Source organism: Methyloglobulus morosus KoM1 (assembly GCF_000496735.2).
Classification (GTDB): domain Bacteria; phylum Pseudomonadota; class Gammaproteobacteria; order Methylococcales; family Methylomonadaceae; genus Methyloglobulus; species Methyloglobulus morosus.
On the sequence record NZ_AYLO01000088.1, the window covers coordinates 1 to 57,671 of the forward strand.

A 57,671-nucleotide genomic window follows, 5' to 3' on the forward strand; every position below is an offset into this window, starting at 1 on the left:
TTAGTCTCGTGGGCTGGTGGAAGAGCTTGAGAAGTTACGCACACAACTAAACCAAACCGAAAATTTCCGAAAGCATAAGGCCTAGTTTCTTATAGATTCGGCCTTTTAATGTCTGAACCGTTCGTGCTGAGCTTGTCGAAGCACACACCGCCTTTTGACAGGCTCAAGGCGAACGGAAACTTAATACTTCACAAGGCCGAATCAATAGTGTAGTAAATTAATTTTTTGAAGAGAGAATACCTTGCAAAACCAGGACATTGAGCGTTTAAAAACCATCGTACAAAGCTTACTGGATGAAGCCAAACAACAGGGGGCTTCGGCAGCGGAAGCTGGCTTAAGCCAAGAAAATGGCTTATCCGTTACGGCGCGTATGGGCGAGGTGGAAACCATTGAACACCATTGCGACCAAGGTCTGGGCATTACCGTTTACTTCGGCCAACGCAAAGGCTCGGCAAGCAGTACGGATTTGTCGCCGGATGCAATTAAGGAAACCGTGGGCGCCGCTTGCAGTATTGCACGTTATACCGGTGAAGATAAGTTTGCGGGCTTGCCGGATCGGGCGTTACTGGCTACGGAATTTCCCGATCTTGACCTCAACCATCCATGGCCGTTGACGGCGGATGAAGCGATTGCGTTGGCCATTGAATGCGAGGCAGGTGCCTTGGCTGTTCATCCGGATATTACGAATTCGGAAGGTGCGACGGTCAATACCCATCAAGGGATTCGTGTGTTGGGAAATAGCCTGGGCTTTCTTCAAGGCAGGTTGTCAACCCGCCATTCCATGAGTTGTTCGGTAGTGGCGCAGCGCGGCGACAGTATGCAGCGCGATTATTGGTACAGTGTTGCCAGAAATGCGAAAGCTTTGGAAGCCGCTGCGGCAATTGGCAACAAAGCGGGTGAGCGTGCAATAAGGCGTTTGGAGGCCCGCCGCTTACCTACCCAGCAATGCCCAGTGCTGTATTGCGCCGAAGTGGCTTCGGGTTTGCTAGGCTCCTTGGTAGGCGCGATCAGCGGGGGCAATCTTTATCGTAAGTCCACCTTTCTACTGAATGCGTTGGATACGCAAATATTTCCCGATTTTGTCCATATTTACGAGCAGCCCTTGCTTAAAGGGGGCTTGGGCAGTTCGGCTTATGACGGCGAAGGCGTTGCCACACAAACACGGGATATTGTGCGTGACGGTTACCTGCGAGGTTATGTGTTGAGCACTTATTCTGCCCGTAAGTTGGGCCTGCAGAGTACCGGTAATGCGGGCGGCGTGCATAATTTGTCCATTACAACAGGCGCACATGACTTTCGGTCCATGCTCGAACTGATGGGCACCGGCTTGTTGGTGACTGAATGTATCGGGCAGGGCGTTAATATGATTAACGGAAATTACTCCCGGGGCGCAGCAGGTTTCTGGGTGGAGCGTGGCGAAATACAATATCCGGTCGAAGAAATCACCATTGCCGGGAATTTGAAAGACATGTTCAGGAAAATCGTTGCTGTGGGCAATGATGTGGATTATCGGGGCAATATCCGCACCGGTTCGATTTTGATTGAACGAATGTCGATTGCGGGGGAATGATGTTTAAGGCGAAAGGCGAAAGGCGAAAGGCGAAAGGCGAAAGGCTGTTTTTAGCCTTGTGGTTTGTGCCTTGCGCCTTCGACAATTTCTCTTATCAACTCCGGGCCCCGGTATATAAGGCCAGTGTAAACCTGCACTAAACTCGCTCCTGCGGCAAATTTTTCCTGGGCATCATCGGCATTTAATATGCCGCCTGCAGCGATGATAGGTATTTTTCCCTGCAATTCCGCCGATAAGCCTTTCACGACTGCGGTGGATTTATCTTTGACGGGGTTGCCGCTCAAGCCGCCTGCTTCTTTGGCAAGTGGATGGTTGGCGATGTCTGTCCTGTCTATAGTGGTATTGGTGGCGATAACGCCGTCAATCTCAAATTCCAAAAGCAATTTGGCGATTCGGCTGATATCTTCGCCCGTCAAGTCGGGCGCAATTTTCAATGCCAGGGGTACGTATTTGCCGTGTTCCCGTTGGAGTTTAAGCTGCTCTTCCTTGAGGGTGGCAATCAACTTTCTGCTTTCGTCGCCTTGCTGTAACTGACGCAGGTTTTGTGTATTGGGCGAAGAAATATTGATTGTAATGTAACTGGCGGCAGGATAAGCCTTACGCAAGCCGATAAGATAATCATCGACGGCTTTCTCAATCAACGTATCAAAATTTTTGCCGATATTTATTCCCAAAATTCCCTTGTAGTTGCTTTTTTTAACTTGGGTGAGAAGGTGATCTATTCCCAAATTATTGAAGCCCATTCGATTAATGATGGCTTGATGCTCAGGTAGCCTGAACAAACGCGGTTTGGGATTGCCCGCCTGCGGCCTGGGCGTTACCGTACCGATTTCGATAAATCCGAAACCTAATGCCGCCAGCGCATCAATATAATAGCCATTTTTGTCCAGCCCTGCGGCAAGTCCGACCGGATTTTTAAAATCCAGGCCCATCACCTTGACCGGCTTGTCTTTAAGCGTTGGATAAAGCCGTTTACTTAGGCCAGAAACATAGGCGGCTTTTAATAGTTTAAGCGTAACCGTATGGGCGGTTTCTGCATCTAGCGTAAATAGTAGGGGACGGATTAAGGAATAAATGTTCATAGGTGGCATGTTATGGTTTTTGAGTACGGCAAACACGTGACTCTTCGGCAACCGATAGAATAGAACGCGGATGATGCTGACCTGACTGTTTTGCGTTTAATAATAAAGCCTTTAAAACCAGTTCTATCCGTGTTATTTCGTTATAGAGGGTAAAAGCTAAACCAACCTGTCTAACCGATAAGCGCCAGGATCAACTGAAGTGGGACGGCCTAATGTAAGGTCGGCCATCAACTGGGCCGATGCGGGCGCCATCGCTAGCCCGTTCCTGAAATGGCCGGCATTGATGCTTAAATTACTTATTTCATTGTGCTTGCCTATATAAGGTACGCCGTTTTGGGTGCCCGGTCTTATCCCGGCCCAATGCTTGACCAAAGGAAAGCCCTTTAAGGCGGGCAGTAATTTCAGTGCGAAGTCGTCAATTAGGTTTTTTGCTTCGGATGTTGTGGTTTTGTCATAGGTGTTTGTTTCAACCGTACTGCCAGCCAGGATATGCCCGTCTAAACGTGGTATGAGGTAGTGTCCATCATCTAGCACGATCCACCGCAAAGTGCCTGGTTTGGCGGCGTACAACAGCATTTGCCCTTTCACAGGTGTAATCTGGGGCCGATTATTTCGCAGGGCAGGAAAAAACTGGGCCATCAGTTGAGATGTCCATGCGCCAGCAGAAATGATTAGCTGGTTAATCGGCAATGTCCCTCGATTGGTGTCAAGTGAGGTGACCTTATTGTGCGAAATATTGACCGCATTAAGCCGACAGTTTTCTAGTAACTTGACGCCTTTTTGCAGCAGGTCTTGTTTTAGCGATTTAAGCAGTCGAGGGTTGCGAATTTGGGCGATATGGGGCAAATATAAAGGGTTTATAGTTGTGGCTCCCAGCTCATTGAAGCCATGATCAATTTCTTCAAACACAATGTTATTGTGATTGCACCAATTTATTGCGGCAGTTATGTCAGGAACTTTAGTCATTAATAAGCCGCAGGGATTCCATTCAGGATCGATCCCTGTGTCTTCAAATAACTGTGCAGCCAAATTCGGGTACAAGCCCAAGCTTTGCGTAACCAAGTGTGTAATGGCTGGATTTTGTCGCCAGGGATAAAGCGGCAACAAGATGCCGCCACCTGCCCAGGAAGATTCCTGTCCCAGAAACCCTTTGTCAATCAGGGTGACGGTCGCACCTGCACTAGAGAGTTCGCGGGCAGTCATCAGCCCTATAACGCCGCCGCCTATGACGGTAATGTCTACACTTGTTGTCATGGAAATGGTGGGGAATTGGAGGATTTCACTTGCTGATAAGGCTTTTTTAAATTAACCTAAAGAGTATCACAAAAATAACGGGAAATTATTGCGTAGTTATTTGTGATTATTGTTGCTGTTTGGCGACAATGCAACAAAATAGTTAGAAATGTATTTTAACCGGTTGATTAATAATAAAAAAATAATCCAATAAAAATTATACAAAAACTTGTAGAGATTCAATTTTACTGCTAGTATTAGCTCCGTAGGAAAGTTTTGTTGTAATAAAGCAAATTTTTGTAAAATAACAACCTCATGAGGGGGGAACAATGATGAATAAAACTAAACTGGCACTAAGCATTGCCACAGCTACTTTGACAGTGGCGGGTGTCTTAGTACCACAACAAGCGGTTGCGGGCACACGAGCCCAACACCACGCGGAAGCAGCGGCTATGGCCAGCAAAGTCGATGTCTTGGAAGCACAATTGCGCGCTATGCAGGATGAAATGAGCAGCTTGAGAGCCGCATCAGCCCAAAGCGGTGATTCAGCCAAAGTCCAGGAATTGGATGCTTGGATGCAAGAGTCAAAGGCTAAACCTGCCAAAGTCGTACACGACAACATGATCTTCTTCCGTGGCGGTTATGCACGTAATGACAGCAAAAGAAATGACCTTTTAACAGGCAATCAATTTGCGGGTAATGCGCTTGGTGGTAACGTAACCAACAAAGACGGTTGGTACGTTGGTGCTGGTTTCGATTTCGGCTTGACGGACGATGTCTGGGGCATGATGGCTAACACCGAAGTCGATGCCGAATTAATGTTTGAATACAAAAATTTCGGTGCAAAAGGCTTTAAAAATGCAGCGGTCTCGTCTGCGTTAAAAGCCCAACCTGGTGGTCAAACAAACAACAACCCATTATGTACACTGATTAACTTGGCGGCGAATGGTGGTACTGGTTCGGTTACAGGAGCGGCAGGCCAAGGGTCGTGCGACAGTGTCACTGTGAGCCAATTCACCGTCACGGCAGCACCTAAAATTAAATTCATGAAAGGCAGCAAATTCAGGCCTTGGCTTATTCCAGTGGGCTTAGGTATCCATGTTGTCAGCCCACCCTCTAACGGTGTAACCGTATTGAATCCAGGCATGATGTTCGGTACAGGTGCTGAGTATGCCTTGTGGAAAGACATCAAAATCGGTGCTGACGTACGTTACCATTTAACAGGAAGAAGTGTTGACGGTGTCAACACCAACGGCTTGACTGCCGGTGGTTACTTGGGTATAGGTTTCTAAGGAAACAGAATACGATACGGATATCGTCTAATAGGGATGTTAAAACAAAAGGGGGGCGTAAGCCCTCCTTTTTTTTGTCCCTTACTTTAAAGAGTTGGTTACTTACTGCCCTCGTTTAGTGGTATAAAGGCTTTGTCCAATACATTAAGATGGCTTGTTAGCTTTTTTAATCCAACCGAACAATTGAATGAAAAACCTGTATCCTGAAATAAGCCCTTACCGTACGTTTTTTCTTGACACGGGAAGCCAACATGCGGTCTACGTCGAGTTAAGCGGCAATGGCGATGGAATCCCGGTTGTTTTTCTGCACGGCGGCCCTTGTTCTGGCACTAAGCCCGACCATCGGCGGTTTTTTAATCCTGGTCTTTATCAGATTATCCTGTTCGACCAACGCGGTTGTGGGCAATCCTTGCCGTTTGGCGAACTGGCTTACAATACCACGCAAGATTTAATCGATGACATGGAGCGCATTCGGGTTCGGCTGGGCATCAAAAAATGGCTGGTGTTCGGTGGGTCCTGGGGTGGGGCATTAGGGTTGTTATATGCCCAACAGCATCAGGATAAAGTACTGGGGTTAATTATTCGCGGCGTGTTTCTGGCACGGCAGCAGGATATGGAGTGGTTTGTTACATTGGGTGCAAACCGCATTTATCCAGAGCAATGGCAATGCTTGGTTGATTGCGTTCCGAAAGATGCCCGGAATAATCTTGTAGGCGAATTATGGAATGCGATCAATGGTGAAAATACAGCGATAAAGGCAAAGGTCGCTAAGGAATGGCAAGCATGGAATGGGCAGTTGGCGATGGGTAAAGCTTACCAGCCGCAGAACCCAAATGAACCGGTTTCCGATGCGATGATAGAACAGGTTCGCATGGAGATCCATTACGCCTGTCATCATTATTTTATTGAAGAGAATCAAGTGATCGAGAATTGTGGCGGTTTACAAAACATTCCAACAACGATTATTCATGGGCGTTATGACCTCGTCTGCCCGATGGAAGCAGGCTTGAGCTTACACCATGCTTTGCCTAGGGCAGAATTCATTGTCTTGCCCAATGCGGGCCATGTCGCCCAACATGAAGAGATGATTGATGCCTTGGTCTCTGCAACTGACCGCTTTGCCGATCTCCACGCTATATAATGCAAAAAAAACGCTTGATCATTGCTATAACCGGTGCGACGGGTGCCGTTTATGGAGTCAGGATGCTCCAAGTTTTACGGGAGCAGGGCGAATGGGAAGCGCATTTCCTCATCTCGGATGCCGGCGTAGTCAGCTTAAAACATGAAATGGGCATGAAGCGGTCTGAATTGTCCGAATTGGCCGATGTCAGTCACGGAATTGACGAAATAGGGGCCAGCATTGCCAGCGGCGGCTTTAAGACGGAAGGGATGGTTATCGCACCTTGTTCGATGAAAACACTGGCTGCGGTGGCGCACGGTTTTGGGGATAATCTGATTTCGCGCGCGGCTGATGTCGTACTTAAAGAACGGCGCCGTTTGGTGTTAATGCCCAGAGAAACGCCGCTCAATCTAATTCATATCAGGAATATGGCGACAGTCGCTGAAGCTGGCGGTGTTATTTTCCCACCCATGCCCGCTTTTTATAACAAAACAGACGCGTTATCTGCGATGGTTGACGAAACGGTGGGGAGGGTATTGGAACTATTTGGCGTTAATGTCGAGGGTCTGTATAAGCCTTGGGAAGGGATGTGATTTTTAGCCGTTACCAAACAGTACGTAACCCAAGTAGCCCAATACACTGATCATAATGACGGCGGTCAGTGCCAACACAAGAGTGTATTTCCTGTCGACGTTGGCGTATTTTTTCTCGATGTCCGCCAGCCGATTGTCGAACTCGGGATAATAATCGTCCTCATAGTGATCTTTGGGATTTTTGTTGTGTGCCACCGCTGAAGGGACAAAGTCAAAATCTTCTTCCAACTCCTTGAGAAAAGCATTGAAGCGTTGTTCCAACTCCAATATTTGGGCATCCAACTGCTTATTCATTTTATCTTTATGTTCGTTTTCCATCGCGTATCATAACCTTGAATTGAGTGGGCAGATTTTGTGTTGACCAAATAGCTGTTTGTCCAATTATAGTACCAATAAAGAAATTTGCCTCTGTGTTTTTTTAATGTGAATCATTAAAACTGCCGTTTGTTAAGGATTCTAAGTGTGTGATGCGTCAAAGGTATTGGAGGTGATTTGACAAATCGACCTCTTGATCCTGGTTATATTCTTGTCGTTGCGAAATCCGCGCGTATGCTTGTGCAAGCGGCTCGGCAATCGGGAATGAAACCGTTAGCGATTGACCTTTGGGGTGATAAAGACACGCAATGTTGTGCAGAAGAATCGCAACAAATCCCTTCTTTAGCAGAAGAACATTTGCTTCCGGCCCTTGAGTACTTCATTAATAGGTATCCGGTAACTCGAGCAATTTATGGCAGTGGTTTTGAACGCTGCCTCAAGAGTTTGGCTTGCATCAATGATCGCCTGACATTACTTGGAAACCATCCTGATGTTTTTGCGAAGCTGCATGATAAAACCGCGTTTTTCTCGTTATTAGGGACATTGGGGATACCTTATCCCGACGTTTCGTTCCATAGACCAAATTCAAACGAGGGCTGGCTGATTAAGCCCACGCAAAGCCAGGGCGGGGTGGGGATAAGGCGATATCGGCCAAGTGAATACATCGAAGAACCAAACTATTGGCAAAAATATCAAGAAGGCGAGCCGCATTCGGTATTATTTCTTGCCGATGGCAACCGCAGCCAAATTATAGGATTTAATCGGCAATGGGCTGTCGCGTTGAGTAAAAAAGATGAATTTATTTTTTCAGGGATAATTAACAGCACTGACTTAGCCTGTGAGCAAAAACATCGACTAAGCGAATGGTTGGATGTGCTAGTGTCGGCATTATCACTCAAAGGGTTAAATTCCCTTGATTTTATTCAATACCGGCAAGTCAGTTATGTGCTAGAGATAAACCCCAGGCCGCCTGCCAGTATGCAATTGTACGATGCCGACTTATTTACCCGTCACCTCAAGGCGTGTCAGGGTGAATTGCTAGAACATCACCCAAACCCGATTGGTTTTAAGGGGTATCAAATCCTCTATGCGCAGGATGAAATGCAAATTCCCGATGGTTTTATATGGCCTGAAGAGGTTGTGGACATACCCCATGCGGGCAGCATAATTAGTACGGGCCAGCCGATTTGCAGTATTATTACGCAGTCACAAGAACCGGATAAGGTTCTGGAGCAATTACGAATTAGGCAAGAATTTATCATCAACGAACTGAACAGGTTTCAAATTCATGGAATATAGCGCCAGCGTCAATAAACTAGCCCAACCTTTAGTGAAAGCCCTGCTCGATAATGCTGCCGCCCTGCGGATAGGCGTTGAGCAATTAAAGAACGGTTGTACCGTCATTGATGCCGGAATCCAAGTGCCGGGCGGACTAGAATCCGGACGCATTATCGCCGAAATCTGTATGGGAGGATTGGGCAAGGTATCGATTAGCCAACGTGCATACACGGAGAATTGGCCTTTATCGGTGAATGTGACTTCCAGTAATCCGGTGCTGAGTTGCCTGGGCAGCCAATATGCGGGCTGGAGTTTGTCCCATGAAAAATATTACGCACTGGGTTCTGGGCCTGCACGCGCCATGGCTACCAAGTTGAAAGAGGGCAAGCAGGAGCCGGTGGAAGAGTTGTATAAGGAGTTGGCTTATCAAGATAAGGCCGAAAGCGCTGTTCTGGTTATAGAAAACGATGCTATCCCGCCTATTGAAATTGTCGAAAAAGTGGCTGCCGCCTGCAACATCGCCCCATCAAAACTGACGATTATCGTCACGCCTACCAGCAGTTTGGCGGGGTGTGTGCAAGTGGTGTCGCGGGTGCTGGAAGTCGCTATGCACAAGGCCCATGCGCTGCATTTTCCTTTGGAAAACATTATAGACGGCAGCGGCAGTGCACCCGTGTGCCCGCCGCATCCTAAGTTTGTCAAGGCGATGGGGCGCACCAACGACGCGATCCTGTTTGCAGGACAAGTGCATATTTTTGTCAAAGGTGCAGATGAAGCGGCGCAACAATTGGCGAATGACTTGCCCAGTTCGACATCGAAAGATTACGGCAAGCCGTTTGCCGAAATTTTTAAGCAATATGAATATGATTTCTTCAAGATCGATGCCATGTTGTTCAGTCCTGCTTCGGTGATTGTGACCGCAGTGGAATCCGGCAACAGTTTTCGTGCAGGCAAGTTGGATAATGCTTTATTGGACCAGTCATTTGGGGCGTAGCCGTCTCTATTGCAGCAATGTGGTATTACTTCTGTAAGGTTGCCGTTTCCGCCCTGGTTATTGTGGCGATTTCGGAAGTTGCCAAGCGCAATAGTGGTTTTGCTGCGTTGCTTGCGTCTTTGCCGCTTACTTCATTGTTAGCGATTGTCTGGCTGAGGGTTGAAGGTGCTGAATCGGCCCAGATCGTCGAGCTCTCACAACAAATATTTTGGCTGGTATTGCCGTCTTTGCTATTATTTGTGCTCTTGCCCATGTTGTTAAAATGCGGCATTACATTCTGGGTAAGTTTAGGTCTCGCCAGTTCCGCGACTATTCTGTGTTATTTCTTGATGATTCTATTACTGCGCCGATTTGGCGTGTCGATTTGAATTTCTATTGCTAAGGACAAGACTGATCGTGGGACGAATCGCTATTTTTACCGACGATCCAGGTTGGCATGGCAAGATGCTTAAGCTAGCGTTTGCCAAACTTGGATTTAGCAGTGAGTTTGTTTCCCTAACCGAATGCAAGCTCAACCTTCAGCAAGGTTTAACCCCAGTCATTATCCCTAGCTTTGAACAAACGCTTCCCGATGCCGTATTTGTGCGCGGTGTGCCTGGTGGGTCGTTGGAGGAAGTTGTCCTTTATTTGGATATTCTCCATGCCTTAAAGTTGTTGGATATTCCGGTTTACAACGATGGGCGTGCGATAGAACGCAGTGTCGATAAGGCCATGACCAGTTTTTTGCTGCATCAGGCCGGATTGCCGACGCCGTTGACCTGGGTGCTGCGAAATCGTGCCGATGCCATTCAGGTTGCCGATCATGAATTAAAAAATGGGCATTATCTTATCACTAAGCCTTTATTTGGCTCGCAAGGCGAAGGCATTCGTCGAATAGAAAAAATGACCGACCTGTTTTGGCTGGCTGCCAGCAACGGTGTGTATTATTTTCAGCGCTTTGTGCATTGTGCGGGCGATGGTTTTTCGGATTACCGCGTTTTTGTCATCGATGACCAAGCCGTTGCCATTATGCGGCGGCGTGGCAAATCTTGGCTGAACAATGTTGCACGCGGAGCGGCTTGTGAGGCAATAGATTTGGATCCGGCGATCACTGAACTTGCTGTGCAAGCGGCTAAGGCATTAGCTATGGATTATGCAGGGGTTGATATTATCCAAGATAAGGCGGGGGTATACCTGGTGATTGAAGTGAACAGCATTCCCGCCTGGAAAGGGCTGGAGAGCGTAAGCCACATCAGTATTGCCTCGTTGCTGGCGGAGGATTTAGTGAATCGATATATAAAGTGTGGGGCGTCAGGGGCTATCGCCGCAGTCTCATGATAAGCAAGGACAAACTGGTCGATCTTTATCGGCAAGCCTGCGAAACCGAATTGCAAGCCTTCAAACCCGGCAATGTCAGTGTTTATGCCGCTGGCCACGGTATGTCGGTCGATGATTTTCGGGTCAGTGCCGTAGTCAGTGCCGAGCCTTTATGCAATACTGCCTACAGCCTAGGCGAAAAGATATTTAACGCAGTTAAAGCGACACAAGAAGCCGTCGGCTGTAATACCAATCTTGGAATCCTACTGTTATGTGCGCCGATTGTTCAGGCGGCAAGCCAAATCAATGTCGACAAATCATTAAAGCAGGCAATCGAACAAGTATTGGCAACTACAACGGTCAGCGATGCAGACTGGGTTTTTAAGGCAATAGCGCTGGCTTCACCGGGTGGTTTGGGCAAGTCCGATGAGCAGGATGTCCATGATTCCGCAACCGTCACGCTGGCACAAGCCATGCAACTAGCCGCCGATAAAGACCGGATAGCCCTGCAGTACGTTAGCGGTTACAAAGATATTTTCGATTTCGCCGTTTTCAGGTACAATGCGAGGCTAAGTCAATGGAGAGACAGAAGTTGGGCGGCAGTCTTCGTGTATGCGGAGTTGCTGGGCCAGTATCCCGATAGTCATATCGAAAGAAAACATGGGACTAAGTACACAGAATGGGTTGCAGCACGGATGCGGCAATTTCTTGAAGAGTTTGGTCAAGCAACTGACCCAACGCAGTCAATGCAAACGCTTTATTGCTTGGATACAGAGTTTAAATCAAATGGTGTTAACCCTGGCACTACAGCTGATATGACTGTAGCGACTATATTGACGGTGCTTATAGAGGAGTGTCTTAGCCAACATAAACACTGACAAATCTTCAGCAAGTTTTTTCAAACCAAACATAAAGTTAGTAATTCTATTTCAATTCTTCAGAGGGGAATAAAAACATGGCGAAAATCAATAAAATGGGCGTTGGTGAATCATTGGTGGGTGACGGCAATGAAGTGGCCCACATCGATTTGATCATCGGACCAAGAGGTTCAGCAGCAGAATCAGCGTTTGCAAACTGCTTGACCAATAACAAAGATGGTTTCTCAAGCCTGTTGGCTGTGGTTGCTCCTAACTTAATGGTTAAACCAGCAACTGTAATGTTCAATAAGGTCACCATCAAAGGTGCAAAACAAGCCGTACAAATGTTTGGCCCAGCGCAACGCGGCGTAGCTATGGCTGTTGCTGATTGCGTAGAAGACGGCACCATCCCTGCTGATGAAGCGGATGACTTATTTGTGGCTGTCGGTGTATTCATTCACTGGGCTGCTGAAGACGATGCTAAAATACAAAAATTCAACTACGACGCGACTAAAGAAGCATTGCAACGCGCTGTCGCTGGTTCGCCAACAGCTGCTGAAGTGGTCGCTGGCAAAGCCGCTGCAAAACATCCGTTTGCGCCTAATTGAGCAAGCCGTTTTGGGAATGCCTATAAATCGGCATTCCTAGAAAGCAAAGATGTTAAAAATACCCCGCCTAGTCGGGGTATTTTTTTGCCTGTCATTTTGACTGTAGGTGGATAATGTCATCAAGGTTGATTTTGCCGTTGTGCAGGGCCGTGGCCACCAGGGCTTGTTTTATTCCTATAGAGCCTAAGTCTTTTAAATCCTGGCTATCCCTGATTCCCCCCGCAGCAATGAAATTGTGTTGGGGATGCTGCTGACGGTAAGTGGTTAAGCGTCCAAAATCAGGACCTTGATTGCTGCCCACTTTGGGTAAATTCATGATAATAATACTTTCAGGCCATAATTCTGGCTTGGAAAACAAGGATTTTGGGCCCATTTCGCCTGTTATCGAATAATCCAGGGATAGAATAAACGGGTTCCCAAAGGTTTTTATTTCAGAAATATTTTCATCATCGAAAGACTCGCTCCCCAACACGGGGCGATAATTGGGCAATTGTTGGAAATCGCGATTGCACAAGGGATAACCGCCGTCTATCCAAAATACGATAGCCGGGAAAGCCGTCAGGACATCGCCCAACAAGCCTGAATTATCGCCTTGCCGTGTAATCGCATTAAGGTCGGCAATATACATAGCCGGAAAATGAAAAAGCCTCCAGAACGCATCGACTACCTCAAAAATATCTGGAGATTTGCAAATCACAGATTTTAATGGCGCGTAGTCGTCACGATTTCCCTGTTTGGCGTGGACGGCAATGCCATTTTTGAGGTCAATGACGGGGATTATCTGCATGAGGTTCGGTACTCAATCCGTTGCAAGCGCGCTTAATGGTAAAATCCCTGGCATGAAAAAATTAAAAATTCTGGTGTTTGAGTATATCACTGGCGGCGGCTTTAATAAGTCGGATCTTCCCGAATCCCTCGCTAGGGAAGGCTTGCTGATGTTACGGTCTTTGCTTGACGGGCTTTCAAAGATAACTTCTGTTGAAGTATTCATCATGCTGGATTCCCGTATGGTTGAAAATCTACCCCATCAATTGAAAAATAGTCATATTATTGATTCAGAAAAAAATTGTCACCAAGAATTTACCCGGCTGACGGCATTGTATGATGCCGTTTGGCCGATAGCGCCGGAAAGCGGCTCCATTTTGCAAACCTTATGTGAAGAAGCGGAACGGTCAGGAAAAATCTTGCTGACATCCCCTGCCAGTGCTGTTGCCGTTGCCGGAGATAAATGGCTGACTTATGGGCGATTAAAGGAACATTCGATTGCTACCGTGCCGACGCAACGCTTAGCCGATTTTGGTTTCACGTCCGGCGAATGGTTAATAAAACCCTTCGATGGGGTGGGTTGTGAAGATAGCTATTTAGTCACAGATCACGATGCATTTGCCACGATAACGGCCAATCTTGATAAGGGGAAATATCTTGTCCAGCCCCATATTCCAGGCGAAAAAACCAGTTTGTCCTGTTTGTTTAAACAGGGTCGAGGGTGGTTGCTGTGCGCTAATCGTCAGCATTTCGACCTTATCAATAAGCAATATCGTTTGGCCGGGATCACCGTGAATTTCACTCCCGATATTTCCCAATACCGGCATTTGCTTAACGAAGTTGCAAAAGCAATGCCCGAATTGTGGGGTTATGTCGGCATTGATTTGATAGAAACGTCCGATCAAATTCTTGTCCTGGAGATCAATCCACGCCTTACCTCATCGTATGTAGGTCTGAATGAGGCGCTGGGTGTTAACTGTGCCGAAGCTGTCCTGGGTTTGCTCGCAGGCGATCCACTACTGCAACCGACGCGAAATCAACCGATTTACATCACAATAACCGGGAAGGAAAACGATGCCAACTAACATCATGGGCTGGGACATTGGCGGCGCCCACCTCAAAGCCGCAGTCATCCAGTCGCCTTCAGGGGTCGTGGCCGTATATCAGCGGCCTTGTCAGTTGTGGAAGGGCCTGGATAAGCTCCATGAGTCCGTACAAGACATCCTAATCGAAACGGATATGCCGATTAGTCGCCATGTGCTGACCATGACGGGTGAATTGGTGGATTTGTTCGACGGCAGGGATGATGGCGTAAAAAAAATCCTGGCGGCGATGCAAAATCTCTTGCCTAATGGCGAGGTAATTGTCTATGCAGGTAAGGATGGCTTATTGGGGATAAGTGAAATTCAACCCAGCCATTGCGGCAATATCGCGTCAGCCAATTGGCTGGCGAGTGCAACTTGGGCTGCACATAAAGTGGATAAGGGTTTGTTCTTGGACATTGGCAGCACCACGACCGACATTTTATTGTTAAATGGCGGCAAGGTGTTGGCCCAGGGCTATACCGACTACGAACGCTTAATTTCCCAAGAACTGGTTTATACCGGCATAGTCAGGACTGCCGTGATGGCAGTCGCACAGTCCGCCCGAGACAAAGGCAACGACGTGGGGTTAATGGCAGAATATTTTGCGACGATGGCGGATGTCTACCGATTAACCGGGGAATTGAATGAATGGCATGACCAATGCGAAACGGCCGATGGCGCAGGGAAGACCGTAGCGGCCAGCGCTAAACGCCTAGCTCGGATGATAGGTTGCGATTATGACGAGAATGAGCTTCTGCGTTGGGAATTGTTTGCCGCCAACCTTCGATCCCAGCAATTGGCAAGAATCCAAAAGGCTTGCGAACAGCAAATGAAGAGGATTCCGTTACCAAGGAATACGCCTTTGATTGGTGCTGGCGTAGGCAGGTTTTTGGTCAAACAATTAGCGCAAGATTTGGGTTGCACTTATTTGGATTTTTCGGACTTATTTTCGGGAGCGGTAGTCCAAAATGGTGCCCATGATAAGGCTGATTGTGCAGCGGCGGTCGCTGTGGCTTGTTTGGAAAGTGAATTGATGACGCGCGTAGTTTAGTTGACAGGGCGATTAACAAGCCACGGGTCGCAATAATCGGCTGGTGACTGACATACAGCTGATTGGCGGTCCATCTTGTATTTCGACATAATCTTGAACACACTCAACTTCACGGCTAATTATTTCCCTCTGGGGCAATCAGTGCGCGACCAGGGATAATCCGATCCCCGTGTTTGGTTTCTAGCGCTTCGGTATCCCATCAAAAGACCGCTATTTGCCGCCAATGCTACATCAATACCAAGAAAAGCGGTGGACTGTTGAAACAAGCTAATCACCGATGCTGAGAGGTTATTGGGGTGATATTTCATAACTTTGTTGCCTTACATTTTTGTTGATACAATGACGCGCACACTAACCAGTAACCAGGACGGTTATGCCTTACTTCGCCAACCAAGCAGCTTGGATCCGTTACGGATTGGCAGTGCTGGCGGTTGCCTTTGCTGCCATCGCGGTACGCTATGTTCCGATTATAAGAGAAACCGGGCATGGCGAGTGGATAGTGTTCTTTTTTGCAGTAGTCATAACCGTATTTTGTTGCGGTGCATTATCTGGGCTGCTGGCAATAGGCTTATCCTTAGTTGGGGTTAACTGGCTGGTCTTGCCCTCAGACTGGATTAGCCATCCGTTATGGGCGATCACCTTAAATTTGGGATTTAGCCTTTTATCCGCGATTATCCTTGCTATCTCCAACTCCCAACAAAAACTGTTCACAGCGCTAAGTGAAAGTCGGCAAAATTTTGAACTTGCCCAAGCAGTCGGCCAAATAGGCAGTTGGCGCTTCAATGGACAACCTAATAAAGTGTATTGCTCTGCCGAAACTTATCGTATTTTCGGTATTCCCGAAGGGTCGGCAGTAAGCTATGAAACATTTCTTGCCGCCGTGCATCCGGAAGACACGGCCTATGTTGCCGAAGAGGGCAAAAAGGCCTTGAGCGGCCAACCTTACGATATCGAACACCGGATTGTCATTGGCGACGAAGTCAAATGGGTCCATGAAAAAGCGGTCTTGGACTTTTCCAAAGACGGGAAATTACTGGGAGGCTTCGGTATCGTTCAGGACATAACCGAGCGTAAAAAATTAGAACTGGCGACGCAAACAATCCATGAACGCTACGAGCTGGTGCTGAAGGGTTCACAAGGCGGTATCTGGGATTGGGATGTCGCTACCAATCATGTTCATTACTCCATCCGTTGGAAAACCTTACATGGTTATCCTGTTGACGAAGACCTTTATGAGCTTGGCGTTTGGCGGGACAACATCCATCCTGACGACGAAGGCCGTATGATGGCAGGATTGGAATTGCACCTTGCAGGTAAAACCCCCGTATTTAACGAAGAATACCGAATACGTTGTAAGGATGGGACATGGAAGTGGATATTGGACCGCGGCATCGCCAAAAGGGATGAGCTAGGCAACGTTGTCAGGATGGCAGGGTCGGAGATAGATATTACCGCCAGAAAAATTGCCGAAATGGAATTATTCAATCGGGAGAAGGAACTGGAGATCATCATGAACCTGAGCCCGAACCTGGTCGCTTATCTGAGTACTGATTTCAGGTATCTGCGTATCAACAAGACCTACGAAACTTGGTGGGACAAAGAGCCAGGACAAATACTTGGCCGCGAAGTGCGGGAAGTCGTCAGCGAACAGGCCTGGAAAGATATCCAGCCCTATATGGAGCGGGCGCGGTCAGGGGAAGCGGTCAGTTTCGATTACCATGGCGCTGTTGATCGCTGGGTACACGTTGACTATGTCCCCGATATCGATCCGTCGGGCAATGTAAAAGGGATTGTAGTGAACGTTGCCAATATCACGGAACGTAAGTTGGCGGAGCAAAAACTGCTCGAACAGGAAAACCAGTTAAGCCTAATTATGAACCTAATGCCGGCACTGATTTCTTATATAGATACCGATTTCAGGTATATCCGTGTCAATAAGACCTACGAAGAATGGTTTGGTGTCGCTATGGAAGATGCTATCGGCCATACCGTCAAGGAAGTCGTTGGTGAAAATATCTGGAAAATCGCTGCCCCTTACCTTGAATGTGCACGTGCAGGCGAGATTTCTGGCTATGAAGAAAATCATGTTTACAAAAACAATGTCTCTCGCTGGGCAAAGGTAACTTTTGTCCCCGATAAGGATGAAGCCGGAATCGTCAAGGGTATCGTTGTACATGTAGCCGATATTACTGAACTTAAAAATGCCGTAAAAGCAATACAAGAACAGGAAAATGCATTGCGTCTCATCATCAATGCAATGCCGGCATTAATTGCCTATATTGATACCGATTACCGTTATGTACGGGCAAATTCGACCTACGACAAATGGTTAGGTATTCCTGCAGAACGTATTATTGGCAATGAGATCAAAGATATTATCGGAGAAGATGGGTGGCAAAAGATCAAGCCTTTTATAGAGAAGTCCATGGCTGGCGAGGAAATCCATTGCGATTTCCTGATGCCTTATAAAACCGGAAAACCGCGTTGGATTCATGTCAATTATGTCCCGGACATGGACGCTTCCGGCCATGTTAAAGGTATTGTGGCATTGGTAGTGGATGTCGGTGAAATCAAGCAAGCGCAGCAGGAAATTAGCATATTAAATCAAAGGCTGCAGCACCGAATCGATGAAATGCAGGCGATTTTCGACACCGCCCCCATCGGTTTAGCAATCAGCGATGATCTGGAAGGCAAGCATATCCAAGGGAATTGCGCACTGGAAGAAATGATGGGCTTACCTTTGCATAGCGAACTTTCCTTTAGAAGCATCCCGGCCAATACTTATCATGTCTTTGAAGCAGGCCATGAACTGACTGTCGATGAATTGCCTATGCAGCGGGCGATCTGCGGCGAAGCGGTAATCAACCAGTTTCTTGATATCCATAGGCATGACGGCCAGGTTGTCGCAATTATTTGCAATGCTAAACCGTTAGTAAACAATGGCCAATCAATACGCGGAGCGGTCGGGGCTTTCCTTGACGTAACGCAATTTAGGGCTGCAGAAATAGCGTTGCGTGAAAGCAGAGAGCGGCTTCGACTTGCCCAAGAAGCCGGGGCGTTAGGTATCTTCGATTACAATCTGGCGAGCGGTGAAATGCAATGGGACGAACGCCTCCGGGAGCTTTGGGGTTTGGCGCCCAATACCCCTGTAACGCTTGACACTTGTAAAATCGGGGTTTATCCCGAAGACCTTGCAAATATCGAAAATGCATTGGCTCTGGCGTTAGATCCTCAAGGAAATGGCGAATACTCTGTCGAATACCGCATTGTCCGCCCTTCTGATAATCGGACATTCTGGATAGCCGCTTTCGGGGCGGCCACGTTCGCTAACGGCAAACCGGTACGGCTGATAGGGTTCGCCCAAGACATAACCGAACGCAAGCTTGCAGAAGCCAAGCTCCACGATACTGAGACGCGACTTGGTATTGCGATGGCTGAACTGAAAGCGGGTTACTGGGACTGGGAGCTTGAAGGAAATAAAGTCTTTTATTCAACAATATGGAAGCAGCAACTGGGGTTTGAAGACCATGAATTGCCGAATCGGTACGAGGAATGGGAAAGCCGCCTACATCCAGACGATAAGGCTAATGTCTTAGAAGAAGTCAAAAAGTATATCAACAATTTGATGCCAAATTATGAGCTGGAATTCCGCCTTAAGCATAAAGACGGTACGTATCGGTGGATTCACAGTCGTGCGGCATTAATTAACGACCAACATGAAAAGTCAGTGCGCATGGTGGGTATCCATCTGGACATTACGGATTTCAGGAAGGCGAAGGAGTTGGAGCAGCAACGTAAAACGCTGGAAAAAACGTCCCAGTTACATATTGCTAGCCAGACAGCGGCGGCTATCGCCCACGAACTGAACCAACCGCTTACTGCCGCCTCCTATTTTGCCGATGCCGCCGTAAAAATGCTCCAGGGCGGTAATGCGGACTCAAATCAGCTTAGCCATGCCCTGAAAACCTGTAGCCAACAGGTTCACCGTGCCGGTAAAGTTATTCCCCAACTGTTAGGGCTTTTGTATAAAGGGGAAACCAGCATCGAGCCTTTCAATATCAATCGATTGCTGAATGATGTTCGGCAGTTTATTGATGCGGAAAAAACGTTTGACAGATTTAAACTACTGTTGAATCTCGATTTCGATTTGCCAGCCGTTAAGGCCAACCGGTTACAGATCCAAAAGATTCTGATCAGTCTCATTAATAATGGCCTGGAGTCCATGCTTGACAGCGGCAAAAGCTCGGGGGGGACGCTGACGGTTAGCACCCGCCGTTCAGCGGACGACCCAAATATGGTGGAGATAAGCGTATATGATGAAGGGGTTGGCGTGTCCGATGATAGCCAACTAAAAATGATTTTCCAACCCTTTTATACCACGAAAAAAACGGGCATCGGGATGGGGCTTACTATCTGCCGCAGTTTAATCGAAGCGTATGGGGGTGAAATATGGGCGGAGAAGAACGCCGATGCCGGAATTAGTGTCAAATTTACCTTACCGCTTATTTCATGACTACCGCTCCCTGTGTTTACATTGTTGATGATGATGGTGCAGTCCGAAATGGGCTTCGCATGTTTTTAGAAACCGCCGGCCTGAAGTGCAAAACCTTTGCCGACGCAGAGCAGTTTCTTGCACAGTATCGCCCAGAAGGCTCGGGTTGCCTGATACTTGATGTCAACCTGCCGGGTTTGAATGGCCCCCAATTGCAACGCGAGTTGAACCGCCTTAAAATCCGTTTGCCAATCATATTTCTCACCGCCTATGGTGACATTCCCATGTCGGTTCGAGCTATCCAAGCGGGTGCGGTTGATTTTTTGACTAAACCCATCCAAAGTGATGCGTTGATCAAACGTATTCTCGAAGTGCTGGATCAAGAAGCCGAGAAAGAAATATCCATGGACAAGGAGCAAGGCTTTCATGGCCTTGTCAACACCCTTACCGAACGTGAGATGGAAATATTGCCGCTAGCCATAGCGGGTATCCCCAATAAAGAAATCGGCCATCGGTTAGGCATCAGTCACCGTACTGTTGAAGTTCACCGGATACGGATCTTAAAAAAAACAGGCTGCCAAAACTTCTTGGAACTGTCACGCCTGTGCGAAATAAACAACTTTGCATTAAAGACAAAGATTTGATGTTTCAACACTAAAACCTCCTGCTTACGGGCATGTATGGGTAAACCTTATGGCTTATAAGCAGGGTCAGTATCCTTAAAAACTGTGACCTTGATCAACCGTGTAAGTGCTTGCACTTATAGAAATATCAGGATTCTCAGCTTAAATTAAGTCTAATAAGGAGTCTCCTGAAATATCCAGCCTGACCTAATTCAGGGTTATTTTTGGCCCACTACCTTAAAAATTCCCCGCCTAATCTATTTGGCCGGAAATCCTTAACAATTGGGGCTGATTCACTAACTTAGCCTTAACTTTTAACGCGTAGAATGAATAAGGGACTCTTCCATGTTTTTTTTTGGTAACGCAAAGGCACTACAATCCCGTATCAATGAGGCAGTAAAAATCGTAGACAAAATGTCATTAGGCGATTTTTCTATACCTATCGACACTTCGGGTGGCGACGCGGTTGCCCCGCTGATGCAGGCACTGAAAAACAGCCTGGTCATTCAAGAACGCCGCATCTCGGATGGCAGGCGTGAATCCGACACTAACGTTGAGTTACGGGTTTGCCTTGAGTTGACGAACAGTTACCTGGAACGCATCGCCCAGGGCGAAATTCCACCGAAAATCACGGACGACTTCCCTCGCGAATGCCGCGCCCTTAAAGACAACATCAACGCTACTATCGACATGTTGGGCAAGGCGAGCCGCATGGCAGTCGAAAATCAGCGCGTAAAAGCAGCCCTGGACAATGTCACCACCAATGTCATGATCGCCGACAACGACCGTAACATCACTTACATGAATAAGTCAGTGGCGGAAATGCTGGCAAACGCCGAAACCGACCTGCGCAAAGTCTTGCCCAACTTTAATTCTTCCCGGCTATTGGGCTCAAACATGGACCAGTTCCATAAGCATCCGGAACACCAGAGGGGCTTGTTGGCTAATTTCACCAACACCCACCGGGCCCAGATAAAAGTGGGTGCGAGAACTTTCCAACTGACCGCCAACCCAATCATCAACGATCTAGGCCAGCGCTTAGGGTCTGTCGTCGAATGGGCCGACCGTACCGAAGAAGTGGCGGCGCAACAAGATGTCAATACCTTAGTCGAAGCCGCTATCGCCGGGCAGTTGTCCAAACGTATCTCGCTAGACGACAAAAATGGCTTTACCCGGGATATCGCCGAAAAAATCAACCAGATGCTGGATGTCATAATAGGCCCGTTCAATGTTGTCGGTAATTACCTCCACCAGATTGCCGAAGGTGTCTTGCCGGATCGAATCTCCGATGACTATCAAGGTGATTACGACACGTACAAAAAAAGCATGAACCGGACGACAAGCATCCTCAAAGGCTTTGTCGAAAGCTTACAGTACGTGACTAACGAACAAACAAAGGGCGATATTGATACCTTGATCGACACCTCTCGTTTCCGGGGCTTTTATCAAGCCATGGCGCAAGGCGTCAATGACATGGTTGTCGGAAACATCCAGGACAACAATAAAGCCATGGCCTGCGTCAAAGCCTTCGGTGAAGGCGATTTCGATGCACCGCTAGAACGTTTCCCAGGCAAGAAAGTTTTCATCAATGACACCATTGAGCAGGTCCGTGACCATATGAAAGCACTTATCGCAGATACGACGATGCTGTCCGAAGCCGCCCTGGATGGACGTATTCAAACCCGTGCCGATGCCAGTAAACATCTAGGCGATTTCAGAAAAATCGTGGAAGGCATCAACGCCACACTGGAAACGATAGTTACGCCCATAATCGCCGTCAAGGTGGCAGTGGATTCCATTAACACCGCCGCTAAGGAAATATCCGCCGGTAATGCCGATTTATCGCACCGCACTGAACAACAGGCCGCCAGCCTGGAAGAGACGGCATCTAGCATGGAAGAGCTGGCTTCCACAGTTAAGCAGAATGCCGACAACGCACGGCAAGCCAACCAAATGGTATTGACGGCATCGGATGTGGCAATCAAAGGCGGCAGCGTGGTGCAGCAAGTAGTCGGTACCATGTATTCCATCAACGAAAGTTCCCGCAAGATCGTCGACATTATCAGTGTGATTGACGGCATTGCCTTACAGACCAATATTCTTGCACTTAATGCCGCCGTCGAGGCTGCACGGGCAGGCGAACAAGGCCGTGGCTTTGCGGTGGTGGCGAGCGAAGTACGCAATTTGGCGCAGCGTTCTGCAGCGGCGGCCAAAGAAATCAAAGGCTTGATCAGCGATTCGGTCGAGAAAGTCGAAGACGGCAGCAAATTAGTGGGCGAAGCGGGCAAGACCATGGATGAAATTGTGTCCTCAGTCAAACGTGTCGCTACTATCATGTCGGAAATTGCCGCTGCATCCGCTGAGCAAAGCGCTGGTATTGACCAAGTTAACCAAGCGGTGACCCAAATGGACGACGTTACCCAGCAGAACGCTGCACTTGTTGAACAAGCAGCCGCTGCTGCCGAGTCACTGGAAGAACAGGCATCGGCCTTGAGTGATACCGTCGCTCAATTTCGGCTTGATTCAGAAATCCGATCCCCCAAACGGCCCGTTGCTAATTTACGGGTTGTTCCGCAAAAAACAACGCCTCGACTACCCACGAGCACCATTCAAACTCGTCAGCAAAATGATGATGATTGGACTGAGTTTTAGATTACACAATTGTAACGGGATAGAATCCGTAAAATTTTTGACTAGCTAATTGATTTTTATAATAAAAATACATGAAATGCCATTTTTAAGATAATTTTTTGAGGTGTTAAGTAATTATCGGCCTTGACATTCGCAGCAGAAAATCAATGATTGTTTACCCGATAGTTGAGTATTGATTGTTTCAAGATACGAACTGTTTAACATAACAGATAGTTACAAAAAGGCTAACCCAATGCCACGATTGAATAAATTATGCCTTCCCATCAAATAATCGGCTTTAGGTTAATTCTATCTGTATTCATGCCAGTACTGGCATTGTATTTTCAATGGATGATCTGGCCGCAATTACCCCTGCTGAGGTGGCTGTTTTTTTATCCTGCCGTAATGTTAAGCGCCTGGATAGGAAGATTGCTGGGTGGGGTCATTGCAACCGGCCTTGTCGCTATCTTTGACGTGTATTTTTTCGAAGACCCGCAATTCAGTTGGGACATTAACGGTTATCGTCATTTTTTCCCGATAAGCTTATTCATCGTTACAGGACTATTATTTAGTTTGGTTTTTGAACGGTTCCGTCGCTCATCTGCAGAGTTACAGCGGATCAAAGCCCTAGGGCTTGATGTTGAATACAAGCGCTTGACACAAGCGCTTTACGCCGCAAAGGCTGGAGCCTGGACATGGAATCCAGCAACGAATGCCAACGAATGGAGCGAGAGCATTTGGCAACTTTACGGAATAGAGCCTGAGAGCTGCCAACCCTCCTTTGAAGCCTGGTTTGCAACTGTCCATCCTGATGACCAACCTGCCGTGAACGCAGAGATAAGCCGTGCCTTAAAACAGCATGATGAGCTAACTCTGGAGTGGCGGCTTGCCAAGTTGATTGAGGGTAAGGAGCGATGGTTAATGGCGCGTGGGCTGCCAGAATTGGATGAGCAAAGCGGACAGGTGCTCTACCGTGGGATTGTTATCGATATCAGCGATCGCAAACAGATTGAAAAAATGTTAATGAAGAAAGAACGGCATCTTTCTGAGTCACAAGCGGTTGCCCACATTGGCAGTTGGGAAAGGGACATCGAATCGGGACGTGTCATCTGGAGCGATGAAACCTTCCGATTATTAGGGCTCTCGCCCGAAACAGGTCACCCGCCCACGATGAAGCAGTTTCTTGAGTTGATTCATCCAGACGACCGCACTGCAGTCGCAACTTGGGATGAAGATTGCCTGGCTGGCAATAAATCAGCGCCTATCGAATACCGCACCTTCCCCAAAGCAGGAGAGGGGCGATGGCTTTTGGAAGCCGGTCTATTGGAAACCGACATTTCCGGCAACCCAGTGCGCATGATCGGCACCATCCAGGATATCACGGAGACCAAACGCCTGGCTGCCGAAACTCGACGTTGGATCGATGTATTTCACTATTGTGCACACGGCATTGCAATCGACGACCCGAAGACTCAAACCCTGGTTACCTGTAATCCTGCTTTTGTAAGTTTATTGGGTTATGCCAAGCCGGAAGAAGTTGAGGGCATGGCAATTTTATCCCTATACCAACCTGAAAGTGTCGAACAGTTAAAAACTTACACAGTCGTCGCCGACCAGTTTGGCAAGGTACGGTTTGAGGCTGTATTTCAACGTAAAGATGGTTCCAGCATGGATGCGCAAGTCGATCTTGTCAGTATCAAAGATACTTTTGGCAATATTCTTTACAGGATAGCGACTGTACAAGATATCACTGAACGCAAAAAAACAGAAAATCAGCTTCGGAAGCTTGCCAAGGCTGTCCAGCAAAGTCCAGAAAGCATCATAATCACTGACAGTAACGGCTATATTGAATACGTAAACGAAGCGTTTTTCAAAAATAGCGGTTACACGCTAGATGAGGTTATAGGCCTTAATCCGAGGATATTAAATTCGGGTAAAACGCCTGTAGCGACTTATACCGACCTTTGGAAAACCATAAGCGGCGGACAAACTTGGAGTGGTGAATTCATCAATAAACGCAAAGACGGCACTGAAACGTTTGAACTTGCCAACATTACGCCCATACGCCAATCCGACGGAAAAATCACCCATTACGTGTCCGTACAGCAAGACATTACCCATAAAAAACGTGTTGCCGACGAGTTGGAAGAACACCGCCACCATCTTGAAGAACTGGTGGTGAACCGCACTCAAGAACTGATTGCCACCCAAGCGCTGGCTGAGTCCGCCAATAAAGCAAAAAGTGCTTTTCTGGCCAATATGAGCCATGAAATCCGCACGCCGATGAACTCGATCCTCGGTTTAAGTTATCTGATGCAAAAAAGCAGGCTTTCGACCGACCAAAAAAGATATCTCCAACAGATTGATATTTCGGCACAACATCTGCTGTCTATCATCAATGACATTCTGGATCTGTCAAAGATTGAGGCCGGGCAAATGACGCTGGAAAAAATCAACTTTAGCCTAGAAGCCATTTTTGACAACATCAACTCGATGTTAATCGGTCAAGCCAGGCAAAAAGGCATCGCCCTTGAGTTTGATTGCGGCGATGTCCCCGCCTGGCTTTGTGGCGACCCCACTCGCCTGCGCCAGGCGCTTATTAACTATGCCGCAAACGCCCTCAAATTTACGGAAAAAGGGACAATCAGGGTTCGTGCAAAAATACTCAGAGAGAAAAATAGCGACTTATTGTTGCAATTTGAAGTCCAAGACACGGGTATCGGTATCCCGCAAGAAAACTTGCCTCGCCTGTTTGAGGCATTTAATCAAGCCGATATTTCGACCACTCGACAATACGGTGGCACTGGATTAGGGTTGGCGATAACGCGACATCTCGCGAATGCGATGGGGGGCGATGCGGGTGTGGAAAGTACCTTAGGGCTAGGCAGTGTATTTTGGTTCACTGCGGCTCTCCAAAAAGGGCAAGATACCGCCCAAGGACATCGCCTTCCCGAAGTCGCAAATTCTGAGGAGTTGTTAAGGCTCAACCATACGGGTGCACGGTTGCTGTTGGTGGAAGACAACGTCATTAATAGGGAGGTTGCTTTAGCACAGCTGCACTCCGTCGGTCTGTCAGTGGATAAGGCGGAAAACGGCCGAATCGCTTTAGATATGATCAAGAACTATCCCTACGATTTAGTGCTGATGGATATTCAAATGCCTGAAATGGATGGGCTTACGGCAACTGAAATAATTCGTGCCCTGCCTGGTTTTAGGAATCTTCCTATTATTGCAATGACTGCCAATGCTTTTAGCGAGGACAGGAATGCCGCTTTAGCGGCGGGAATGAACGACTGCATCGTTAAACCGGTTGTTCCCGCATTACTTTACAGTAAATTGTTGCAATGGCTATCCGGCGGTGGGGAAAACCTTACAACCTAAGATTCATCGTAGAGTGCCCGGTAGTTTTTAACGTCATGAAGCTAGAACTTAATAGGACGGTTTCAAGGTTAAAGTGTAGATAACACTGGATAATGCTGCTTAAAACCAAATGCGTCCGGTGTAAACAATTCGGCTGGGCATTTGAAACCTAGTGTTTGCGTAGCAGGATGTTTAGCTTAGCTGTGCATCTAAATCTTCTTGGGTGGGTAGGGTTAAATTTTCATCTTTGGGCAGCTATTGTCCTCTGTCGGTTTCTTTCTTAGCTAGTCGAAGGACAGGTTTAGAGGATTGACTGATAACTAAAGGCATATACGTGAAGAAACTGTTGATACCCACGTTTTGTTTATTTCACATGGTCGCTATTTTTTGGTGGACGATACCATACAGTATCGGTCGGATGATCTTAATCGACAACGAGCATAGTCCCGGTGTAGCCAAATTGTTGAAAGAGATCATGTTAGATGATTACCCGAATGTTTCAGCCCTGCTGCAAAAGTATATTGATGCCACGGGCAGCCAGCAGTATTGGGATTTTTTTGCGTCTCCCAACCCTGAACTTCACCAATATCTGTCCGTTTGCGGATCGGTTATTGCTTATCCTGACCAAGGGATAATGGCCTGTAAAGATAAACCTTTATTCAGCAATCTTGACACTAATTTCGAACGGTTTGGCAGTGGCCGTAGTCGCCTTTATCGTCTAACAGAGAATTTGACTAAATTAGAAGAACCGGTATTGCTGGAGGCATTCACACGATATTATCTACAACATCGGGGCAAAACCGCTGACGGCCCACCAGTCCAGCTAGTGCTGCACCAGTTTGAATTGCATCCAGAACTCAAGGACTTACCTAAAATCGGTTACCGAATGGACAAGATTATTTGGGTTAGCAATTGATGCAAACCGTATGGGATTTTTGGTTCAAATCGATAGATGCCAGGCAATATGCAGTGTTGCGCATTGCTTTTGGCGGTTTGTCTGCAATTTATTTCATTCAATTATTGCCTTATACTAAAGTGCAATTCAGTGGCTCAGGGTGGCTTGGCAATATCCATCAAATAGCCGAACAAAACGGCGGTAGTTGGTCGTTGCTGTTCATTTCGGTAGGCGAACATGCTACGACACTCGCCTATACGGTCATCATCGGTGGGATATTATCGGCTTTCTTACTTATGGTTGGTTGGCAAAGCCGTATTGTTGCGGGTATCACTTGGTTGGTATGGGTTTCCTTGTGGAACCGTAATCCGCTATTGTTGGACGGTGATGATGCCGTGTTGAAAATCATGTGCTTTTACCTGATGTTGTCGCCTTGCGGCAACGCTTGGTCGGTCGATGCCTATTTACACAATAAACCGCAACAAGTCATTGTTTGGCCGCTGCGGTTGGTGCAATTTCAGATAGCCTTGATCTATTTTGTGTCCGGCTGGGTTAAATTTCACAGCCCCGAATGGCAGGACGGGACGGTTATGCAATATGTGTTGATGCATCCGCATTACTCGCGTTGGGATGCTTGGACGGTTATCGACCAGCCGGTAGTTAAGGAGTTATTGCCGTGGTTAGCGTGGCTTATAAGGGGGTGGGAGTTGCTGTTTCCGCTTTTATTGTTAAATGCACACACGCGCAGAGTTAGCCTAGCAATAGGTGTCATGTTTCATTTGGGGTTGCTGCTGGTCATGAACTTGCGCTGGTTCGCTATCATTATGTTGTCGCTTTATCCGGCTTTAATATCCAATCATTGCTTCCTTATTCATGCAGAAAGGGTGCTTAATAGAAAGCGTAAGGCGGCGTAGCGAAATGGGTGTTCATCGACTTTCACAAACTCACCACGAACGGTTTGAGTTAATCCTGTTTGTGGTGGGTCTTGGGCATGTCGAACAATCAAACCATTCATGGTGCAGGCTTACTCAGCAATTTTCACCAACCAACCGCCAGTGCCCTTACAATTGCTTTGGGCATCAGCGCCGATGTTTATTCTGGCAAAGCCGCCCTTAATTGTTGCAGGTAACTTGCCGCTGACTGTAAACGTGCCGTCATTTTTTTTATCGACCTTTAAGGCGGTGGCGGCCTGTTCTTTCACACTCACCTTGATTGTCGTTGGGTACGTGTTTTTGGATGCAGTGAAAGAAAACGCAGAACCCGCAGTCACTTGGGTGTTTTCTGCTGGAACAAAATCGGAGAATTTGGGCTTGTCGCAAGCCTTTGAACTGCTGCTACCGCCACCGTAAGCCCAGCAAGCGCTGGTAAAAATCATTAAAGCAAAAATCCAAAAGCTATTCGTTTTTTTCATTTTTATGCCTCATCGTGTTGTTATAGTGGTGTTGGGTGTACGCTACACACATTAACCGTTTTCGGTTAATTGTCAAACTGCGTAACATACATTCGATTATTCGACACGACTGAGCATCGATGGAATCAACATAATCCCTTCTTCCTGCCCTTGTCGCAGGACTGGATCAATGTTTACTTTGGTTGCTATCCGGTATAGCAACATACAATCAGACAGCAGGTGATGCAGAAAATTACTTGAATTTTTCTTATTTCAGGTTAAAAATGAGGTGTAGTGCAGAGATTGCCAAAGCAAGTAAAAATGCTGGCCCGAAATTAACCTAGCTACATTTTTATGATGTCGAGACGGTCCCTACCCACATAAAATTTGATAACAAAAGGGTGGTGATCAAGTGATAAAGAAATTATTTCAGGATTGCCTGACAGTCGTTTTGGTTGTTTTTTTGCTGTTCAGTGCCAGCGTATTCGCTGAGGGCGTGGTCACCACAAAACCAGCAGTGGCGGTGTTTGCGGGCGGCTGTTTCTGGTGTATGGAGGAGCCCTTCGATGAATTACCAGGGGTTATCAGCACGACTTCCGGTTACACTGGCGGGAAGACTGAAAATCCGACCTATAAGGACATTTCCAACGGTAAAACAGGCCATTCAGAAGCTGTGCAGGTGACCTACGACCCAACAAAAATTAGTTACGTAGCACTCCTGGAAGTCTTTTGGCACAACATAGACCCTTTCGATGAAGGAGGGCAATTTTGCGACAAAGGCGATCAGTACAAGGCAGCCATTTTTTACCAAGATGAGAAAGAGAAACAGCTTGCTGAAGCATCGAAATTGGCTTTAAAGGCTAAATTTCCTAATGAGATTGTCGTCACATCAATAAGACCTGCTGGAAAATTTTTTCCGGCGGAAGATTACCACCAGGATTACTACCTGAATAATCCAAGAAGATATCAATTTTATCGCTTTACCTGTGGTCGCGACCAACGGCTTAATGAGGTTTGGGGCGGCTAATAAGCCGGTGGTTTAAAGTGATTATGCACGTAGCATTAAGCTCCGGCACTAAAAAATGCTTGCATGTCCGGCAATGTTTTGTAACATTAAGGCGTTGACGACAACCACAAGGACTAATAACGATGCAGAAATCTTTCCCTTTTCAACCTAGGATGGCTCTAATTTGTGTGCCATTATTCATTATCGGCTGCGCTTCTGAGCCAGTGCCAACACCGAAACCTGAGCCCATAATTTCCGGCGAAACCATGCTCCGCGAAAGTCAAGGTATCGCAAGCTTGGGTGATCGCTGGAAATCAGGTAAACAATTGGTTGATCGTGGGACGGCCATGGTAAGTGAAGGGCAGGCGAAGATTAACGAAGGTAATCGCATGATAGAGGAAGGCAACAAAATCATCCGTGAAAGCGAAGATAACTACAAGAACATAAAAAAATAATGGCTAGGGCATCTTTTGTTTTGTCTGTTGAATTCACTTGTCCCGATTGAAAAACAGCACTAAGCCTATAATCCCAACGATTAGGGCAGGTATTGCGAAATAGCTGCCCTGCGGTTCTTCCCAGTTTTCGGTGCCCCTGCGCAAAGCGGGATCTTTGGATTCATCATACCTTTCCCCTTTTTTCGTCGAGATGGCATTAAACCCAGATATGACAAAATTATCGCCGACGACAATTCCACTGACTAAGCGGGACAAGAGAGGCTTAGTTAGGGTATTTGCTGAAACTACAGTCGAAGTACAGCTAATTAAGGTGATGAAAATTAATGTACTAACTATTCGTTTGGGCATGGATTTTTCCCTATTTAAGTTTTTTATTGGACGACAAGCTTAAACGCTGAATAGGCGTAGGGTTTCATTTTTTGGCATATCTAGTCAGCATTCAGCTTGGAGTCCTGTCGAGCATAGCAAGTCCCACTAACAGGCCGATATTCGCCAGCACCAAAAAAGCGGATCCAAAAAACCACATGATGATCGGCAAGCTGAAAAAGAAAGTCCGTGTTCCATACATATAATAACTGCCGGCCTTGTTCAAATAAGTACAAGTTTGGTGGTACAAGGCATCGTCTTTATCGGGTTCGCTTGGGAGATTAATCATATAGCCGACGTGGTTAAAATACCGTATCGCCATGGAAAAGAAATGGAAGGCAATTGCAAAAACCAGCAACAACAAACCCAGCTTGAGTTGCCAGGTCACGCCGGATGTTGCGCCGCCTATCCCAAAGGGATGCCACATGAGTGACCATTGCCCGATTTTTTCGCTGATGTTTAAGGTGCCAACGATCAACAACACGGCGGTCGAAGCCATGAAGTTGGCGGCAATGACCGAGTTTCGTATGGTTTGGATAGCAAGAATATCCATTTTGCCGCTGCTCATCACCATCTCTACCCATTGTTCCCGAATCTTGGCATTTTGTGCCGATATGCGGGAATTCGGTGTGCGGCGGGTTCGCCAACCTAGGTAGAGATAATAAGCCAGAACTAACAAGCAACTGGCTGAAAAAGCGATTATATCGAAGGCCAATGTGAGTTCTCTTTGTTAATGTTGGTAAAATTCCATACATTATAGTTCCCACGCTCCGGCGTGGGAATGCCGCCATTGACGCTCCAGCGTCACATAACGCAGGAGCGTTGCCTGATGAATTCCCACGCCGGAGCGTGGGAACTATATAATGATTTATCAAATGCTCTTTTGAATTTCCAACAAAAGTTTACAACACGCTTGGTAAAGCAGTGATTCAATATCTTTCTGATCTAACATAGGTCTAAAGCTAAAGGCGCGGCAAATATAATCTCGTACGTTCATTTTCTCTGTTATTTTAAAAGTAGCTTTGATCTTACTTGTTTTTAAGTAGTAGAGCCGGGATGTTAAGGTAATTTTTGGTCGCCAAAATAGTGGGAAACTGATTTCACCTAATGAAATATCCCAAATACCCCCTGACTGAAACTTTATAATGAATACGTCTATGACAAGATCAGTTGTTAACGGTGAATCGATATTATCTATAGATGGCAATGAAAATGCTTCTGTTAAGCTATTTCGCAATGCCATATCTATGTCGACACTTCCAAACCAATCCAACCCTTCCAAATGCCGCTTAATATCAGTTCTCGGCACAACTGCAAGCTCTCCAAGGAAAACACGAGGTTTTGTCTTTTTAAAGATGCTAAGCACTGCCGATTTCAAAAATTAGAATTTGCTTTTAGTCTTCCTTCATAAACTTCTTGGCATAACATTCCAAATGCGGAATATCAATCCGCAAGCCTTTAACCATGATGTGCCAGTATAGCCAAGGGAATCCGGTCGTTTTTCCCCACCACCAAAGAGACCGGTTTTTCCTGGGGTCAATGAACGGGAACGAGGGCGTAACTTTGCCGTCATAAGCAAATTCGGCCAGCATCACGGCATTCAGCGAGGTGGTCAACGGGCAAGAGCCGTAGCCGTCGTATTTTTCAATAACTGCCTTGGTATTCATCAAGTTAATAATGTTATCGACCACGATAGGCACTTGTTTGCGGACAGCGGCGGCGGTTTTGGCATTCGGTGTCGAGGTGGCATCGCCCAGGCCGAAAATATTGGGGTATTTGTTATGCTGCAAAGTTTTCGGATGCACATCCACCCAGCCAGCGGCATTTGCCAACGGACTTTGCTTGATGAAATCGGGTGCGCTTTGCGGTGGGGTGACGTGGATCATGTCGAAATTTTTCGTAACGGTCGATTTTTTATCGCCTCCTGTGACTTCAAATGTCGCGGATTTTTTGTCGCCGTCGATGGCGACCAAGTTGCTGCTAAAATGGGTCTTGATCCCATAATCGGCAACAACGTTCAATAAGGCTTTGGCAAAAAACGGTACGCCGAACATGCCTGGGGTTGCGGTGAAAAATTCAATACTGAATTTATCCAAAATGCCTTTTTTGCGGAAGCGGTCGGCAGCCAGATACATGATTTTTTGCGGCGCCCCGGCGCATTTGATAGGCATGGGCGGTTGGGTGAACAAAGCGGTTCCCGATTGCAGGTTTTGGATACATTCCCAGGTGTATTCCACCGTATCAGGGGAGTAATTGCTACAGACATTGTTTTTGCCCAGCGTTTCTTTTAAACCTTTTACTTTATCCCAATCCAGTTGCAGCCCGGGGCAGACGACCAAGTAATCATAAGTGACTTTGTCGCCGGAACGCAAAGTGACCGTGTTGCTATCGGGCTGAAAAGAGTCCGCATAATCCTTGATCCAGTTAACGCTGGGGTGGATAAGGTTTTTTTCTTCTTTGGTGGCTTGTTTCAAGGTATAAGCGCCGCCGCCGATGATGGTAAAGCCGGGTTGATAATAGTGCTTTTCAGACGGTTCGATTAAGCCAATGGCGATGGTTGGGTTTTGTCGGCGCATATTGTTGGCGACAGAAACGCCAGCAGCGCCGCCGCCGACGATTAATAAGGTGTGGTGTTGGCCTGACATGATTCCTCCGGTAGTTTTAATGGGTGATTTGGAATAGGGAACTTATTAAGTTGGATAGGATTTTAAATGCTAACGTTATCCTAAAAATTCAATTGCCATAAAAATTATTTCAAACGCCTTTTTCACCTAAAACTAGACGGTAGTCAATCTTTTTGTCGTTTAACCTTAATTCCCTTTCTGCCAGGTTTCATAGCCGCCGGCTATAGACAGCACATTCGTATACCCCAAAGTTTTAAGCGACTGCGCCGCCAGGGCGGCTCGTCCTCCCGTACGGCAGTAGATCAGTACGGGTTTGGCCTTGTCGGCCAGTTCCGGGATAGTATTGATCCTGAATTCCAGTACACCGCGCGGCAATAATACGGCATTGTCAATATGTCCGGCGGCGTACTCGCTTTCTTCGCGGGTGTCGATGACGGTGATGCTGCCTTGGACAATTAATTGCTTGGCTTTTTCTACATTGACTTCGGTGATTTGCTGTTTAGCTGCCGCGACCAGGTCTTGCACTGTCATTCCCCCAGATTTTGGCATATCGCCGCCGCAGTTGACGACAGGCACATCCCCAGGTTTTGCGCTTTCCCGTACGGTTTCCCTGTGTGCCACCGCATCCTGGCGTTCATTTTCTTCCAGTCCGCAATAACGGTTGGCAGGCACGGCTTCGTCAATCAGCTTCGGCTTGGGTAAGTTGAGGTTGTTCATAATGGTTATGAATTCGTCCCGTGTTTTACCTGCCAGCCTAGGGTTTGTCGTGCGTTCCTGGACAATGTTACTGACCCAGCGTTGTTGGTAGTCATGCCCCGGATATACCAAGGTATCATCAGGCAAGGTAAACAAGCGTTGGGTAATGCAGTCGTAGAGCGCCCCGGCATCTCCGCCTTGAAAATCAGTACGCCCGCAGCCGCCAATAAATAAGGAGTCTCCTGTAAAGACCCGGTCTCGCCACAAGAAAGACATGCTGCCTTTGGTATGCCCAGGGGTTGCGATGACCTTGATTTGTTCGCCATTGGTAAATGAAAATAAGTCGCCGTCTTTCATCTGGAAATCCGCTGTTTCTGCTCCACACAAAGCACCCACGCCTGTCTGCGACCCCAGTTTTTGTCGCAACAAGCCGCTGGCGGTGATGTGGTCGGCATGGACATGAGTTTCCAACGTGTATTTCAGTTGCAAACCTTGTTCGGTCAGCATTGCCAGATAATCGTCGATATGCGTGTTGACAGGGTCGATCAGTACGGCTTCTTTGTTGGCCGGATCGGCAATCAAATAGGTGTAAGTCCAGGTTTCTTGGTCGAATAATTGTTTGAATAACATGTTATCGCTCCATTTGTTGTGGTTACACGGCCTTCTTTTCGAAAGAATGGGATAAGCGTTATATTCTCAACCAGTCATTGACAAACGGTTTGATTCAAATCAAGTTTTATGGGCAAAGAAACCAAAAGTAATCCATATTCCTTTAACCAAAGCAATTTTGAAAACATGACATTATTAGTTCAAGTTTCTCAAATTTCTTGCCTTAAGCAAATAGCCTCGCCAGTTTATAAAAATAGTCACCGTAGTTTATAAACCGTCGCCAAGAGACCTGTGATGACCGTATGCATTCTGCATTTGAAATTTATTGATTCTCGCTTAACTCGCTGTGGTGGATTGAATAAGTAAAATAAACGATCAATCCGATAATCATCCAGACGATAAAACGCAGCCAAGTGAGGGCAGGGAGGAACACCATCAGTCCGCTACAAGACAGCATTCCCAGCACGGGAAATAAGGGACTAAAAGGCGACCGGAATGGCCTTGGCATATCGGGATGTGTGACGCGAAGGACGATAACGCCTAGGCAAACAAAGGCAAAAGCCGACAATGTGCCGATGTTGACGAGTTCGGCAAGGTCGCCTAGCGGCATTAATCCCGCAATCAAGGACATGATCAGGCCGCATATTACGATAACGCGGATTGGGGTTTGGGTGTTGGGGTTGATTTTGCTGAAAAACGCCGACAATAACCCGTCACGGGACATCGCAAAAATAATGCGGGTCAATCCGTAATACAACACCAACATGACTGTCGTTAAACCGGCTATTACGCCTGTTGAGATGAGTGCAGACGCCCAGGTGAAACCGAGCAAACTCAGGGCATGGGCGACCGGCGATGACACGTTGAGGTCGGTATAGGGCACGACCCCTGTCAGCAAACCCGCAACCAGGATATAAACCAGGGTGCAAAATGCCAACGATGTAATAATGCCGATAGGCAAATCACGTTGCGGATTTTTTGCTTCTTCCGCCGCTGTTGAAACGGCATCAAATCCGACATAGGCGAAAAATACCAAAGAAGCCCCCGCCAGTACGCCTGTGGTTTTGCCATTGGGCAAAGTCTCAAACCAACCGAACGGCATGAAGGGATGCCAGTTGGCTGGATTGACGTTAAATAGGGCAACACAGATAAAGAATGCAATGGTAATCAATTTCACAAAAACCATCGCGTTATTGGCTTTTGCACTTTGTTTTACGCCGATAATCAACAAAGCCATCAATAACAAAATGATCATGCTGGCGGGCAGGTTGATCAACCCTCCTAATTTTGGCGCTTTGGTGAACATTTCCGGTAAGGGAAAGCCAAGGTCAGCCAAACCATGACAAAAATAACCCGACCAGCCATTGGCGACCGCAGCAACGGCTATGCCGTATTCAAGCAGCAAATTCCAGCCGATAATGAAAGCAAATAACTCGCCGAAAGCCGCGTAAGTATAACCATAGGCGCTACCGCAACCGCCGATAGCGGATGACAGCTCCGCGTACGATAAGGCCGCGAAAGCGCAGGCAGTCCCTGCTATAACAAACGACAAAATTACCGCTGGCCCTGCTTGGGTGGCGGCGGCAATGCCGGTCAACACGAAGATGCCCGTGCCTATGATGGCACCAATGCCAAGCAAAGTCAGGTCCCAAGCCGTCAAACAACGGTGTAAGGAATCGTCAGAATCGGCATGGGTTCGGACATGTTTTTTACGAAAAATTTTTAGTGCCATATTGTTCCAGGATGATGTTTAAAACAGGATAAGGTAAGTTTGTTTTATCTTCAACGATCTGCCAAATATCAAGATATTGGGTTTTGCCGGTAGCCCTCCAGAAAATCTCCCAGATATGGGCTTTCCAGGCCTTCACGGGAATGCTCGTATATAAAGCTGCGGTCAGTAGACAAAATTGATTTTGCCGTGCCTTCACGTCCCCGGATGTGCTTTGTTGGTTAATATACTTTAGATTGATGTCTTAAGCCATTTTAGCGGCACTGTAAAATATCCTGAATGATTTTATTGCCAGAACTTTAAACCAGGGACGATTTGGGAATAAGCGTAGACTTACTGTCAGGCTGGCCTTAGAATTGGGCTAGAGTACGGCTCTTTCATAACATCACACTCAAACACGAGGCTTCATAATGAACATAATAAAAATTCTGGTTTATTTGATGGTAATTAGTCTTGCATCGGCACATTCCATTGCGTATGCGGAAAATAATGCCGAAGTAAAGGCTGCAATCGAACAAACCGTGACTAAATTAGAAGAAGCTGTAGCCGCCTTGGATAAAGGCGCGGACCCGAAGGCTATTGCCGACATTGTGATAGCAGCCAAGCAAGCACAAAAGTCAATCGCTACTTCCGACCCTAAAGTCTCGATCAAGAAATCGCAAGGCAGCAACAAATTAGGACAGGCACGTACGGCCCTTAATGACGGCGATGTCAAAAAGGGCGGCGATTTGGTGAAGGAAGCCTTGGCCGATTATAAGGAAGTAAAAGAAAAATATAACGCGACCCATTAGATAGCCGATGTCGGAACTTTCCTGTACCAAAAGGCTATATCCGTAGGTTTTTAATCAGGAATTCATCGATTAACGCTGAGGGCAAGGGCCTGCTCATGAGATAACCCTGTATTTCATCGCAGTGCTTGTTTCTGAGGAAACTCAGTTGCACATCGGTTTCCACGCCCTCGGCGGTCACTTTCATTTCCATGCCTTCAGCCATAGCGATGATGGCGACCGCGATAGCCCCCCTATCCGAGCTGTCTTCAATATCTTGAATAAAGTTCCGGTCGATTTTCAAACGGTCAATGGGAAAATTTTTGAGTCGGCTTAAACTGGAATAGCCCGTCCCAAAATCGTCAATCGCCAGTTGGACGCCAATTTTTTTGAGATCGTGCAAGGCTTCCAGGACGCTGTCTTCATCGGAGATTAATGCGCTTTCGGTCAACTCCAATTCTAATATGCCAGGATCTAGGCCAGTTTCTTTTAATATTGCCGTTACCTGAGAGGCAAAGCCTTTATGCAATAATTGCATTGCCGACACATTGACAGCCATACGGCTGAGCAAGATGCCTTGGTTGCCCCAGTTCTTTATTTTGATACAGGCTTGCCGCAACACCCATTCGCCTATTTTTACAATAAGGCCAGTTTCCTCAGCCAACGGAATGAATTCAATCGGAGTAACCTTCCCAAGCTCATGATTGTCCCAGCGTAACAAAGCCTCCACGCCGCAAAATTTCCCTATGGCAATATTGAAGATGGGTTGGTAATGCAATTCAAGTTCATTCCGTTCAATGGCTTTACGGAGATGATTTTCCATGGTATGGCGGCGAAAAGCCGCTTCGGTCATTTTGCCTGAAAAATACTGATACGTATTGCCGCCAGCCCGTTTGGCGTAATACATCGCTATATCCGCATTTTTCAGTAATTCCTCTTCTGTTTCACCATTTTCTGGATAAATAGCTATACCAATACTGGAGGTTGTGTACAATTCGTGGCTATTTAAGGAAAACGGTTCAGACAGGTTGATTCGTATGCGATCAGCGACGGTTGCAGCGTCTTCGTTCCGGTCAATCGCCGATAAAAGCACGGTAAACTCATCGCCCCCCAGTCGTGCCAAGGATGCGCCGTCTTCGGCTGAATTTGAGCGGACCAATACATCGCTGGCCCGCAGGCTTTTTCGTAGTCGTTCGCTAGTCGCCTGCAGGACAAGGTCACCCAGGTGGTGCCCCAACGTGTCATTGATGCGCTTAAAACCGTCAAGATCCAGAAACAAGACACCCAGCTTGTGCTTTTTCCGATGTGCCAAGGCAATCATGTGTTGCAGGTGTTCCTGAAAAAATTGGCGGTTGGGAAGTTCGGTCAAGCTATCGAAATAAGCCATGCGATGCAGGCGTTTTTCGCTTTCAAGCAGTTGTATGGTTGTTTTTGCAGACCGGAGCAAGTACTTCACTCGATGGGCTAACAGGGCAATATTGAGAGGTTTAGTGATGAAATCAGTTGCGCCCACCTCGAAGGCATGGTTGACCGACTCTAGGTCTTCCAAGCCGGTCATCATTAACACAGGGATGTGTTGTCCATCAGGCAGTTGTTTAAATCTTTCGCAGACAGTAAAGCCATCCATGCCGCCAGGCATCATGACATCCAACAAAACAGCATCTGCCCCGAATGACATGAATGAATTCAAGCCTTCTTCACCACTACAAGCCTCCGTTGTTTGCAAGCCTATAGATTGGAGTGTTGTGGACACTAATAATCGGATGAGCGGGTCATCATCGATGATAAGTATGCGGGGTTGGTCTAGCATGTTATTGGTTTCCGATTAGTGCGAGGCTTATTATAGGTCATTTTGCAAGATAAACGCCCAGCGCCTTCCTGGTGCTGTCGAATTCCTGCCGGATGCATTCGAGGGTTTGGCCGGACGCGTCGTAGCGTTGCTGCCTGGCCTCGTTTTCGACCCCACGGCACAGTTCGGCCAACGCGTGGGCACCGACTTGGTTGCTGCTGGACTTCAGCGTGTGCGACACCGAGTGGATGGTCGTGAGGTCGCCTGTTTCCCAAGCCTGTCCTAATGTCTCCACCTGCTTTTGGGCGTTGTCCAGGTACAGGTCGATGATGCGCTTGAGGAATTCGTTGCCACCCTTGGGGTCGAGCTTACGGATTGTCTCCAGGGCGGCGTTATTGATGGCCGACGACGACGCCCCTGTACTGCTATCCAGGGGCGTTGGTATGGTGGGTTCTGGCGCAGTTGCTGCCGATACCGGTGGTTCGGCCACCCACGACTTGATGACCCGTAGCAGGGCTGCCGCCTTGAACGGCTTGGCGAGGTAGTCGTCCATACCGGCCACCAGGCATTTCTCACGGTCGCCTTCGATGGCGTTGGCGGTCAGGGCGATGATGGGGAACGGCGGCAACAGGCCTGCGTTTTGCTGCCGCCTGATTTCGGCGGTGGCGGCATAGCCGTCCATTTCCGGCATCATGCAATCCATCAGCACCAAGTCGTAGGCTTGCTTGACGACAGCCTGCAAGGCCTCCTGGCCGTTATCGGCGGTGTCCACCGTGCAGCCGAAGCCCTTGAGCATCTCGACGGCGACTTCCTGGTTGACGGGGTTGTCCTCGGCCAACAGGACGCGGGCGACCAAGACGGAGGCCGGGGCGGCGGCAACGACAGGCGTTTCGGTCTTGGTCGGCAAGCCCTGGGATGGATCCAATGCCCCCAACAGGCATTGGTGCAGGTCGGCCTTGCGGATGGGCTTGACGAGATTGGCGGCAAAGCCGGTCTCTTTGGCCTCGGTGGCCTCACCCAGGAACAGGGTGGAAGTCGCCATGACCAGGGGGATGTGCGCCAAGCCGGGGTCGGCCTTGATGCGCCGCCCCAGCTCCAGGCCGTTCATTCCGGCCATTTTCATGTCGATGATGACAAAGTCGTAAGGGGATTTCGTGCCGTCATGGTCCCTGAGCAGGTTGAGGGCGGACAGGGCGCTGCCTACGGCGTCGACGGACATATCCCAGGACAGGGCGTACTCGTGCAGGATCTCACGGTTGGTAGGGTTGTCCTCGACGATCAGGAGCTTCCGTCCGGCCAGTTCGGAGGGCGGGTTCGTACGGGTGGGCTGGGCTTGGGCGGCGGGTAGGAGCGGCAGTGTAAAGGTGAAGGCGGTACCTTGGCCAACCTGGGTGGATACCGATATGTCGCCGCTCATCAGGTCGACCAGTTGCTTGGAGATCACCAACCCCAGGCCGGTGCCGCCGTACTTGCGGGTGGTGGAGCCGTCGGCCTGGGAAAAGGCCTGGAACAGCCTCGGCAAGGCATCCGCGCTGATCCCTATGCCAGTGTCGCGCACGGTGAAACGGACCCCGAAAGAGTCAGGGGCGGACGTTTGGTTAAATCCCTCAGGAAGTTTGGCTAAACTGACATCGACCGCGACCTCTCCCTGCCCTGTGAATTTAATGGCATTGCTGACCAGGTTAAGGAGGACTTGCCGTATTCGGGTAGGGTCGCCTTTGGCGCTTTCAGGCACTTCAGGGGCGATACGCAAGATAAATTCTAAATTTTTACGGTGGGCTTTTTCTATAAATAACTCTAGCGTATCTTCGACATTTTTATGTAGGTTGAAATCTACGCTTTCCAGTTCGAGGTGTCCGGCTTCAATTTTGGAAAAGTCTAGGATGTCGTTAATGATGGCCAGCAGTGTTTCGCCGGATTTATGTACCGTCTCTACGAAATGGTATTGCCTTTGGGTTAAGTTAGTGCCCATCAGGATTTCGGACATGCCAAAAATCCCGTTCATGGGTGTGCGTATCTCGTGGCTCATGTTGGCGAGGAACTGCGATTTTGCGGCATTTGCCAATTCGGCGGTTTCTTTGGCTTTACGTAGTTCAGTGGTACGGGCTTCAACTTCATCTTCCAGTTCATCGCGATGTTGTTGCAATTTCTTGTCACGTTGATGGATTTCTGACAGCATAGCGTTGTAAACCGTCGCCATTTCGCCAAATTCATCCGTGCCAATTTGTCTGATTCGGCGGGTGAAATTTTTTTCCAGGGTCACTGCACGCATCGCCTCCATCAGTTCGAGCAGCGGCGCCAGAAAAACTTTTTGTAATTTGGTGGAAACAAAGAGAATAGCGATTCCGGTAAAAAGAAAAATCAGGGCGATAATTAAATAAAATCTTTTGAGTAAGGCATGCAACTCGCTTTGGTCATCTGCCAAATAAATAATGCCCTGTACTTCGCCGTCCAGGAGAATGGGTTTGGCAAGATGAAGCAAACCTTTGTCATCATAAGTAATGTAATTTTGATAAATTAGCTGGGGGCTATTTATCTCTTTTATATCTAATAGGCTTCGGTACCATTCTGTTATGCGCATGAGAACAAATTGAAAAAAATTTAATAGCTTAGAGTTTGTTTTATGGACTGTGATCAATTCTTTTAGTTTCGCACTCGTCAAAGTGGGTTCTGGAGAATCCCCTGAATGGTAATGGGCAAACAAATCACCGCTTTTGTCGTATAGATGGGCAAAAACCAAGCTAGGTTGTTTGCTCAAGCCATTAAGGATTTCCTGTTCTGTTTGGACATCATTGAAAGTCAACGCAGCAGAACTGTTCCAGGCAATCATGTCGGCAATCAGGCTTAATTGTTGTTCAGTGTTGTCTTTTATACTGATGTATTCATTGATGACAACGGCAGTCGTTGCCAGTATGATCGCCAACAGGGCTGTCAGCATCATGATGGAGACCAATTTGACACGGATCGGTGCATTACTAAACCATTTCATACGCTATCTGGCGATTATTTTGGCTAACTTTAGCAGTCTGGCATCGATAGACAAATTCGATTCGCGTACCACAGGCAAGTTGATCTGCAGGATGATTTTGCCGCCAATATTCTCTAAGCCGATCATGCCGCCTTGTGCGGCAAAATCATAGCCTTCGCCGATGGTCAGCAGTGGGCGTTTCTTCGTCTCAAGAAGCATTTGTGATAAAGTATTTTGTTTTAATTCCTCGATATATAGGACATGGCATTGTTCAAAGTTTCGCAGGCGCGAAAGATTGACCACATGCAAGGTCTTATCGCCCACGGCTTTATTGTCGATAGTGGCAAACGATTCTTGCGCCCCGTTATCGCCGGCCACACAAAAATTGATGGCGTTTTTCATCTGCGCCCGCGTTTCGGGCGGCCAATTGGTAAAGCGCACGATATTTAACGCCAAGGCCGCCAACACCGTTTGCCCTTCAAGTGTACCGGCGGCGTTTAAAGCCTGTACATGACTAAGCAATAAGCACAGTCCTGGCAGCAAAAACGAAAGCTTTTTCATGGTTCGGTCCAAGAGTGTCAGAAGTGTCAGAAGCCACAGCTTACTTTGCCGTACATCAGCACTGTGGTCATTATGCCCAAATTGTGGGCCAATCGTCATCCAGGGTTTGTTGGCTATAAGGGCCAACCCATCTTGTATAAATCCTGTTAGGTTCGTGGAGGCATCTATTTTTCAGTCGTGAGTTGCCTGCTGCTGAGGTTGTTTTACCCAAGAACTGACGATACGTAGCAGGGAATCTCCTTTGAAAGGTTTGGGCAAATAATCGTCCATTCCAGCAGCCAGGCATTTTTCATGGTCGCCTTCGATGGCGTTGGCAGTCAAGGCTATGACCGGGAAATAGGCCAGTTGTCCTGCGTCTTGCCGTAGCCTGATTTCGATGGTCGCTTCGTAGCCATCCATTACTGGCATCATACAATCCATCAATACCAGATCATAAGTTTTTAGTTCGACCGCCCGTAGTGCTTCCCGTCCATTCGTGACGATGTCTACCGAACAACCAAAGCTTTGCAACATGGCTTCGGCAACTGCTTGATTAACAAGATTGTCTTCAGCCAGCAATATGTGTGAATTGAGACATTCCGATACTGGATCTGTTGGTGACGCCGCCGTCGTCGCAGTTGGCAATTCACCCAACGCAAGCAGGAAGCGATAATGCATGTCAGTTTTGCGTATCGGTTTGGTAAGGGTTGCCGCAAAAACGGCTTTCCCTGCCTCGGCGACTTCACTCAGGGCTTCCGTACAGGTTGTTATAATGAGCGGGATGTGCGTCAGGTCGGGGTCTGCTTTGATTTGCCGTCCAAGCTCAAGCCCATCCCTGTCGCCGATTTTTTTGTCAATGATAACCAAGTCGTAAGAAGGCCGGTGATTGGCTGGCTTTTTTAGCAAGGCCCAGGCCGATAAGGCACTATCGGCAGTGTCCACCAACATGCCCCAAAACAAGGCATAATTCTGCAAGATGCTGCGGTTAGTGCTATCGGCTTCGGCCAGCAATAGCCTCCGGCCTGTTAGGGCAGAATTATCTAAGGGTTTATACAGTTCAGGATCGCTGTTTAACGACAGGGGTAGCGTGAACGAGAAAGTGGTGCCTATACCGACCTGGGAGTCTACGGCAATTTTCCCGCCCATTAATTCGACCAACTGTTTGGAAATCGCTAACCCCAGGCCAGTGCCCCCAAACTTACGGGTGGTTGAACTGTCGGCCTGGGAAAATGCTTGAAATAAACGGGGTAGGATTTCTTCGCTTATGCCTATGCCCGTGTCGCGCACGGCAAAACTTATCATGGCAGTATTATCGTTCGCCTGGACAGGCCCTTCGGGTTTCTCGGCGATGCTTATATCAACCACGATTTCGCCCCGCTTTGTGAATTTGATGGCATTGCCAACCAGGTTACAAAGCACCTGCCGTATCCGGGTGGGGTCGGCCTTGACGTGTTCAGGCACATCGGGAGCGATGCGGCAGTTCAGTTCCAAACCCTTGCTATGGGCTTGTTCGGCAAATAATTCGACGGCATCCTCAACAGTTTTATGCAGGTCAAAATCCAGGTTTTCTAGTTCGACATGGCCGGCTTCGATTTTGGAAAAATCAAGAATATCATTGATGATCGACAGCAGGGTTTCGCCGGAATTATGGACGGTCTCGGCAAAACGGCGTTGCTTTTCCGTCAAGGAGGTGCTCAGCAACAGTTCAGACATGCCCAGGATCCCATTCATCGGCGTGCGGATCTCATGGCTCATGTTAGCCAAAAATTGTGACTTGGCTGCATTGGCCGTTTCGGCAATTTCCTTTTCTTGTTCAAGACGGATTTGGTGTACGGCGAGTTCCATATCCCGCTCATGAATTTTTTCAAGCATCTGATTAAAAGTGTCAACCAAGGCGCCCACCTCATCTTTTTCCCGTCTATCTACTTTAATCTCGTAATTGCCGAGTTGCGAAACTTGCTGTGCCGCGTTTGATAGTTGGACGATAGGTTGTGTGACCCGGCGGGCCAGACGATTGGCAAGGAGGCTGGCCACTAGAAATGCCAACAATGAAGCCGATGCAAATATACTGAGGTTTAAGCTCAGTTCCGTCCACATTTCACTCAGTTCGGCGTTTAAGGTAAGCTTACCCAAATGCTCATCCTCGATATCAACCGCCTGCTCGACGTTAACTTCCCGCACTGGAAGCCAAGCGGGCAGCTGCATTGCGGTATCGCGCTTGAAGCTCGCTATTTTAAATCCTTCATTAGTGTACAGTGCGGCTTCATAGATCGATGGAATTGCTCTGAGTGAATCCAGGGTTTTCAAGGCGCTTTTGTTGTCATGAAACATTAAGGCGCCTTCGGAATTGCTGGCAGTTATTAGGGCCAGGGTCTCAAGGTTTTGGCGGGTATCCGCCAGTGACTTTCTGATCTCATTGGCTGCGGTTAACATAAAGACGATAAACATCGAACAAGCCAAGCAAATCAGTGTGATTCGGCGTAATTTGTCGGCAATGGGTCGATTTCGGGTGAGCCAAAGCATTATCGTTATTTCCCTCTAACTTCACGGGCTATCTTCAGCATTTGCGAACTCATTTCGATGCCCGCTTTTTTTGCGAGTTCCAAGTTGACCTCGAATTGCAGGTGATTGTCTTCACTAACCAAATTGACCATTCCGCCTTGGTCGAGAAATCCGGGGGTGTCGCTGACTGTAAGAACCGGTTTGTATTCAATAAGTTTAAGCCATTCACGCAGCCGGATGGGTTTTTCCTCGCTAGGCAGAAAAAGCAATTGGCAGTCGCCAGGATTGTCTCCCAGGACTAAGTTTTTAACCCTCAAGGTTTTATTTTTGATCAGTTTGCCTTGGATTGATTGCAGTTCCTCAACGAAATCCCTGCCTTCCGTGACGCATAAAGTGAGTCCGTCGCTTCCTACGTCCGTAGGCCATTCACTTAGCTTCATGAAGTTATAGAGAAAGGCGATCGTTAGTGATTGTATCTCACTTGTTGGGTCAGCAAAAGAAACATTGCAGCTAATAATGCCCACAAGCAAGACAGTATACGTTTTGCGTATAATTAGAGGAATGCAGCCGTCCCGTAACCGCATATTTAAAAACTATACTCCAAACGAAACCTGACCGTGCGGCCATCCATGGACAAGGTGTCTTGGACGTGTTCGATGCCGCCCAAGACTTTAAAGCGTTGATCGAGGACATTGTAAATGCCGAGTGAAGCTTGAAATCCATATATGGGCTTGGGTATCGCCAAATCAATATTAAATAGGTGGTAACTGGGCGCGATATTGTTGGCTAAGGTGCGCCGGTCATCTACGAAAATTTCCTCAAAACCCAAGCGCAAGGTGTCGTTGAACAAGGGTTCGGCATAATGCAGCTTAACCAGGTTTTTGGGTGAATCCGGTGCCCAACTTCCGCCATTAAGGTTTTCGTCGCGGGTGTAGTTATGTGTCCAGGTCAGCTTGAATAGGCGATTATTTCCCCAGCGTTTTTCGGCACCTAGCTCAAAACCATAGGTGTGGAATTTCCCCGTGTTGACGAATTTTAGAGAAACGGGATCTTGCACTAACACTTTGCTCAAGTCATTGTAAAAAAGTGTGCCCAGTAATTTGAGGCCTTTACCTGGATACCACTCTGTGACCACTTCGTAGCTTTTGATTAACTCTTCCTTATTATTGGGATTGCTTACGTTAGTTCTTGGGGAGTTGTAATCACGTTCATTAGTGTTTGGCGCACGGAAAGCCGAGCTGTACAACAGCTTGGCAGTGAAGGCCGGCGTGATGTCCCAGATCAAGCCCACGCGAGGGTTAAGCTGGAGGCTATTGATCATGTGATGGTAATCCAGGCGAAGGCCGGCATTGATCAGTAAGTGATCGGTTATACGGTACTCGTCCTGTACATAAACACCAGCCCGCCAGCCATGACGGTTTGAATTCAGGAAAGATTGAAAAGGCTTGATGTCATAATTGACTAGGTGCTGAAGTTGGTCGTATTGCACGTCCAGTCCGGTAAGCCATTTGTGGTGTTTGAACTGGGTCCCTGTCAACTTAAATTCCCCGCCCCACCAGCGGCTATCCACAGCATCGAAATTCTCCACACGAACCAGGGGAGGGATGCCGTTGTTAAAATCGTAGGGGTAAATGCCATGGTAATCATACCAGTGATGAAATGCCCGTACTTCCATACCGAGATCGTTGTTGACTTGAGTCAGGTAATCCAGGTCGACATAGGCTCGCTGGTCTACGGTATAGAAATCTTTGTCATTGAAGAGGGTGCCAAAAGCTGCCGTGGGTACCCGTTTGTAGCGATCTACAATCCCACCGCGCAAGGTGAAATCACCGTAACTGAATTTACCAAATGTGCGGCTAGACCGTTCTAGATCCATGTCTTGGGCAATGCCGCCATTGATGCTGGAGAATTCAGGAAAAAACAGCTTGTCTGCACCGTGGCTGAAATATTGTGAGCCGTTAATTAATAAGTCGGCACCGTTTTGCCACTTTTTACCATAGGTCAATCGACCGCGATAAGTATCCAGGCTTCCTGCCTCGCCGCTTATACGGACACCATTAAAATCCTTGCCTTTTTTTGTGATGACATTGACAACGCCTAGCAAGGCATTCGCACCATAGACCGATGAGCCAGAGCCAGGGATATATTCGATACGCTCGATTAAGTTCATTTCCAGTGGGAAGTCTTCCCCTAAGGCGCCTTGATCGTAAATGGCATCATTCATCCGGCGGCCATCTATCATAAACAACACCCGTGAGTTGTAATCACCGGTGCGGGAAAATCCCCGATTGCCTAGGTAAGAATAATTTCGGTCATTACGGACAACTAGGCCGCGCATCGCATTGAGCGCGTCGGCCAAGGTACGCCAGCCGAAGCTACGAATATCTTCGGCAGTGACGACATCGACTGCGGAGGGTGCTTCGGATGATTTTTGTTTGAAGCGCGAGGCGGAGACTACTTCTACGTTAACCAGTTGGTCCAGCGGTAGGTCTAATAGCTTGTCGGCTTCTTTAGCCCAAAGCGTTTGCCCAAAAAATAAGATACCGCAAAACAGCGAAAGTTGTAGGTATCTCAACCGGAACAATAGGTTGCCTGTGTTGATCGGTTTGTCCTCGGTTAGATAACATTGGTGCTAAGTCAAATGTTAACAAATATAGACAGTATTTGGATACTTACAATTGGCAAAAAGGTGAATCAGTTTTGATTTTTAAGAACGGGATTGCTAAGTGGGTTAAGGAGGATTGAGAAATACATGTGGTGCCTAGTTAACGGCCACGGCCTTAAAAAAACCAATAATAGCTTGGTTTCTACCAGGCCATTCTGGGTGTGGCCCGTTTCCTTCGCAGTACCATGTTTGTACGCCATTTTTGCAGCCGCTGTACGCCATGCAGCCTTCAACGCCAGGTACTGGAGCGGTGAAAGGTAGGGGTTGCCCGGGTTTAAGGTCTTCGGCTTTTTGTGCCAGTTCTTGCTTATAGTAACTTTCCCAGCCCCATGCTTTGCCGGATTCTGGTGCTTTACGGTCGCTGGCCTTGTAGGTTTTGGTCGTGCATTTGTTGCATTTCGCCCACCATTCAATCGCTTCCTTGCCGTAATTGGGGAACAGTTTGTCGCGGCTGCTGTGCATTAGCATGACAGGGGTTGGTTTCACACAATTGCGGTCTTCCAGGTCTTCGTATCGCATGCCAACTGCGCTCGGGGCTATTGCCGCAGGAATGTGTTTGGTGCCGTTGAAAATGGCGGTTGCCATAGCGATAGTTCCGCCGTCAGAATGGCCGGTCAAAAATATTCTTTTTTTGTCGACGCACCACTTTTGTTCAATCAGCTTGGGTATCTCGGCGAGTTGGACGACCGATTCCGGCGATAACGGACGATGGTCGGCATAAGCGACAATGAACCCTGCCGCTGTTGCCTCGCGGGTCAAATACATTAATTCTTCTGCATCGTCACGATCCCGTCCGGCGGGCGCGTAGGCCATCAGTAAGGGATGGGCGACAGTGCCGTTATAATTGCCCGGTGTCCTGACGGCAAAGTGAATGCCGTCATCTGTTTTTTCATCGTCGCTGGCACCTGGTTTGCCGAGTTTTTCTCCGAGTTGGCAGTCGGGTGTAGGCATATTATTGCTGTAGATTGCTTCGCTAATTTCAATGCCAGTTTTTGCGGCTTCGCTGACCTTACTGTCGACCGTGTAGTAAGTCTTGCTTGCACCCGTAAAACCCGCCATAAACAGGCCAAATGCCATGGCGAACGTCATCAGGAGATCGGGTTGTTTGTCGCGAAACCGCAACCATTCCGGTTTGAACAACCCTATAAACAAAACAACAAAAGAGCCCGCGATCAATAATCTGAAAAAATACAGGAGTAGCGTGCTCATCGGATTAGCCCTGATGCTATGAAGTCGATAGTCTGGTATTGTCAGGAAAGGCAAGTTGCCAAGGAATGGGCGACAGGCGGCCTTTCCTGCCTGGATTCTGTCCCCATATCAACGCCAATGCCCATTGTAAAGCGGTTTATGCAATTGAGTACGGCACACAGGTATACCGAGTCATGAAAGGTGCGTTCGTCCCAGCCCGCGTCATAGATGGGTTTTACGTCAGCATGGGTGATTTGGTCGGGCGTTAACGTCAGTTTTTTTACAAAGCGCAGGATGGGCTTTAGCTTTTCATCAACATTAGCACTGTTAATGTCCGATTTTAATTGTTTGATGATGGATTCGTCGGCAGCCAGCCCCGTCACTGCTGCCCCGTCCGTACCATAACCGGATTCTTGTTGATGGAGGCCTGAGATATACATGATAATCAGTTCGCGCATCCCCGTGCTCAGGGGCGAGATACTGCCTTTTATGTCTTCCAGCAATTTGTACAGCAGGATACCACGGCGAGGGTATTTCGCCACTAGTCCAGCGATATTTGCCATTTCGAGGCTTGAAGTCAGGTGATGCATTATGTTTTCTCGGTCAATGGAGATGGGTTTTCCAAATAGTGCAGAAATCCTAAAACACGAAAGTTTCAACTTCGGCAATTAGAAACAAAGGATCGCCGCCACTGGAAATTTCAACGGCATGGGCTGCCGTTTCCTGTCCGCCTGGCGAACTCAGGCAGTCCTCCAAATCCTTCATGGACGGAAAATAGACTTCCGCAATACGATGGTAGGGTGCTTGTGTTTTCCCCGGTGCCGAAGTGATCAAGTTGGTATCAAAGCGGATTTTTCCGGCCAGTTTTGCGACCGCCATAGGAACATGTTCATGTTCGTAACGGCGCTCAAAGACAGTGACATCAGTGGGGGTAGGGTACATAACAATCAGTTTTGCTGCTTTCATTATCTTTCCTTCTCATAGTGTTTGTTTATGGGGATGCTCATCTTATGCGCTATTTATAAGGGTTGTAAAATACTAACTTTCTATGAAAGAATAGCTTTTGACTATATATGTTTGAGAATACGACAATGGAGATGCACCAAATCCGTTATTTTTTAGCGGTATGCGATCATGGCAGTTTTACCCGCGCCGCCCAATTCAGCTATATTTCCCAACCTTCTTTGACGCAGTCCATCAAAAAACTGGAAGATGAATTGGGCGGAGAGTTGTTTACCCGTGACCGTTCTGGTTGCTTGTTGACGTCGCTGGGTCGATTGATAGAGCCTAATTTCCGCAAGATTTACAAAGAAACCGTTGCGACGAAGGCTGATGCGATACGCTTTACCCAGTTGAATAACATCCCGCTGAGAATTGGCCTAATGGCAACGATAGGCTCGCAGCGTTTGAGCCCGGTCTTTGCCTATTATCGGCAAGAATTCCCCAATATTGAATTTGAACTGATTATTGACAGCGAAGCGGCCTTGCTGCAACGACTGGAATCGGATTTGTTGGATTTAGTGATTAGTGCCCCCGTTCAATTGTTGGGTTCGCCCTACCAATCGACGTTGTTGTATAACGAACGCTACGTCGTTGCCTTTAACAATAAGCACCGGTTTAATCAACTTGGCAAAATCGACCTCAAAGACATCCAGTCTGAGCCTTATTTGGACAGGTTGAACTGCGAATTGAGGGAAAACCTACGGTCTCTTTGCCAAGACCAGGAAGTCATCTTGTATGCCGCCTACCGCAGCAATAGCGAGGAATGGATCGTCAATTTGGTGCGCTCAGGACTGGGTGTAGCACTGGTGCCGGAGTACAGCTTGCCCGCCAATGCGAATGATGTGTGCTGGCGCTATTTGTATAATCCTGAGATTAGCCGCCAGATATACGCGATATATTACCCCCATAGCCAAAAAAGGGCTGAGATGAAGACTTTACTCGCAAGTTTAAGCGCCGCTTAATCATTGAGTGTGTTTGCGGGATTAAAACATGCTAATATATAGGCTACGTTGAACGAAAGAACCTGATGATTATCAAAGGCTCACAAACTTTACACCATCTCCTAAGACATGACTAGTTACCCAATCCAGAAATCGAAAAACGGCTCAATAAAATTTACTGCGTTGTTGGTTTGTTCAATTGCGTTGATTGCTACGGGCAGTCGTTCTGGAGCGACCGCCTATCAATTGCCGCTTACTCCTGGCGATACTGTGCTCGAACAATTTCCAACAGGCGATGCAACAGCGACTGTATTGGCGGATGAGACATTGCTGGATATGGCATTACGTTATACCTTGGGTCAAACTGAAATTATCAAGCTTAATCCTAAAATGGACCGATGGCTGATTAAGAAAGGACAGGTTGTACGCTTGCCCAATCGCCGTGTATTGCCAGACACCCCGCATAACGGCATTACCCTCAATATTTCTGAATTCCGTATGTATTACTACCCGCCCGGAAATAAGGGCGAAGTCATGTCGTTCGCGCATGGGATAGGGCGGCAAGATTGGAAAACGCCGCTAGGCAAAACTTCAGTGATACGTAAAGTCAAAGACCCTTCATGGAATCCGCCCGAATCCATTCGGCGCGAACATGCGGCGAATGGCGATCCTTTGCCCCCTGTCGTACCGCCAGGTCCCCATAACCCTTTGGGAACACGCGCTTTATACCTCAACTTGCCGGGGGAATACCGTATACACGGAACGGATGTCGATAAAATTTACGGCATAGGGATGCAAATTACCCACGGCTGCGTACGGATGTATCCTGAAGATGTTGAAACTTTGTACGATATGGTTCCCTTAGGGACGTCAGTCTATATCGTCAAGCAACCCATCAAGGTGGGTTGGTTAAATAATGTGCTGTACGTGGAGGCGCATCCTGACTTAGAAGGCGAGGAAATGGGCCAGGAACAGCGTTACGCAGTTGCTTTAGACCTTATCCGTAAAGCTACAAAAGAAGACATGCCGGAGATTGACCAAAAAGCGCTGAACCAGGCATTGAAGGATTTAGACGGCGAGCCCGTTGCAGTTTATGAACGAATTGAACCCATGACAGCGCCACAAGAAGCCGCACCTACCCAGCAAGAAGTATTTCCTGGCACTAATTCTACATCGACGCCGGCAGGCAAAGGTTCTCCCGGTGGTTATTACCACGGGACTTAAGAAGCACTTGGGTTCAATAGTGTTAGGTGCAATGTAACGGCTAAACGGATAATATTTCAATTTATCAGTGCCTACCTGTTAAGTCATATCTGCTTGCACCTAAGCAGATACTTATAACTCAACCAATAGCCCCGCCAGCCAGGATAAACACGAAGCTGGGCAAGAAAGTAAAGTAAGTGACGATCACGGCAGCAAGCGTGGCGGACAAACCTACACTGTCCCCACCCAATGGTACGGTGTTCCAGCCAGCCAGAAAGCCCGCAAAAGTCGCGGCCATAATCAACGGGCCGGGCGTGGTTTCTCCTAATGCCAAGTCGTCTATCATTTGCGTCGCGCTCAACCAGACAATCGCCGTCACGGCGGGTTTGATTCCATACAATACCGCCGAGACCAGTGGTACGTCACCAAAGCACAGGTAAATCCAACTCAGGAATATCAGTAAAAATAGTGACGGCAGGATAAACAGCAAACCTGCCGTAATGCCGCCTAAGCTTCTGTGCATTAGCCAGCTTATATACGTTGTAATTGCTGCGCTTCCGATGTCGGGCTTGGTGATTGGCATTAATAAAATGGGGTGTTTGGGCAGCGTTAAAAAGTCTCATGAATTGTGTCTGAACTATTCCCATAAAAGGTCGAAATTTATTTTTGTGATGAAAACTTAGCTTAGACGCTAAGTTTTGGTCAAATAGTGTGTGATATGGCACAGTTTTCACGCAAAAGCGTGTCATATCACACACTTTTTTCTGGAAGCCACGGTTCATGCGGGTTTTGTAAGAAGAGAAATTTAATTAAACTGTGTCATATCACACACTTTTTTGATGGAAGGGTAAAAATGAGATTTGTCAGAAATTTTCCTGAGTCATCCTCCTGCTTTTTGTCGGCATAGAAAGGTAAAAGAAAGGGTCAATATTTTTCAGAATATCAATATAAAGCATTACTAATCAATTTGTTATATTTGTCTAGAGCTCACTTTCATGGGTGTTTTATTTTTATGCAGCGGCTATTTAAGAACAACTTTTATTGGCATAGATAGTGCTTATATTCTAGCCGTGAGACATAACGGTCGCCACTACGATGGAATGCTTTATTAAAAATTATAACGATGCTCTATGGAGGGCTTAATGACACTTTCAAAAATTAAGGGCTTAACGCTTTGTGTGCTTATGGCGCTATCTGCTGCGGGACAAGCCCTCGCTCACACTGGCGTTAGGGATACTGTGGAAGAAGGCAAGGCAAGTTACAACGGTTTTACTATCACACATGGCTGCAATAACAGTTCCGAAGGCGGCCCCCCTGCCCAGCAATATCCGGTGATCGGCCAAGCGGCTGTGTTCCCATTCGGTGACAATGCCGTGTGGCGTGACGAAGCCGGAACGGTTATCCAGGTTGGTGGAAATGGGGGCGGTACAATTACCGGTGCTAAGCTTTCACTAGCTGTAACGGGTTATTCCGACGGTTCAACTTTTAAGACGACCGAAGAACTGGTGGACAGCTTAGGTAATATACAGGGGCTGCTATATAAGGATGGCGTAATGGCGCCAAACTTGAACGCTATTACGCCCTTTAAAATAACGGCGCCCACTATTGCCAATAATTGTGTGAAAACACTGAAAATCAGGATCGGCGTTATCAATTATTGTGACACTGAGAAAAACGCCGGTAACGATGGGAAAGGGTCATGGAAGTCGCCAAAAGACGACTCGGGCAAAGATTTAAAAATACCTAAAACCACATCCGCTGCGAGCGGTTTTGTCCAAGCAGATGCGGCGAATTCGGGTAAGTTTAAGGATATCCCTAATGGCAATGGTGACAACAACCGGGCAGACTGGTGGTTCACTGCGCCTTACGGCGGCAGTTCTTTATACAATGATCCTGACCTTCTACAACCCACGTTCTGGACAACCTTGTCGGTGACCAATAAGGCGGCCGATCTTGCCCTTTGTGCCGGAACGCAAGTTGAGTACAGCGTTGAGCCGAGCGGTATTGCATTCGATACTATCTTGACTGGTAAAAACACACGGCCCTTTACTAAAGGCAACCAAGGCTTATAAGCCACATGTTTAAGCCGGTTAGGCATAATGTTCAATGTCACATAGCGGCATCGTTTTGCCATCGATTCCAGGGTTGACCGTGCAATGCGGTCGCCTTGGAATCTTTGTTTATAAATAATTAAAACAAATTTCGACGATGTTGTTGATATTGTCGTAACCAGAGTGAGGATAACTGATGAAAAATAATAAGAAAATAATGGTCGCCGTCTTATCGGCTGCAATCGGGTACGCAGATATGGTATCCGCACATTCTCAGCCTGGGGCCATAGGACGAAAGAATTCGAAGGCGGGTGGAACCGATGTCTATCAAGTCACTTGTTTTGATGACGGTACAGGCGCGCCAGACCATCTGTTCCTGCACGTCAGAGATTTGCTACCTAGAAATCCAGCGCTCATTAGCGTTCAAGCGACGCTTGCTACGACAGGGGAAACGACCGCACTAAGCACCGATTGGGGAAGGGATGGTGATGCCAGTTTTAGTGTCCCTGACTTGATATTAGCAGGTGGGGCATCAGGTATATATAACGTGAGTGTCAATAAAACTCGGTCAAAAATAATTGGCAGGGAAATCTATCTGGTTGAGTTCCATTGCCAAACGGCCCTTGGTGAGCATACCGGCACCAATGATCCAGTCATGTTACAAAATCAATAAGGCCCAGATTTTATAGGCGAGAACGCGCTTGAGTTGGTGGCAGCATTGACGGGAATGCTTTTGAAACCATAAATTTGTCGTACGGGAATATGAAACTACATATCCCTAAAAAATAACAATAGGGTCGGTTGAAAGGCTCACGAACAGCGGTTAGGTTAAGGAATGGAATTAATTAAACAAGCGGCGATCAGGCTGTTGCTTGCCATGTGTCTATTTGTCGCTGGTTGTACGGTGGTGCAGCCTTGGGAGCGGGGCAATCTCGCTAAGTCGCAGATGGCGCTAGAACCTAATCCTTTGCAAACTGGATTAAGGGCGCATATCAATGGTAGCCGTGAAGCCGCAGCGGTCGGTAATGCAGCGCAAGGAGGCGGTTGTGGTTGCTATTAAGGCATCGAAAGGAAACGGCCATAAGCTGCCGGAAAATGCTTCCTTGCTGGCTTTAACGTCCGCTGCATTGGTGTTGCCTGGCTTGTTTTCGCCGTTAGCGAATGCCGCCGAAACTGATGAGGTGGATTTTCAGTACAGCCATTATCAGGAAGGCAAACGGTCGATAAGCAGCGGGATAATCGACCCTGTGAGCGGAGATAACACAGTGGCCGGTATCAAGAATACGTTTAACCCTATCGAAGTTGATAGCCTACACGGCCATGCCAATGTGACGTTAACAGACCGAATCAAATTCGCTTTTAATTACACGCAGGACACCTGGGGTGGGGCAACGCCCATTGCCACTGCGCCAGCGGTATTCGGTGGGAATGCTGAGCTTGTTTCTGCGGATGGGCTTACGGTCGTTGGGGCCACGCCGTACCTGCAAGGATTTAATCAGGTGCTTTTGGATAGTAAGCTTAACCCTGTGCAGTTTGCTACCCCTTTTGACCCTACCAGCGGATTAATAAGAAACAACCAACTCAGCCATACCCTGGCGACTGCCTCGCCGGAAACCCGTAAGCAAGGGGATTTTAAGCTGACCTACGAATGGGATGAAGTCGCACTGAGTGGCGGCGGTGGCATTTCCGTGGAAGATGACTATGAATCACGGTTCGGCAATATTGGCGGACGGTGGGATCTCAACCAGAAGCGTACCACGTTAAACCTGGATTTGAGTTACACCAATAGTGACACGCATGCCACGCTCAACCATGACACATTACCTTACATAGATATAAAGGCTTATGATCTTAGGGGGCAGATCGATACCCTGTCATCCGTGGCCGATGCGCAAATTCTCCACGGCAATCGCCAGGATTGGGGCACTCATTTTGGCGTGAGCCAAGTCCTCAATAAAGATGCCCTCATGAGTGCGGATGTCAGTTATACCCGCAGCACGGGCTATATGGCTAACCCGTATAAAGCGGTGAGTGTGGTTTTTATTGATCCAGGCCAACAAACGAATGCACCACCGGGCGGTTTTGAAGGCAGGCTCAAGGCGCTGTTGGAACAGCGACCCGATGAGCGTAACCAATGGAATCTTGGGGGGCGCTATGTACAATACCTCCACAACCTGGATGCGGCGTTGCATTTCGATTACCGCTTTTCGGCGGACGATTGGGGCATACAGGCGCATACGTTTGAGGCGGATTGGGTGCAGCCATTGGGTAGTGGTTGGACAGTCACGCCCAGGGTAAGGTATTACTCGCAGGATGCGGCGGATTTTTATACGCCTTGGCTGGTATCCCAACAAGCGTATAAACAAAAATTTGACGCGAAGGGTCATGCGGTAGGGCTTTCGTATGATCCCGGAAAGCTACCCGCCAATTTTTCCAGCGACCAGCGCCTATCGGGATTTGGTGCCTTAAGCGGCGGTATTTCGGTAACCAAACGGTTTGCCAAAGGCCTAAGCCTTGAAACAGGTTTTGAATATTATACTCACCAAGGCTCGTTCAAAATTGGCGGTGGAGGTGAAGGATCGTATGCGGATTTTGACTACTGGGTGGCTAATGCTGCGCTGAAAGTGGATTTAGCGGCCTTATCACTGGGTGGTGGCAGTATTGCTAACGCCCATGCCGGGCATACCCATTTTGATCACGGTGGACAAGCGCCAGCAGGGGTCATGTTCAGCCACATGCTCCATCAGGCGGGCGATTTTATGGTAGGTTATCGTTATATGTACGGGAACCAATCGGGGAACATGCTGCATGGCACCGACCCAGTCAGCGACCAGGCTATAGTCGCCAATGGTTGCGGTTTGAATCCCTGTTTCCTTAGGCCTGGCAGCATGACGATGCATATGCACATGCTGGATTTGATGTACGCCCCCACTGACTGGCTCACCTTGATGCTGATGCCGCAATTTGTGGATATGTCCATGTCGATGGGTGCGCTGAATGGTGCGCCTGATCCGCAAACCGTATTGGATTTCAATTTGTCGCAACATATCCCCCATCATATCCAAAGTGGCCATGAAACGGGCGGAATAGGCGATCTTGGTATGTATGCGATGTTTAAGTTGTTCGATAAGGGCATACACCATGTTCACGCAACAGCCGGACTTAGCGCACCTACCGGGGATGTAGACATTCAACTGGCGCGCAACCACCAGGTTGATGGTGGCTTTATTGATTACGGAATGCAGTTGGGCAGCGGTACGTGGGATTTCAAGCCCAGCTTGACGTATACGGGACAGTTAGACCAATTGTCCTGGGGCACTCAGGCCAATGGCATCGTGCGAATGGATAGCCAGAACAAGTCCGGTTATGCCTTGGGGAATTTATTCCAGGCTACCGCTTGGGGTGGTTATAACCTTACCCACTGGTTGATTGCCTCTGTTCGTGGAATCTACACGTTACAAGACAGCATCCAGGGGCAATTCAATGGGCGTATCAATCAATTCGGCCCAATGGATTATCCCAGTAATTACGGCGGACAGTATTGGGATGTGGGTTTCGGCCTAAGCGCTGTTGTGCCATCGGGTGATCTTGCGGGTAACCGCCTTAGCGTGGAATGGTTGCAGCCCGTGGAAGATAAGGTAAACGGTTACCAATTAGAACGTGACGGCGCGTTGTCTGCGACTTGGAGCGTCATGTTTTAGTCTTGTTTATGTCCCAATGATAATCGAATTGCTATGCTCAATATGTTGATATTTCCGACAAACCGTTTTTCCTCGCTACAAGGAAGTAGCCCTCTGGCCTACGGCGATAGACAAGTTATCGCCGTATTTTTTATGCAAGGCAAATAAGGTAGTTTCCTATGATGATTTTGCAGAGTTATATCAAGGAAATCCTGGATCAGTTGATTTTATTCATGGTTCGACAAGACCGGATATTTCTTAACCAGGCAAGCCATTAATAAAGATTTTATGTGTATAAACTTTCCGCAATTATTGAGTCAATTTATCGGGCCGGGCATGATGGCCCTAATCCTTGGATGT

At 47.7% G+C, this 57,671-nt stretch carries 50 protein-coding genes (1 of these 50 running past the window's edge); 28 read left to right on the forward strand and 22 right to left on the reverse strand.

The window, feature by feature from the left end:
- Positions 1-241 precede the first annotated feature (241 nt).
- Positions 242-1,570: a metalloprotease PmbA gene (gene pmbA, locus MGMO_RS11390; protein WP_023495201.1), complete on the forward strand. Its 1,329-nt coding sequence runs from the start codon at positions 242-244 to the stop codon at positions 1,568-1,570.
- A gap of 50 nt (positions 1,571-1,620) precedes the next feature.
- Here pmbA and MGMO_RS11395 read toward each other — a convergent pair whose 3' ends face one another.
- Both MGMO_RS11395 and MGMO_RS11400 read right to left on the reverse strand, forming a co-directional pair.
- On the reverse strand, positions 1,621-2,652 hold the full coding sequence (locus tag MGMO_RS11395) for a quinone-dependent dihydroorotate dehydrogenase (RefSeq protein ID WP_023495202.1): 1,032 nt from the start codon (positions 2,650-2,652) through the stop codon (positions 1,621-1,623).
- A 156-nt stretch (positions 2,653-2,808) separates the two neighbouring features.
- Positions 2,809-3,906 (reverse strand): NAD(P)/FAD-dependent oxidoreductase, encoded by a 1,098-nt coding sequence (locus MGMO_RS11400; RefSeq protein ID WP_023495203.1) that lies wholly within the window; start codon positions 3,904-3,906, stop codon positions 2,809-2,811.
- Positions 3,907-4,214: 308 nt separating this feature from the next.
- Here MGMO_RS11400 and MGMO_RS11410 point away from each other — a divergent pair, with 308 nt between their 5' ends.
- From MGMO_RS11410 to MGMO_RS11420, 3 genes are all read left to right on the forward strand, one after another.
- Positions 4,215-5,177, forward strand: coding sequence for a hypothetical protein (locus MGMO_RS11410; RefSeq protein ID WP_023495204.1), 963 nt, complete (start codon positions 4,215-4,217; stop codon positions 5,175-5,177).
- 187 nt (positions 5,178-5,364) lie between these two features.
- Positions 5,365-6,318 (forward strand): prolyl aminopeptidase, encoded by a 954-nt coding sequence (gene pip, locus MGMO_RS11415; RefSeq protein WP_023495205.1) that lies wholly within the window; start codon positions 5,365-5,367, stop codon positions 6,316-6,318.
- Positions 6,315-6,890: a UbiX family flavin prenyltransferase gene (locus MGMO_RS11420; protein WP_152976346.1), complete on the forward strand. Its 576-nt coding sequence runs from the start codon at positions 6,315-6,317 to the stop codon at positions 6,888-6,890. Before pip ends, MGMO_RS11420 begins: the two co-directional genes overlap by 4 nt.
- A 3-nt stretch (positions 6,891-6,893) precedes the next feature.
- On the opposite strand, the gene MGMO_RS11425 is transcribed toward MGMO_RS11420, so the two are convergent.
- Positions 6,894-7,208, reverse strand: coding sequence for a hypothetical protein (locus MGMO_RS11425; RefSeq protein ID WP_023495207.1), 315 nt, complete (start codon positions 7,206-7,208; stop codon positions 6,894-6,896).
- Between the two features lie 174 nt (positions 7,209-7,382).
- On the opposite strand from MGMO_RS11425, the gene MGMO_RS11430 reads away from it, so the two are divergent.
- The 6 genes from MGMO_RS11430 (at position 7,383) to fae (ending at position 12,238) form a co-directional block, all read left to right on the forward strand.
- Entirely contained in the window at positions 7,383-8,504 is a 1,122-nt protein-coding gene (locus MGMO_RS11430; protein WP_023495208.1) for an ATP-grasp domain-containing protein, read from the forward strand.
- Entirely contained in the window at positions 8,494-9,477 is a 984-nt protein-coding gene (gene mch / locus MGMO_RS11435; protein WP_023495209.1) for a methenyltetrahydromethanopterin cyclohydrolase, read from the forward strand. The genes MGMO_RS11430 and mch overlap by 11 nt, the downstream gene beginning before the upstream one ends.
- Positions 9,478-9,494: 17 nt before the next feature.
- The gene (locus tag MGMO_RS11440) at positions 9,495-9,845 is read left to right on the forward strand and encodes a DUF3147 family protein (protein WP_023495210.1); all 351 of its coding nucleotides are present in this window, start codon (positions 9,495-9,497) and stop codon (positions 9,843-9,845) included.
- A gap of 28 nt (positions 9,846-9,873) precedes the next feature.
- Complete coding sequence (locus tag MGMO_RS11445) at positions 9,874-10,794, forward strand: ATP-grasp domain-containing protein (protein ID WP_023495211.1); 921 nt, start codon at positions 9,874-9,876, stop codon at positions 10,792-10,794.
- A complete protein-coding gene (locus MGMO_RS11450) occupies positions 10,791-11,651 on the forward strand; it encodes a triphosphoribosyl-dephospho-CoA synthase (RefSeq protein ID WP_023495212.1) in 861 nt (286 codons plus the stop codon). The genes MGMO_RS11445 and MGMO_RS11450 overlap by 4 nt, the downstream gene beginning before the upstream one ends.
- A 77-nt stretch (positions 11,652-11,728) precedes the next feature.
- Positions 11,729-12,238, forward strand: coding sequence for a formaldehyde-activating enzyme (gene fae, locus MGMO_RS11455; RefSeq protein ID WP_023495213.1), 510 nt, complete (start codon positions 11,729-11,731; stop codon positions 12,236-12,238).
- Between the two features lie 91 nt (positions 12,239-12,329).
- On the opposite strand, the gene MGMO_RS11460 is transcribed toward fae, so the two are convergent.
- Positions 12,330-13,025, reverse strand: a complete 696-nt coding sequence (locus MGMO_RS11460) for a HisA/HisF-related TIM barrel protein (protein WP_023495214.1) — start codon at positions 13,023-13,025, stop codon at positions 12,330-12,332.
- A 52-nt stretch (positions 13,026-13,077) separates the two neighbouring features.
- Here MGMO_RS11460 and MGMO_RS11465 point away from each other — a divergent pair, with 52 nt between their 5' ends.
- The 8 genes from MGMO_RS11465 to MGMO_RS11500 all read left to right on the forward strand — a co-directional run bounded on the left by MGMO_RS11465 (position 13,078) and on the right by MGMO_RS11500 (position 28,054).
- The gene (locus MGMO_RS11465) at positions 13,078-14,088 is read left to right on the forward strand and encodes an ATP-grasp domain-containing protein (RefSeq protein WP_023495215.1); all 1,011 of its coding nucleotides are present in this window, start codon (positions 13,078-13,080) and stop codon (positions 14,086-14,088) included.
- A complete protein-coding gene (locus MGMO_RS11470; RefSeq protein ID WP_023495216.1) occupies positions 14,078-15,139 on the forward strand; it encodes a hydantoinase/oxoprolinase family protein in 1,062 nt (353 codons plus the stop codon). Before MGMO_RS11465 ends, MGMO_RS11470 begins: the two co-directional genes overlap by 11 nt.
- 373 nt (positions 15,140-15,512) lie before the next feature.
- On the forward strand, positions 15,513-19,652 hold the full coding sequence (locus tag MGMO_RS11475) for a PAS domain S-box protein (protein WP_023495217.1): 4,140 nt from the start codon (positions 15,513-15,515) through the stop codon (positions 19,650-19,652).
- A complete protein-coding gene (locus MGMO_RS11480) occupies positions 19,649-20,275 on the forward strand; it encodes a response regulator transcription factor (protein ID WP_023495218.1) in 627 nt (208 codons plus the stop codon). Before MGMO_RS11475 ends, MGMO_RS11480 begins: the two co-directional genes overlap by 4 nt.
- A 324-nt stretch (positions 20,276-20,599) precedes the next feature.
- Entirely contained in the window at positions 20,600-22,906 is a 2,307-nt protein-coding gene (locus MGMO_RS11485) for a methyl-accepting chemotaxis protein (protein WP_023495219.1), read from the forward strand.
- A 252-nt stretch (positions 22,907-23,158) separates the two neighbouring features.
- The gene (locus MGMO_RS11490; protein ID WP_023495220.1) at positions 23,159-26,266 is read left to right on the forward strand and encodes a PAS domain S-box protein; all 3,108 of its coding nucleotides are present in this window, start codon (positions 23,159-23,161) and stop codon (positions 26,264-26,266) included.
- Positions 26,267-26,579: 313 nt separating this feature from the next.
- Positions 26,580-27,161, forward strand: a complete 582-nt coding sequence (locus tag MGMO_RS11495; RefSeq protein ID WP_023495221.1) for a hypothetical protein — start codon at positions 26,580-26,582, stop codon at positions 27,159-27,161.
- Complete coding sequence (locus MGMO_RS11500; RefSeq protein ID WP_023495222.1) at positions 27,161-28,054, forward strand: HTTM domain-containing protein; 894 nt, start codon at positions 27,161-27,163, stop codon at positions 28,052-28,054. The genes MGMO_RS11495 and MGMO_RS11500 overlap by 1 nt, the downstream gene beginning before the upstream one ends.
- 110 nt (positions 28,055-28,164) lie before the next feature.
- Here the strand turns inward: MGMO_RS11500 and MGMO_RS11505 are convergent, their stop codons facing one another.
- Positions 28,165-28,551 (reverse strand): hypothetical protein, encoded by a 387-nt coding sequence (locus MGMO_RS11505; protein WP_023495223.1) that lies wholly within the window; start codon positions 28,549-28,551, stop codon positions 28,165-28,167.
- 391 nt (positions 28,552-28,942) lie between these two features.
- On the opposite strand from MGMO_RS11505, the gene msrA reads away from it, so the two are divergent.
- The gene (gene msrA, locus MGMO_RS11510; protein WP_023495224.1) at positions 28,943-29,557 is read left to right on the forward strand and encodes a peptide-methionine (S)-S-oxide reductase MsrA; all 615 of its coding nucleotides are present in this window, start codon (positions 28,943-28,945) and stop codon (positions 29,555-29,557) included.
- A gap of 122 nt (positions 29,558-29,679) precedes the next feature.
- A complete protein-coding gene (locus tag MGMO_RS11515; protein WP_023495225.1) occupies positions 29,680-29,991 on the forward strand; it encodes a hypothetical protein in 312 nt (103 codons plus the stop codon).
- Positions 29,992-30,024: 33 nt separating this feature from the next.
- On the opposite strand, the gene MGMO_RS11520 is transcribed toward MGMO_RS11515, so the two are convergent.
- The 7 genes from MGMO_RS11520 to MGMO_RS20005 form a co-directional block, all read right to left on the reverse strand.
- Positions 30,025-30,339, reverse strand: coding sequence for a hypothetical protein (locus MGMO_RS11520; protein WP_023495226.1), 315 nt, complete (start codon positions 30,337-30,339; stop codon positions 30,025-30,027).
- Positions 30,340-30,430: 91 nt separating this feature from the next.
- The gene (locus MGMO_RS11525) at positions 30,431-31,072 is read right to left on the reverse strand and encodes a DUF599 domain-containing protein (protein WP_023495227.1); all 642 of its coding nucleotides are present in this window, start codon (positions 31,070-31,072) and stop codon (positions 30,431-30,433) included.
- Between the two features lie 156 nt (positions 31,073-31,228).
- Positions 31,229-31,735 carry a hypothetical protein gene (locus MGMO_RS11530; protein WP_152976347.1) on the reverse strand — a complete coding sequence of 169 codons (507 nt, stop codon included), beginning with the start codon at positions 31,733-31,735 and terminating at the stop codon, positions 31,229-31,231.
- A gap of 16 nt (positions 31,736-31,751) precedes the next feature.
- Positions 31,752-33,002 carry an NAD(P)/FAD-dependent oxidoreductase gene (locus tag MGMO_RS11535; protein ID WP_023495229.1) on the reverse strand — a complete coding sequence of 417 codons (1,251 nt, stop codon included), beginning with the start codon at positions 33,000-33,002 and terminating at the stop codon, positions 31,752-31,754.
- Between the two features lie 165 nt (positions 33,003-33,167).
- Entirely contained in the window at positions 33,168-34,307 is a 1,140-nt protein-coding gene (locus tag MGMO_RS11540) for an MBL fold metallo-hydrolase (protein ID WP_023495230.1), read from the reverse strand.
- Between the two features lie 301 nt (positions 34,308-34,608).
- Positions 34,609-36,018 carry an amino acid permease gene (locus MGMO_RS11545; protein WP_023495231.1) on the reverse strand — a complete coding sequence of 470 codons (1,410 nt, stop codon included), beginning with the start codon at positions 36,016-36,018 and terminating at the stop codon, positions 34,609-34,611.
- Positions 35,996-36,214 (reverse strand): hypothetical protein, encoded by a 219-nt coding sequence (locus tag MGMO_RS20005; RefSeq protein ID WP_036307723.1) that lies wholly within the window; start codon positions 36,212-36,214, stop codon positions 35,996-35,998. Before MGMO_RS20005 ends, MGMO_RS11545 begins: the two co-directional genes overlap by 23 nt.
- Positions 36,215-36,425: 211 nt before the next feature.
- Here MGMO_RS20005 and MGMO_RS11555 point away from each other — a divergent pair, with 211 nt between their 5' ends.
- Complete coding sequence (locus MGMO_RS11555) at positions 36,426-36,806, forward strand: hypothetical protein (protein WP_023495232.1); 381 nt, start codon at positions 36,426-36,428, stop codon at positions 36,804-36,806.
- Between the two features lie 34 nt (positions 36,807-36,840).
- Here MGMO_RS11555 and MGMO_RS11560 read toward each other — a convergent pair whose 3' ends face one another.
- The 9 genes from MGMO_RS11560 to MGMO_RS11600 form a co-directional block, all read right to left on the reverse strand.
- Positions 36,841-38,592 carry a putative bifunctional diguanylate cyclase/phosphodiesterase gene (locus MGMO_RS11560; RefSeq protein ID WP_023495233.1) on the reverse strand — a complete coding sequence of 584 codons (1,752 nt, stop codon included), beginning with the start codon at positions 38,590-38,592 and terminating at the stop codon, positions 36,841-36,843.
- 37 nt (positions 38,593-38,629) lie between these two features.
- Positions 38,630-41,560: a response regulator gene (locus MGMO_RS11565; RefSeq protein ID WP_023495234.1), complete on the reverse strand. Its 2,931-nt coding sequence runs from the start codon at positions 41,558-41,560 to the stop codon at positions 38,630-38,632.
- A 3-nt stretch (positions 41,561-41,563) separates the two neighbouring features.
- Complete coding sequence (locus MGMO_RS11570; protein ID WP_023495235.1) at positions 41,564-42,100, reverse strand: YfiR family protein; 537 nt, start codon at positions 42,098-42,100, stop codon at positions 41,564-41,566.
- 171 nt (positions 42,101-42,271) lie between these two features.
- Entirely contained in the window at positions 42,272-44,602 is a 2,331-nt protein-coding gene (locus tag MGMO_RS11575) for a response regulator (RefSeq protein WP_023495236.1), read from the reverse strand.
- Between the two features lie 5 nt (positions 44,603-44,607).
- The gene (locus MGMO_RS11580) at positions 44,608-45,165 is read right to left on the reverse strand and encodes a YfiR family protein (protein ID WP_023495237.1); all 558 of its coding nucleotides are present in this window, start codon (positions 45,163-45,165) and stop codon (positions 44,608-44,610) included.
- Between the two features lie 2 nt (positions 45,166-45,167).
- On the reverse strand, positions 45,168-47,165 hold the full coding sequence (locus MGMO_RS11585) for a TonB-dependent receptor plug domain-containing protein (RefSeq protein WP_023495238.1): 1,998 nt from the start codon (positions 47,163-47,165) through the stop codon (positions 45,168-45,170).
- Positions 47,166-47,342: 177 nt separating this feature from the next.
- On the reverse strand, positions 47,343-48,455 hold the full coding sequence (locus MGMO_RS11590) for a hypothetical protein (RefSeq protein ID WP_023495239.1): 1,113 nt from the start codon (positions 48,453-48,455) through the stop codon (positions 47,343-47,345).
- Positions 48,456-48,496: 41 nt separating this feature from the next.
- Positions 48,497-48,997, reverse strand: coding sequence for a carboxymuconolactone decarboxylase family protein (locus MGMO_RS11595; protein ID WP_161808489.1), 501 nt, complete (start codon positions 48,995-48,997; stop codon positions 48,497-48,499).
- Between the two features lie 76 nt (positions 48,998-49,073).
- Positions 49,074-49,400, reverse strand: a complete 327-nt coding sequence (locus tag MGMO_RS11600) for an EthD family reductase (protein WP_023495241.1) — start codon at positions 49,398-49,400, stop codon at positions 49,074-49,076.
- A 125-nt stretch (positions 49,401-49,525) separates the two neighbouring features.
- On the opposite strand from MGMO_RS11600, the gene MGMO_RS11605 reads away from it, so the two are divergent.
- Both MGMO_RS11605 and MGMO_RS11610 read left to right on the forward strand, forming a co-directional pair.
- Positions 49,526-50,398: a LysR family transcriptional regulator gene (locus MGMO_RS11605; protein ID WP_023495242.1), complete on the forward strand. Its 873-nt coding sequence runs from the start codon at positions 49,526-49,528 to the stop codon at positions 50,396-50,398.
- Between the two features lie 108 nt (positions 50,399-50,506).
- Positions 50,507-51,601 (forward strand): L,D-transpeptidase family protein, encoded by a 1,095-nt coding sequence (locus MGMO_RS11610; protein WP_023495243.1) that lies wholly within the window; start codon positions 50,507-50,509, stop codon positions 51,599-51,601.
- A 118-nt stretch (positions 51,602-51,719) separates the two neighbouring features.
- On the opposite strand, the gene MGMO_RS11615 is transcribed toward MGMO_RS11610, so the two are convergent.
- Positions 51,720-52,103, reverse strand: coding sequence for a chromate transporter (locus tag MGMO_RS11615; RefSeq protein WP_456152400.1), 384 nt, complete (start codon positions 52,101-52,103; stop codon positions 51,720-51,722).
- A 619-nt stretch (positions 52,104-52,722) separates the two neighbouring features.
- Here MGMO_RS11615 and MGMO_RS11620 point away from each other — a divergent pair.
- From MGMO_RS11620 to MGMO_RS11640, 5 genes are all read left to right on the forward strand, one after another.
- Positions 52,723-53,652 (forward strand): hypothetical protein, encoded by a 930-nt coding sequence (locus tag MGMO_RS11620; RefSeq protein ID WP_023495245.1) that lies wholly within the window; start codon positions 52,723-52,725, stop codon positions 53,650-53,652.
- 175 nt (positions 53,653-53,827) lie between these two features.
- Complete coding sequence (locus MGMO_RS11625) at positions 53,828-54,304, forward strand: hypothetical protein (protein WP_023495246.1); 477 nt, start codon at positions 53,828-53,830, stop codon at positions 54,302-54,304.
- Positions 54,305-54,466: 162 nt separating this feature from the next.
- A complete protein-coding gene (locus tag MGMO_RS11630) occupies positions 54,467-54,691 on the forward strand; it encodes a DUF4266 domain-containing protein (RefSeq protein ID WP_023495247.1) in 225 nt (74 codons plus the stop codon).
- Positions 54,678-57,332 (forward strand): DUF3570 domain-containing protein, encoded by a 2,655-nt coding sequence (locus MGMO_RS11635; RefSeq protein WP_036307729.1) that lies wholly within the window; start codon positions 54,678-54,680, stop codon positions 57,330-57,332. Before MGMO_RS11630 ends, MGMO_RS11635 begins: the two co-directional genes overlap by 14 nt.
- A gap of 315 nt (positions 57,333-57,647) precedes the next feature.
- Positions 57,648-57,671, forward strand: the beginning of a protein-coding gene (locus MGMO_RS11640; RefSeq protein WP_161808490.1) for a HEAT repeat domain-containing protein. It continues 816 nt past the right edge of the window; 24 of the gene's 840 nt are visible here — the first part of the coding sequence; its start codon is at positions 57,648-57,650; the stop codon falls past the right edge of the window.

Bases quoted from the DNA above. Each gene is read 5' to 3' on its own strand.
- MGMO_RS11460 (WP_023495214.1), bottom strand. From the start codon at position 13,025: ATGCAGATAATCCCCGTCATTGACCTCAAAAATGGCATTGCCGTCCAC.
- MGMO_RS11615 (WP_456152400.1), bottom strand. From the start codon at position 52,103: ATGCACAGAAGCTTAGGCGGCATTACGGCAGGTTTGCTGTTTATCCTG.
- MGMO_RS11410 (WP_023495204.1), top strand. From the start codon at position 4,215: ATGATGAATAAAACTAAACTGGCACTAAGCATTGCCACAGCTACTTTG.
- fae (WP_023495213.1), top strand. From the start codon at position 11,729: ATGGCGAAAATCAATAAAATGGGCGTTGGTGAATCATTGGTGGGTGAC.
- MGMO_RS11625 (WP_023495246.1), top strand. From the start codon at position 53,828: ATGAAAAATAATAAGAAAATAATGGTCGCCGTCTTATCGGCTGCAATC.
- MGMO_RS11590 (WP_023495239.1), bottom strand. From the start codon at position 48,455: ATGAGCACGCTACTCCTGTATTTTTTCAGATTATTGATCGCGGGCTCT.
- MGMO_RS11620 (WP_023495245.1), top strand. From the start codon at position 52,723: ATGACACTTTCAAAAATTAAGGGCTTAACGCTTTGTGTGCTTATGGCG.
- MGMO_RS11440 (WP_023495210.1), top strand. From the start codon at position 9,495: ATGTGGTATTACTTCTGTAAGGTTGCCGTTTCCGCCCTGGTTATTGTG.
- MGMO_RS11490 (WP_023495220.1), top strand. From the start codon at position 23,159: ATGCCTTCCCATCAAATAATCGGCTTTAGGTTAATTCTATCTGTATTC.
- MGMO_RS11540 (WP_023495230.1), bottom strand. From the start codon at position 34,307: ATGTTATTCAAACAATTATTCGACCAAGAAACCTGGACTTACACCTAT.
- MGMO_RS11520 (WP_023495226.1), bottom strand. From the start codon at position 30,339: ATGCCCAAACGAATAGTTAGTACATTAATTTTCATCACCTTAATTAGC.
- MGMO_RS11545 (WP_023495231.1), bottom strand. From the start codon at position 36,018: ATGGCACTAAAAATTTTTCGTAAAAAACATGTCCGAACCCATGCCGAT.
- MGMO_RS11475 (WP_023495217.1), top strand. From the start codon at position 15,513: ATGCCTTACTTCGCCAACCAAGCAGCTTGGATCCGTTACGGATTGGCA.
- MGMO_RS11630 (WP_023495247.1), top strand. From the start codon at position 54,467: ATGGAATTAATTAAACAAGCGGCGATCAGGCTGTTGCTTGCCATGTGT.
- MGMO_RS11500 (WP_023495222.1), top strand. From the start codon at position 27,161: ATGCAAACCGTATGGGATTTTTGGTTCAAATCGATAGATGCCAGGCAA.
- MGMO_RS11560 (WP_023495233.1), bottom strand. From the start codon at position 38,592: ATGCTAGACCAACCCCGCATACTTATCATCGATGATGACCCGCTCATC.
- MGMO_RS11485 (WP_023495219.1), top strand. From the start codon at position 20,600: ATGTTTTTTTTTGGTAACGCAAAGGCACTACAATCCCGTATCAATGAG.
- MGMO_RS11470 (WP_023495216.1), top strand. From the start codon at position 14,078: ATGCCAACTAACATCATGGGCTGGGACATTGGCGGCGCCCACCTCAAA.
- MGMO_RS11565 (WP_023495234.1), bottom strand. From the start codon at position 41,560: ATGAAATGGTTTAGTAATGCACCGATCCGTGTCAAATTGGTCTCCATC.
- MGMO_RS11505 (WP_023495223.1), bottom strand. From the start codon at position 28,551: ATGAAAAAAACGAATAGCTTTTGGATTTTTGCTTTAATGATTTTTACC.
- MGMO_RS11400 (WP_023495203.1), bottom strand. From the start codon at position 3,906: ATGACAACAAGTGTAGACATTACCGTCATAGGCGGCGGCGTTATAGGG.
- MGMO_RS11450 (WP_023495212.1), top strand. From the start codon at position 10,791: ATGATAAGCAAGGACAAACTGGTCGATCTTTATCGGCAAGCCTGCGAA.
- MGMO_RS11595 (WP_161808489.1), bottom strand. From the start codon at position 48,997: ATGGCAAATATCGCTGGACTAGTGGCGAAATACCCTCGCCGTGGTATC.
- MGMO_RS11465 (WP_023495215.1), top strand. From the start codon at position 13,078: ATGAAAAAATTAAAAATTCTGGTGTTTGAGTATATCACTGGCGGCGGC.
- MGMO_RS11535 (WP_023495229.1), bottom strand. From the start codon at position 33,002: ATGTCAGGCCAACACCACACCTTATTAATCGTCGGCGGCGGCGCTGCT.
- MGMO_RS11425 (WP_023495207.1), bottom strand. From the start codon at position 7,208: ATGGAAAACGAACATAAAGATAAAATGAATAAGCAGTTGGATGCCCAA.
- MGMO_RS11580 (WP_023495237.1), bottom strand. From the start codon at position 45,165: ATGCGGTTACGGGACGGCTGCATTCCTCTAATTATACGCAAAACGTAT.
- MGMO_RS11570 (WP_023495235.1), bottom strand. From the start codon at position 42,100: ATGAAAAAGCTTTCGTTTTTGCTGCCAGGACTGTGCTTATTGCTTAGT.
- MGMO_RS11600 (WP_023495241.1), bottom strand. From the start codon at position 49,400: ATGAAAGCAGCAAAACTGATTGTTATGTACCCTACCCCCACTGATGTC.
- MGMO_RS11605 (WP_023495242.1), top strand. From the start codon at position 49,526: ATGGAGATGCACCAAATCCGTTATTTTTTAGCGGTATGCGATCATGGC.
- MGMO_RS11480 (WP_023495218.1), top strand. From the start codon at position 19,649: ATGACTACCGCTCCCTGTGTTTACATTGTTGATGATGATGGTGCAGTC.
- MGMO_RS11610 (WP_023495243.1), top strand. From the start codon at position 50,507: ATGACTAGTTACCCAATCCAGAAATCGAAAAACGGCTCAATAAAATTT.
- MGMO_RS11515 (WP_023495225.1), top strand. From the start codon at position 29,680: ATGCAGAAATCTTTCCCTTTTCAACCTAGGATGGCTCTAATTTGTGTG.
- pip (WP_023495205.1), top strand. From the start codon at position 5,365: ATGAAAAACCTGTATCCTGAAATAAGCCCTTACCGTACGTTTTTTCTT.
- MGMO_RS11575 (WP_023495236.1), bottom strand. From the start codon at position 44,602: ATGCTTTGGCTCACCCGAAATCGACCCATTGCCGACAAATTACGCCGA.
- MGMO_RS11555 (WP_023495232.1), top strand. From the start codon at position 36,426: ATGAACATAATAAAAATTCTGGTTTATTTGATGGTAATTAGTCTTGCA.
- MGMO_RS11395 (WP_023495202.1), bottom strand. From the start codon at position 2,652: ATGAACATTTATTCCTTAATCCGTCCCCTACTATTTACGCTAGATGCA.
- mch (WP_023495209.1), top strand. From the start codon at position 8,494: ATGGAATATAGCGCCAGCGTCAATAAACTAGCCCAACCTTTAGTGAAA.